Source organism: Vibrio sp. T11.5, from assembly GCF_027587155.1.
Classification (GTDB): domain Bacteria; phylum Pseudomonadota; class Gammaproteobacteria; order Enterobacterales; family Vibrionaceae; genus Vibrio; species Vibrio neptunius.
In genome coordinates this window covers 1-57,671 of sequence record NZ_JAPPTP010000026.1, presented here as the reverse complement: position 1 = coordinate 57,671, position 57,671 = coordinate 1, and the positions used below count along the sequence as shown (strand labels likewise).

Sequence of the window (57,671 nt, the reverse complement as noted above, 5' to 3'; positions counted from 1 at the left end):
GGGAGTGAGCATGAACTTTGGTATTTAGACCTAACAGATGAGCAATGCTTATCCCATATTGCTAAACGCCGAGTTGAACAACCAGAAAGAGCTATGTTTGACACAGAGGCTGTGTTTTATCATGTCACTCAGTATTTTGAAGCTCCAGCAGCGAGTGAAAATCTTAGTTTAGTGCGAGTGGGATGATACGCATACAAACCTTTAAGACAGATTTACAAACCTTGGCATTGTTTATATGCGTCGGTTGATGTGTTTAGGGTATTATGCGGAGGAAAAGGTATGGTGTTGCTCACCACTGAATTGGACAACTTGTTATAGTGTCTGTCCCAATTAGATTCTCCAATTAGATTCTCCAATTAGATTCTACTTAAGGCTAATCCCCAATAATTAGGAATGCAAATGAATATGCCGATTTTGAGGAGTGTGTTGATACTACTTGGTCTAACAACTCCACATTTGGGATACACAAATGAGTCTCAGAGCTCTGAATTAGTAAAATATGGTCAAATCTATACTCAGCTGATTCAAAATCAACTAGATAACATCAATGAAGTTAATGGCCAAAAATGTGAGTTTCAGATTTCGTTAAACTCTCATGGTAAAGTTATGTCGCTTAGCTCATCTGGCCATGAAAAGCTGTGCCAAGCAGGTGAAGCTGCGGTCAAACGAGTTGACGTATTTCCTTTACCAAAGAGTAATGTAGCCACGCAGCTACAACAAATTACATTGACCTTAAATTTCATGTAAAGGCGTAACATTAGACGATGGCGTCGATAGTTAATCTTTGGCGCCATGGCTATCCGAGATAACACTGCCTCGAAGCATAGAATTTAATATCACAACCATCTTTCACACACAGGCAACGATTGCCATTTTCTGGTTTTCCTACCGAAAGAATCTGTTACAGTGTCTGTCCTAATTAGATTTAGTGTTTACGGCACAATGCTTTAGGCAGGTGGTAATCTTGTTCACTACTTAATCGGGCGTTAGCACTCAGGATCATACAACAAGGAGGGTTTATGTTTCCATTAGAGGTATTTGTTACTTATACATTGGCTTGTTTATTGTTAGTTGTTTCGCCTGGGCCAGATAATTTACTCGCAATCGGCCGTGGTTTAAGTCAAGGTCGATTGGCGGCAATAATGTCAGGAATGTCTTCTGGGGCCGGTATCTTGTTTCATGTCGTGGCAGCTACCTTTGGGCTCACTCTTCTAATTCAAACCTCTGAAGTGGCATTTTACGTAGTAAAATTCGTTGGTGCTGCTTACTTAATTGGGTTGGGTGTGAAAGTGCTTCGTTCGAGAAACCTGTTCTCATTGGAGCCTGCGAAAAAACAGCCACTGAAAGTGATATTCTCAACTGGCTTTCTATCAGCAGCGCTTAACCCGAAGCCAGGTATGTTTGTTCTTGCTTTTGTACCTCAATTTGTAAACCCAAGCTTAGGTTCAGTGACGACTCAAATGATCGGTTATGGCGTCTGGTTTGCGTTATTAACGGCCGTTGGCTTTAGTTTAATGGGGGTTTTCTCGTCTCAATTGTCTGAGTGGTTTAGAAACAAACCTAGACTAGTGTCAGGGTTAAATATCGGTGCAGGTATCACATTCGTCTCTTCTGGTTTGGCAGTGGCGTTTATGAAGCAGCGATAATCTAGGTGCTAACAAGGAACGATGGCGTCGATAGTTAATCTTTGGCGCCATGGCTATCCGAGATAACACTGCCTCGAAGCATAGAATTTAATATCACAACCATCTTTTCTCATACAGGCAACGATTGCCACATTTTTGGTTTTCCTGCGGCAAGCATTTGTTAAGTTTTCTATCCCTATTCAAGTGTCTGTCCCAATTAGGTCCAGTTAAAAAACAGGCCAAGCTTTCCATATACAAGGTCACTACGTTTCAGTGCGACGTAAAGCCATTCATCGCTTGTTAATCTACATTGACTCTATAAAAAGTTATTTTACTATAGATAGGTATTCAATAGGTATCATTAGGCTCACTCAGTGGTTTCGCCAATGCAGTGAGTGACATGAGGTCAGTGATCTTTTCTCGAATTTAAACGGACTATTAATGCTCGCCATACCCCTACCATTTATTGCTGCGTTGTTATTGTTCATCACAGGCGTATTGCTTCGATGCCGTTATCCACACACAGGTCAAAAGCCATTTTGGTTTATCACTTTGTGTGCATTGATGATCACCATGGTAGGGTTACGATGGGTAGTCGATATTGCCTTATTCCGATTTCTTCAACCCATTCTTGGCGCCAGTATACCAGTCGCGGCTTGGCTTTGCTTTTCTGGGGCCCATCGAAACAAAACAAGCTCAAAATTACACTGGATTGGTCCTATTACTGTGCTAGTTGGCGGCTTATTGCATCAGCATATCTGGGTTGGAAGCGTTGATATACTGTTAATCTTACTCTATTTCACCTACGGTAGTTTGCTGTTGAAGTCATCATTCAGCACGCCAGAACGAGTTCGATTAAGCGATGTATCCAGAGTGGAGGTCGCAGAACGAGTGGCAGGCGGGCTTCTTCTGTTTTCTGCTCTGGTCGATGCGGCGCTTTCATACGATATATTGTGGTTTAACGCGCAGCACAGCAATCTGATATTATCGATAGGCTATCTTGTACTTATTCCTGCCATTGTCGCTGCGGTGATAGTGATCAGTGTGAGTACGCCCGTCAAAGATCACCAAGCTTCACCGCCAATATCCTCTCCTCAACAAATCGATACGACGGTTACGTCGACGGGGCATTTGGATAAAGACCAAGTACAAGCAGTATCGAACATCATGGCTAAATTCGATGCGTTGATGAGAGAGCAACAAGTCTTTACCGATCCTGACTTAACGCTCGACAGACTGTCGCGAAAGCTTGGTATTCAAGCGAGAAAAATATCCTCAGCGGTTAACCAAGTTCATAACCAAAACATTTCTAAAGTGATTAACACGTATCGAATTGAACATGCCAAGACGTTGCTGCAACAAAGTGACGATACGATAACAGATATCTTCCTCAGCTCAGGGTTTCACACTAAGTCTAACTTCAATCGTGAGTTTTTACGGATAACAGGTCAAACTCCGAGTGAGTTTCGCCGTTTACCACCAGAATGAGATTGAATGCTAGGGTTAGCCTTTATCGCTTGAGAAAGTCAACAATGTCGTCCAACATCGCTTGATGTAGCTCGTTGCGTGATGTGCCGATGCCATCCTGACAAATAATGCCATCACCCGGTACTTCCTCTTCAAGAAGAGACTGTGCGCCCGATTTACAATCTTGGATAAAGCTAAAATGCGTAGCGTTGTGGTACACCTTATACCGTCTTGAGTAAACTGGTATGTGCTCGGCAATGTGACCCGATTCTAACGCTTGTGGTAGGTCGCCAATATCGATACCAGCGGCCAGGATTAAAGTTGGTATCCGAATGTCACTTAAGCTGTCGATTGAAAAGCTACGAGCAAGGCCCAAATCTAGGCTAACCACACGCTTGATCCGTCTATCCTGCAGCGTTTTCAGGTTTGGTTCTTGAGCTTGAATGCTCGATAGCCCTAGCTCTGTAGCAAGGCCACAAGTACGTGGGTTAGGGTAGTTCAAACAATCAGACTTAAAGGTTGCTCTGTCCACCTTAGCACCGGCTAATTGCATCACCGTCCAGCCGCCTAATGAGTGTCCTATCGCGGTGATATCGTCGGCATTGACATGCGCTTTCCATCGAGTCGTCGTTAACAAGTGGTCGAGAACACGTGATACATCGCGAGGTCGTTCCCACCACTTTGCTGCTTGGAGGGGAGAGTGATCAAAAGACGTGGTTCCGGGGTGGTCGGCGGCCGCGACAATATAGCCGCGCTTAGCCAATTCGGTCGCCAACCAGTTTTGATTTCGCCAGTTTCCTCGGTAGCCGTGTGATAACAGCACCACCGGAAAAGTGTTGGATAGGATCTGGGCACCTTTAATGACATGCGTGCCGACGAAGGCTGGGTTATCGCCAATCAAAGTTGAATGTGACATCTCGTTTGTCGGATACCAAATGACAGTATCCAGAGGGCGTTGAGGATCGTCAGTTAAGGTGATTTGTGTGAACCCCACACCAGTGGCGAGGGCACAATGAGAAAGAAAAAGAATCGATACAAACAGCCAATGTGTCCATTTCATGGTTTTAGCTCCAATTGAGATGATGAGTGCCAATATGAGCCAAGGCTAGGTATCACGAGACCTCAAACACGATCTAGGACGACCTAAATCGTATTCGAGGACCTAAGTTAGCGACTTTACCTACTTTTCGTCGTTGAGCTGATTAGTCAAGAGCTCTCAGCCTGCTTCAATTGACTTTGACGCCAGTAATTGACCGATGAGATAGCCGCTAAAATGATAACGACGGCGGTCATCACATGTATGACTGACTCCGATGTCCCTTCATACGCATTACTGCCTAAATCAATCGCGGCAGAAACGATAAATAGCCGAATAGCTGTCACGAGTGATGCTGCGATTCCCGTTAGATCCGGGAAAACTTGCATCGATTTCGCAAAGAACAATCCAATCGATAACCCTGCACCTATTGAAAACAAGCACATCGTTCCTGTTAAGATAAATGGTGAGTTGAGTTGCTCGGACGGTAATAAGAAAAAGACGATCGTGGTGGTAAATATTAAGCCAAGCCCAGTGCTTTTTAATTTATCGATACCGAACCTGTCGATTAAGCGTGCGTTATTCAAACTCACCAAGACGAATGTACCCAGTGTTGCCATTTGGAAAAACGGGAAGCGTTCGGGGCTGACTTCTAATTGCTCTATATACAATAACGACATATTGGAAACATAAATCATATAGGCGGCAAGAATTAAGCTCGTCACAAGCGTGTTGTACCAAAAGGCAGAACAAGACAATACGGTTTTGTAGTCGCTTATTATTCGTTTAGGTGCGACCTTCTTTCGTTTATCTGTACTCAAAGATTCAGGTAAGAAGAAGAAGCATTTGACCGCAGAAAGCAGTACTAAAATGGCAATAAAGACAAAGTTTGCTTTATACCCCATATGAAGGCTTATCCAGCCACCAATCAGAGGTGCAAAAGCCATCAAGCTGACCACTAACGTGTTGAGATCGGCAATCAGTTTAGCGGCTGAATCTTCATCGAACAGATCAAATATCATCGCGGTGCCGACGATCACACACGCCGAACTGCCGAAGCCTTGGAGTAGTCGGAACACTAATAATTGCTCGATAGTCGAGGCAAAAATGCAGGCGATACTTGCGGTAAGAAAGACACTAAAACCAAACATTAGTATCTTTCGGCGACCAAAATGATCAGATAGTGGTCCGTAGAGCAAGGAACCAATACAGATACCAATAAAGTTATAGCTCAGAATGCGCTGCACCATCACCGCGTCGGTGTTGAAGTCATTTAATATATCGGGGAATGTGGGTAGATAGATATCCGTTTCCATGGCAGCACCAAGGAATATGAATACCATTAAAAATCGAAACCACTTTCCCTCATGAGAGATGGGAAACATAGTTAATCCAATGCGTTGTTATTATAAAAGTTATAAGCGCAGACGCTGCAGAGCAGGGTAGGCTTAGAATTAAATTTGATGTTGGGATGCGCGTAGTAGAGAGGAGTGTTACGCAGAGTTGTTATTCCCGTCACTTGGCTGTGATCAAGTATCGAGCGAATGTAACATAATGTTTTAAGAATGCAAGGCGTTGATTTGCATTTTTATACTGCTTTATATAAACAATGAAAGTCGTGTCATTTTAACTTCTTCAGAGATGTTCATGATTTGTGATTCAAGAGAAGCAACATTACCATTCAGGATTTGGCTGCTATAAGTGCACCGAATGCGAGCTAGAAAACGCCGCAAAACTTTTTATTACTGATTTCTATTATTGTTGCTATCGCGTTTTCGAGCTGGATGACAGCAAATAATAAATTTATAAAATAATGCTGATTTTACGCTTAAAACTGCTTACACTCACCCGGCAAAATAAACCTATCTAAGGAGAGAAGTCTTGGGGTTAGATACTGCTTATGTGCCTGTTAGAAAACAAGACATTGATTATTTTATTGATGATGTCGTAAGGGACCCGAATCTACTCGATGAAAGAGTCGCGCTATTAACTCAATCTAAACAAGACCGAGAGTTTCTAAGAGACAACTTATACAGCACGGTTGTAAATCAGAATGAAGAGCAACCCTTTGACGCCTATTTGGGGTTTGCAGCGTGTAGCATTTTGGCTTACCTACGCCCTTACTATTACGACAGGGGGCAATCTCTTATCGATATTGCCGCGAACAGCGCGTGTTCTAGCTCTCTTTTAGCGCTATTTGATGAGTTCTCTGTGTGTTTTCCAACGGTTAAACATTGTGGTGATTCGTATAGTCCTAACTATCGTTCAGGGGTCTATGTAAAAGAAGAGAACGTCGGCGCACTACTTGAGCAACTGTGCAGCGAAGAGTTGAGTGCGGTTGTCGAGTTTGACGAGCCAAACGGTTTGCTTTCGGCACTAAGGTATGCCAACAAGCATGGGACTGGATTGCTTGAGGCGTTTGATATTCATGTGCCCATGTCCGGAGATTTTCATACCAGCCCGTTTAACCTTCGAGCGAGTTACCTGAATAACCTAGATGATGAAGTGACGGAACAGGATTGTACCCATACGGGATTCACAATAGGGATACCCGTGCCGTCTTCTAGCGCCATCAGCTTTGATGATATAGGTAAAATAGTCTACGAATGGATGGATAATGAGCATTTGCTCCCCGCTCATTCACATGCTTCCGGCGCAAGTCGGGCTGTCTCTGGTGAAATCAAAATGACGATGATATGCCAAGACCATACTCCGATTATCTTAATAGCAACAGAGAGGAACGTCTTTCTACCTGATGCTGACCACTACTTCGAGCAATTAAGGACATCACTTTCCGAACATTTAACTGACAATGGCTTAGAAGCTAACTTTTTCATTTCCGCACATGATGAAAATGAAGTACCAGAAGAAATCGGCTGTGTAAAAAATGCGAATGTCTTATACAAAATGAAGCCCAGTTTTGTAGTAGGCAATCACCAGTGCAGCTTCGTTGTCGATGACCAAAAAGTAGAAATGAAATTCAGCTTTAAAGGCACGCTCGACATTACAGTCAATGGCAAAGCCGTCGATCACTATAAAATAAGTTTCTCCCAAGTACACAGAACGGTTTATTTTATTAATGGCAACTGGTACACCATTCGGGTTAAGAGTGTGAAACCGACAGCAGGGGAACTGGATATACAGCTGTACAAGGGTATTTTCATGCAAGCCAAGTTTAAACTCCTCCCAGGTTCTGCGCTCTATACCAAATCACAAAATGGTGTTTTATTGCTTGGTGAGATGTTGACCATTTTCTCTGGTATTTTGATGATGATGTTCCCAAGGCCAGTATTGGTTATGCCACTGCTTGTGTTGTTAATGGCAATGTATAAATACAACAAAAGGCACCATTTTATGCTTGTTTCCGTTGAAATAACGGACGATAACCCCTTATCAGAATAACGCTTGCGGCAGAGTGAATGCGAAAAGGGTAAGGCGAGTTTTGGGCTCGCCTTGTTGTTTTTGTTTTGGCATGAGTTGGCGCATCTTATGATGAGTCTTCCCGGTGCTTTCCGGTCAGTATTCAAGCAAGCCATTCGATGCGGATCAAGAATGTGGCATCGCACTGATGTTTTTGAGTGAAATCGACTTAGAATAGGCAAAAACAGAGTCGTACAGCGCAAGTTAGGTCGCGGTATGTCAAATAGGAACGAAAAAGCTGTGAAATACAGCGTTGGGAAACAAGATGAAAACCTATATCTTAACCGCCAGCTGCCCGAGTCGCGCAGGGACAGTCGATGTTGTCACACGATTTTTATTGCAATTTGAATGCTACATCAAAGAGTTAAACTCATTTGATGACACGCTCAACCAACGTTTCTTTATTCGCGCCGTATTCAGTGTCCAAAGTGGTCAAGAACTCGATAGAGCATCCTTTGATTCATCCTTTTCGGCGCGGGCATCAGAGTTTGATATGGACTGGGAACTAACCCCATCTGACTATCGACCTAAAGTAGTGATCATGGTGTCTAAGTATGATCACTGCCTCAATGATCTGCTGTATCGCTACCGTACAGGCAATCTTAAAGTGGATATCAAAGCGGTAATATCCAATCATCCAGACTTGAAGTCTTTAGTGGAATGGCATGATATCCCTTATCACCATTTTCCTATTTCGGCGGAAACCAAACCCCAGCAAGAAGCCTTGGTGCAGTCTGTGCTCGATGAAACCGAATGTGAGCTATTAGTGCTTGCACGATACATGCAGGTGTTGTCACACGATATGTGCAGCCGATGGTCGGGTAGGGCGATCAATATTCACCACTCGCTATTACCTGGTTTCAAAGGGGCAAAACCTTATCATCAAGCCTACAACAAAGGCGTTAAGCTGGTGGGTGCCACTGCCCACTACGTGAGTGATGATCTTGATGAAGGGCCGATTATTACTCAAGGCCTAGAGACGGTTGACCACACCTATTATCCAGAAGATTTAGCCAAAAAAGGCTTGGATGTAGAGTCACTCACGCTAGGTCGAGCGATTCAATACCATGTTGAGAAGCGTGTATTTATGTATAACGATAAAACGGTTGTGTTTGAACGTTCGTAGCTCAAATCCTTGGTGTTGCTATCGTAAGCTAGGTTAGGGTACTTGGCGTGAAAGGCAATACATCGCCTTAGATTAACGTGCTGATATGACATGGTGGTGAAAGCCATGATGCCACAAAGCCTTCTAATATCGCGATTAGAAGGTTTTTTATTACCGATTAGCCACAAAGCTTTCACGGTGGCTTTTACATTGTTCAATACAATAGATTTTTGTTGCTAGACAACGGTGACTCTGACGAAAGTCCTGATACGAATGGCACCAATGGTATGTTTGACTCATTTGATTATCCCAAAGCAACGGCGCTGTGCTGCGAGTACACTTTAGCAAAGTCTATGGAATAAGGATTTGAAGTAGCTTATAGGGATATTTTTAAGTTTATGATTTTAAATGAATTTTAAAATAGAGTGAGAAATTGGTATCTATTTGGTTCATACCGTGTATAGTGGCCACCAGCTCAGACAGTGAGCTATTGATAACTTATTTAGTTCAAGATCTTCTCAGTTCTCTTACGATTTGACTCGTCATCTCTATCCTGCGATACCTTTTTCTTCATTCCTTATTTAGTAGCTCTCTTTTTAACACAATCAATCTATCGAGATACACATGTCAAATAAAACAACTGGCTCAGTAAAATGGTTTAACGAAACAAAAGGCTTTGGCTTTATTACTCCTGATAACGGCACTGCTGATGTATTCGTTCATTTCCGAGCTATTGCTAGTGATGGTTTCAAAACACTAGCGGAAGGCCAAAAAGTAGCCTTTAACGTAGAGCAGGGTGGCAAAGGTCCACAAGCTGCTGACGTTACGGTACTTTAAGTATTCTGGTGAGATCTTATTGACTGACCTAGTACGGTAAGGTCTCACTTTTTATCAAGGAGTTAAATGACTAGAAAGACAAATCGTAAAACATACTGGTATTACGTTTTACGTGAAAAAAAACACCTCAAGAGCAAAAGTTAATTGTATCAAATTAGCTATTATCTTTGTCACAACAATGTTTCTTGGTCCGCGACCATACATCAGCTCAATAGCGACATTTTAAAACGCCATATACTCCCCAGATTAAACAGTCACTGTTTTGAACTGAGCTTTTCATTTAATGAGACCGACAGTACCGGCGAAATAAGCGACTCACAAGGTACGGTTTTGGGGCACTTCTCCATCTCATAATCAATGGAGACTCGACGTTGAAAAAGCATCAGGTCGTAACTTGACAGCGAGCGACATAGAAAGTCACGAGAAAAGCGAGTGTAAAGAGAACATTCATAAGATTTGAAAAAGGTCGAGAATGCTCTCTTAGAACGAGAACAAAAAAACGATGGAGCCTATCAAATGAAAATGAGAAAACCAGCCAAAAGATCAAGTAATAAAATTCGCAAAAGTAACTTTGAAGAACGATTTGCTCTGATGGTCGCTGAATATAACAAAGCGAAAGAGATCCTAGAGTCTATGACAGAAGGGACACCAGAATACGCTAAACAGCAAAAAAAGTGTCAGAGCCTTTTTGCGAGCGCTGAGCGCTTTTTAAACGCAAATTGATTTTCTGCATAATTCTAAATAACTGATCCCAATATGCTTCATTTTGTGCCGTCTATGATCCCTGAGAGGAAGTGGCAAGACGTTGTTCGTAAGTTATTGAACCTGCTTTAATAGTTGCCTCATTATTTGGAATTGATGTTTAAGTGTAATGGTTTAGCTCAAACAAGCGATCAGTTGGATGGCGGTGCGATACCGTATTTTGCATAAATAGCGTCAATTTCACCCTTTTCCCTCATCACCCTTATTTTTTATCAAACATATCAACCAAATATGCGGATTTTGGGGTATTAGAAAAAACAACAAATAACTTTTGTCCTTCCTCAAGCACAAGCAATGTATAGTTATCAATATCACTCGATAATGCTTTAACAATATTGGACTGATAATCAACCACCGCATCAACCCGATCACTGGATAGTATCAGGATAGCTTGATCAAGCCCCTTTACTTCTCTTAAGTTGTATGTCGATACCTTTGAGTACGTTATTCTCAAAGCCATACCCCCTTATCCAAGCCACACGTTTATCGGAAAGCATCGCTGCGCCCCTAGACTGCTATTCCGAATTGCTGTCATTCTTAAAAACAACGACGACGGATTCTTCGATACTCAAGTGCTCCTTAGCGTATTAAGTAGTCTTTTTTGTCTTTGGACGCATCAAAGTAGTCACCCACATAGGCATCATTTTGTTTGCTACTTACGCTGAACTGTGTGCGCTTCCAAGGAACAGTTTGTGTGTTTACCTTGATCCCCACAGGCTCATATACACGCTTAACCATGTCCCAATTATGTCTTCTCCCGCTCTAATTGTTAGAGATTTCATACACATTTGTATGAATAACCGTGCTGTTATGTAAGGTTGCTGATGTTCAGGGAACGCTATGATTACTCTCGCTTCTCTCGTAGTAGAGAGATAGCAGCTATCGGAAAAAAACTACATTTCTCAAGTACCTATAACCCTATAGAGAGCTAGGGTTGACATTGAACAATTCGTTTGGGAGGCACCATGCTTACAATGTCACGCAATATATTGGTCTTTATCGCGGCTTGTGTTTATGTCATACACGGGCATGCAAAAACACCAATGGAAGTCGCAGGAAGGGCGACAGTCACAGCCGTCTCATCAGGCCCCTGGACGTCGCCTGCGACGTGGGGCGGAGTTTTGCCCATAGATGATGACCGGGTCTTGATTCCCAATGGGATTACAGTCACTGTTGACGGTCTCGTTCCAGAAGAATTTAAGTCTATTACAATCGGCAGTGGTGGTAAGCTTAATTTTGCGATTGATTCTAATACTGAATTGAGAACCGAGTATCTGTTTGGTGCGTTGAATAGCCAGCTGGAGATTGGAACAAGTAGTAACGGAATATCGAAATCAGTAACAGCGAGTTTAGTGTTTGCAGAACGCGGAGGGACTTCGGAGTTAGAAGACCCTCAGCGATACGCTCCGGGCGCTGTTCTCATGGGTTCGACTAAAATGCATGGTGCGAGCAAAACCAGTTGGTTAACTTTAGCTAAACACTTGTCAACCGGTGCTACAGAGTTGGTACTGAGTTCAACACCAAATGGGTGGCAAGTTGGCGATCGGTTGGTTATCGCTGGGACAGATCCTATCACCAATGCTTCTCGATATAGTACGGACGAATTCGAACGTGATGAAGTTGTCACCATTACTCATATTAACGGTGATACTGTCTCGTTTACCCCTGCATTAGTCAGAGACCATAAGGCGCCATCTCAAGTACCCGATTTAAATGTACATGTAGCGAATTTAAGTCGAAACATCGTTATCTCATCTGAAAATACGAGCGTCAAAGCAATAAGTGGAGAGTTCCATAAACCGCGTGGTCACCTTATGTTTATGCATACATTGGATGTAGACATGCGTTATGTAGAGGCAAACAACCTTGGTCGCACTGATAAAAGCATTATTTTGGACGACTGGGACTTCAGCGATCTGGATGCGAACAAAAACACAGGTTCTCCTGTTAATAATGGCTTACGCAATCCAAGAGGGCGTTATTCTATTCATTTCCATCGTGGTGGACTGGACACGTCAGTATTTCCTGCTCAGCCTAAAACCCCTCTTCCTACTCCTGCACATGTTGAGGGATGCGTGGTCAATAACGACCCAGGTTGGGGGTACGTAAATCATTCTTCCCGTGTCAATTTTGTCAGGAATGTGAGTTACAGTGTAGTGGGGGGCGCATTTAATACTGAGTCAGGCAATGAAACAGGATCGTTTATCGAAAATATTGCCATTCGTACTGTTAACCCAAGCAATCCAATCATGGTTGCACCAAGGCCAAGGAATTCATACTTTGATGGAGAAACCACTCAGTCCCTCGTAGACCTTAGAGAAAGCCGCCAGGATTTTGCATGGCAGGGAGACGGTTTTTGGTTCCACAGTACTGGGGTTAAGGTAGAAGGTAATGTGGTATCTGGTGCGAGTGGCCATGCGTACGTTTATTGGACTGAAGGGTTGGTTGAGAAGGGGCTTGGTATGGCGAGAGGGAGTATTGATGCTCATGTTCCTGCCTCTGAATTTCCTGTTCTGAACCAAGAGCTTAAGACATGGAAGCGGGCATATCCTAACTTTGTTCTGGATGTTTGGTACCTAAAGCCTCGTCCTTTTAAAAACAATACGGCCTATAATTTCGCCAGAGGTGTTCAGACTTATTACACCCATACAGAGTTTCATCGTAAGGTTTCTCCAGCAGAAACAGATCCAAATTTGTGGATGAATGACTTACCTCCTATGTACAAAGATCAGCTTAACATGGTATTTGATGGTACGACTTTATGGAACATCGGCCGTGTTGGATTCGAACATAATCATAGCGCCAATATAACTATCCAAAACTCGAAAATTTATGGCTTTGGTGCACGAACAGGGTTCGAAGACTATGGCAAGAATCCATTGCCAGCCTATGTAAATGATGAACCTGAAGTTATAGGATTAGATCTCGATTATTATCATAATACCCACCGATGGACACTGAGTGATAATCAAGTTGAGGGCTTTTCTGGAAACGCAATTGGTATTTCACTGCCCAAAAATGCGCAAGTAACAATCGATGGCGGCATTTTCAATAATTCAGGGACCGACATTCAAGTGAATGCTGCAAGTGAGCATCTAGTCAACGAGAATGGTGAAGGATTTGGTGTAGGTATGTTGTCTACGGCTCCAACACAGTCAACAATACTGGTTAAAGGAAACATAGTTTTCAAAACCCCAAAAAATAACATAGTGATGGATGCTGAGATAATCTTCGATGAGGTACCACAGAAAGGTTTTCCAATGATTTCCGGCAAAAAGGTTGACCCGTTGTATTTCTTTGCACCTCAAGAAGTGTTGCTAGACTTTGAACCATTTTTCAATGCCCGAGCGTACTTTGATCAACAAGACGGTGGGTATACTCCATTAGTCTCTGGTTCGTCTGGAAATCTATGCGCAGTCAGTGAGCCTGAAGAGTGCGTTGAGCAACAGTATGCGGACAAGACCAACCGCCAATTAAAATCAGAGTTTAAGCGTTCCTTTCTTGGCGAAATCACACCTGAAAGTGCAACTTTACATAAAGTCGTTAGCGGAGGTAAAGTTTCGGGTATAACACTGTGATAAGGTCAATCAAATCATAGCAACACAAACGCTGGAGGTCTTGAGTTTGCTATGGCGTATCGGTTAGCTAAATTTAGAGACGTTGGCACGCTGAACCGTTCGACCTTTTTGTAGAGTGGGATAACTCTAGCGCTATATATGCTAGAGTTATTTCCTAGTTGATACGACTTGAGTTGTGGTGCTCATGGTTTTTTGTTCGGAGGTCACTGAGCATTCTTATGATATCCAGTATGGAAAATGGAAGTCGAAGTAACTACCGAGAAGATAGAAGTCTTTTCAGTGATAGTTTTCAAAACGACTAAGCCACACAAACAGGCATTACCTCGCTATAATTAGTTAAATGAAAAAGAGATCGTTAATTTCCATGATGATAAAGCCGTTACTTATCTCCGGTTTGGTTCTAATTTTGGCTCATGTTAAAGCCTATGCAGCATACAATATGCATTTTTTCCTTCCCGATTTTCCACCTTATACCACCATCGATGAACTGGGTGAACCTACGGGTATTGGCATAGATAAAGTGCTACCTATTTTGTCATCGATAGGGGTGGAGTACACGATGACCGTTTCATCAAATCACGGTAGAGCGCTGTCTGAGCTGAGAAAACAGCGTTCAGATGGCTTCTTTATGGCTTCACAGAATGAAGAGCGAGACGAGTACGCGGTGTTTTCGGCACCCGTGATGAGCAATCGCTGGGTGTGGATTGTGCGTAGTGAAGATGTTGAACAGTTTGCCCCTCATGATCCCGTGTTTAAGAGCCAAGCCAAGGTGACCAGTTTGCTCAATACCAATACGGCTTTTTGGCTAAAAAATCAAGGGTATCAAATCGCCTCTCCCGCCACCCATATCTACGGCTTAATCGAAAAATTGGATCTTAAAGTCGTCGATGCTGTCTTAGTGGCTGAGTCTGTGTTCATGCATAATTATACCAACTTGAGCGGTTATGGCGTGATTCTTGAAGAAGAAAAAGAGTTTGGTCTGTACATCTCTAAGCATTTCCTAGCGCAGCACCCAGAGTTTATGGAACGCTTAAATGAAGCCATTCAACGATTACGCTGATCTCTTGATGATTCTCTACAATTTTTAATTAAAAGAGTCACATACACTATCTAAACAAGGCATGATGTACTCAAGTAAACGTGAACATAACGACGTTTATGGCTTGTTATTGATGGAAAACTTCAATCGGTAATGAGACGATTATCACGTAACCAAGATATTAGGGTGTTTGGGCGTCTTGGTTTTGTTACATTTTGAAATTATTCATAATATTGATTCATAAACAAAAATACATGTTCATTTTTAGTGCTTTGTCTCGCGCTACTCTATAGCGGCTTGAACCTAGATTCTAATAAAGATGTCAATATTAACCGGAGCAGTGCAAGGTGTTTGAAAAATGAGTGCGATAGTGTTGTCGGATCGGGTTGTTGTACCTAACAAGCACTTATTTTCAATATGGTTACTTGGCTTATTCAATCTCGTATTACTTTTCGTTCTTATCGGTTGTGCCAACCTTCACTTAGATTCTTCTACTCAACAAGCAGCTAGAGACATTGAAACACACTTAGATCGCATTAAAGCTGACTTTGATTATCTATTGAAAGACAACAAGTTAGCAGAAAGTTGTCAACATTTGTTAGTCGACATGCGACAGTCCGTGTTTGAAACCCATATGGCAAAGGAAGTGGCGGTCTTTAGGCAGGGAGGTCAGTTCTTCTGTGCGACTAATAAAGGTAAGGTATCGTTCCATCTCTATCCGCATATCTATCAAGAGCTTCAATCTGTACCGCTTCATCAAACCGTCGCCTACTTTAACGCGGCGATAAATCGTCTTAACTCGATCGGCCTGTTATTTTTGGATGATCAGCAGCGCGGCGTCAGTATTTTGATCCCGCCGAGCTATCTTTACGAGTTAGTTGCGCAGAAGCTCGCAACTCAACGCATTGATTTTGAACTTTGGATCGGTGGGCAACGGGTAGACAATAGGTTGATGCTAACAGCCTTGAATTCGGATTCGGTCAGGGTGAGTGAGTTCAAGGGGGAGCATTTCCCTTTTGCAGTAAAATCCCAAGTGGGTTATGCCTACTACCTGTCTTATATCGCTGATAAATATTGGCTGTTTCTGTTGGTGTCTACTGTTGTTATCGCTTGTTATGTTGTCTCAAGTAAACGACGTATTGCAAAAAACAGTTTGGAGTTTGCCCTCGTAGATGCGCTCAATCGAGGGTATTTCGAATGTTATTATCAACCGATCGTTGATGCGCATAGCGCTAAGGCAATCGGTTGTGAGGCTTTACTTCGTTGGAATGATCCCAAGCGAGGGTTCGTATCACCGAGCATATTTATCCCGTTAGCTGAAAAGCTAAATTTGATCAATCGCTTGACCTATTATGTCTTTAATCAGGTTGTTGATTTTATCGCTAACAATGAAAGTGCTTTAATTGGCAAATACATTAGTATCAACATAAGCCGTAAAACGTTAATTGCGCCAAGATTGCTTCGTATTGTTAAGCAATTGCAAAAAGCCCACCCTCATATCCTAAACAAGCTGGTATTTGAGATCACAGAGAATGGTGAATACACCGATGAAGAGCTAGAAATTGCAAAAAATCATATTCAGGTTTTGTGTCGCATGGGGGTAAGAATGGCAATTGATGATTTCGGAACTGGGTATTCTGGTCTCAATTTTGTCAGTCAACTTCCTTTTGAAATCATGAAGATAGATCGAGTTTTCGTGAAGAATCTTGACAAGCAGCAGAGTACACGTCCTGTCCTTGATTCGATGCTCAACCTTGCAAGAAGCCGCGACATGATGGTGGTCGTAGAGGGCATCGAAACGGATACTCAGTTGCAAATCCTGTTGGATATGGGGTTTGTCTATATTCAAGGGTTTCTGTTGGCTAGGCCGATGCCTGAAAAAGAGCTGTTAGATTTTCTTAGCTAACTTAATGGGTAAATAAGTATTCATCTTTATTCTCAAAATGAGAATATGGGTATCTGTCTTCATAAGTATCTGTTAATAAATGAAAAAATAATAGGTATCATTTTTGCTCTGTCTCTTATTAGTGTGATTCCAACTCGATAAGGGACCAGATTCTATGAAACTTCAAAGCCTTATTTTCCTTGCAACGAGCGCTATCCCTTTTGTTTCAGGGGCGATAACGACCAGTGACTTCACTTTTGAGTCTGGTGCGGATGCATCTAATTATTCCGCCAAAGGAAAGCCAAATAACACTTACTCTATTGCGGGATCTCTACCAAGCGATGTACTACAGAACGTTTATTCAATGCTGCCTGAAGGAACTGTGGTAAACAGCGACTTTATTGCACCCGAACGCTATTCAAGTATAGATATCGATGATCAGTTGAATGGGGCGCCTTACGCGACCGCGACGGTGACTTTTCTCAATGAAGGAGCGGGGTATCGAAATAGTCTCGGGTACTTTGTCTTTGATACCAATAACCCCCCAACGTCTAAAGAAGATATTAATGCACATGTGATTATCTTCCCAAACACGTCGAAACCACGAGAAGGCGAGATGCAGGAGGGTGACACGATTGATTTGAGTGTTCAACTGACCGATGGTCAAACACTGGCGTTTTTCATCATTCCCAATGGCTGGGGGTGGAGCGGCTCATACAACAATATTTCGAGCCTCGGTAATTGGGGTACACCATTTTATAGCTATCCATCATTGAATCCAGAGAGTACCACAGAGCATCGTAGGCATAATGTAGCCTTTATCGATACGGCGAATGAATTTCTCGTATTAGGTTTTGAAGACATTCGCCGACCTCAAGGTGACAACGATTTCAATGATCTGATTTTTACCGTAAATATCTCTCCGTTTTCTGCTGTGGATGGGGTCAACACCGATGGTTCCACGGACTCAAAATATGAAGTATTGACGCAAAATAGTGACCCAGACATTTCAGTGACGTCGGTTTATCCAAGTTCGGACAGTTACGCGACCATCGCCTTTGAAGACCGCTGGCCATTGATGGGTGATTACGATTTTAATGATGTTGTCTTGCAATACCGGGTGACAGAGACCTTGAATGGAGTCAGGGAACTGAAAAGTATTACGATAGATTATACGCTTCAGGCCATGGGAGCGGGTTACTCAAACGGATTTGCCGTTCAATTACCCAATGTCGATCCCTCTACTGTATCTTCCGCCACTGTCACGCGTAACGGCGTAGAGGTCGGGCATACCGTCGTTGAATCCGACAACGGTGAAACGGTACTTATCGTGTCTGAGAGTGTCAGAGATGACTTAGATGAACTGGGCGTTTTTTCCGGCAGTTGCAAGTTTTATCGGACTCAAAGTACGTGTTTGGATCAACAAACAGCAGGCGTGCTTGAGTACCAACTCAATGTTCAACTGTCGACCCCAATTGCTCGAGATCTTGTTGGTTATCCCCCTTATGACTCGTTCATTTTTGCAGCCAAAAACACCTACCACGGAGACTTCTTTACTTCTTCCCCGGGGATGCAGTGGCAGACCCACTTCAAACAATTCCCAGGTACCAGTAGCATGGATAATAGTTTGTTGAACCGACACGACGATCGTTCCGCTGGCGGGGTATGTTTTGTAACTGAAAACAATATGCCTTGGGTGCTTAATATTCGGGATAACTGGCAGCACCCGATTGAGTATATGGACATTAGTAAGGCTTACACCAGCTTCCCGACTTGGGTCGGAAGTAATGGGGAAACCGATGGAGAATGGTACAAATCTCCGCAAGTGAATCGTGTTATTTCAGCGCAATAGGAGAGTACTATGCAGGGTTTAAATCGAATGACTTTGACTGTTCTGGCGTCACTTTGTTTCACTGGCTGTGGTGGAGGGGGGGGAGGTGAAGCAGGGTCCTCTGGAGGCGGTGCATCGACGACCACTCCCACTGTCACTGCCACCAGTACGCCAATAGAGAATACTGCTGATATTGTCGCTTCTAGAGACTTTTCGTTTGATGTAGGTCAAGTGATTACTCTGAGTGTCGATTATAGCGGCTCTAGCGACGGTGCGGTTCATCTCTATTCACAAGCTGCCTTTACCAGCGATAGTGGAGAGGTCATTGCCGATCCGACCTCGCGTATCACTACTATCTACCCAAGTAGAACGTCAACGGTGACGTTGGAAGTCAATAGTAACTGGCAGCAGATATACGCTCATTGGGTACCGATGGCGAGCAACGAAACAGAACTCAGCCAAGTTGTGACACTTGATCAGGCCAGCCATAGCTATCAAGTATCGTTCTAATACGAATCTTGAACGCTCTAGTTTGGTCAATCGAGCAAAAGTGAGACTTCCAGTAAGTGGGTTAACTTGTCGGAGAATTGATTAAAGTCTTTATCAATTTGCAGATATTTTTCATCAATAGAAGAAAGACTGGTGACCGCTTGTAGTGAGTGGATGACTTCCGAGCTGTGACTATGGAGGTGGTGTTTGAAACTATCGAGTCGTATTTTATGGATATTCTCGACTTGAGTGACTGCTTTGAGGATGGACGCTTGGGTTATTTTGATTGTTTCTGTGTGGTTCATGGGGTGGTGGCTTCTGTAGTGTGATCGCGGAAAGTTAACATCTTCACCATTGCAGGGCTATGAACCAGATCAAAAGAGCGTTGAATAATGCTTATGTCTTAGAGAGCAAAAAGGAGCCATTTAGGCTCCTTTTAGTTTGTTACGCGATACCAATACGTTGATTGATATATCTGGCCAGCGCTCATTCATCCATCATGGCAACGGTAAAGATGCCGGGCTTGAGTGACTTAGAGGCTGATGTTGACTTATTGTTCAGCGACTTCTGTCTGAGATTGCTGTTGTTGAACTTTGTACACTTTACCTGCATTGAATCGTTCTAGGTAATCGGCTAGGTCGCGCTTTACTTCCGGAACTAGGATGTATAGACCGACAATGTTCACCAATGCCATGGCAAAGATCATCGCATCAGAGAAGTCGATAACTGGGCCTAAGTTCATGGCTGCACCAATCACGACGAAGACACAGAATTTCACTTTAAAGATAAGCTCGGCAGTTTTGCTCTCACCAAATAGGTAAGTCCACGCTTTTAGGCCGTAGTATGACCAAGAGATCATGGTAGAGAAGGCAAACAGTACGACAGCAATGGCAAGGATGTAAGGGAACCAGCTGATTGCGCTACCAAATGCCGCAGAGGTCAGCTCAACACCCGCAAGGCCAGTATCGGTATCAAGGTAACCAGTAATGATGATAACTAGTGCTGTCATGGTACAAATGACGACGGTATCGATGAAGGGTTCTAGCAGAGAAACGAAACCTTCTGACATTGGTTCTTTAGTTTTCACTGCTGAGTGAGCAATTGCTGCCGAACCAACCCCGGCTTCGTTCGAGAACGCTGCTCGTTTGAAACCTTGAATAAGCACACCGATCACGCCACCAGCAATACCTTCACCAGTGAATGCACCGTTGAAGATAGCTGCAAATGCGTCATCAATACGGTCGAAGTTCATTAAGATGATGATCAGGGCTGCACCAACGTAAATAGTCGCCATGAAAGGCACCACTTTCTCTGTTACTTTAGCAATCGATTTGATACCACCGATAATAACAATACCAACGATGACTGCGAGAATAAGGCCAAACAACCAACCTTTATCGGCGAAGAACGAAGCATCACCACCGGTTACGCCAACGACTTGCTTAAAGGCTTGGTTTGCTTGGAACATATTACCGCCACCGAGCGCACCACCGATAGCAAACACTGAGAAAAGCACTGCTAGAGTACGACCAAACGCTGCGTTGCCGCGTTGCGCCAAACCTTTGCTTAGGTAGTACATAGGACCACCTGAAACAGAACCGTCTGGGTTGGTGTTGCGATATTTCACACCAAGTGCACACTCGACGAACTTGCTCGACATGCCCAGAAGACCGGCAAGAATCATCCAGAATGTTGCGCCAGCACCACCGATAGAGACGGCGACCGCGACACCAGCGATGTTACCAAGACCAACCGTACCCGAGAGAGCGGTAGTCAGAGCTTGGAAGTGAGATACTTCACCATCTTCTTTGGCTTTTGGGTCAGAGAATTTACCGGAAACCAACTGAACGGCGTGTTTGAAGCCGCGGAAGTTGATAAAGCCAAGATAAAAGGTAAAGAAGCTCGCAGCCACTACCAACCAAAGAACAATCCAAGGCACCTGCACGTCTGTAAAAGGGAAAGGAATGGTCGAAAAGATCATGCCTACAAATGGGTTGACGATAGGTGCAACGACTTCGTTGATTTTGTCATCCAAGTTGGATGCCGCAGCGCTACCCGCAAAAATACTTGCCAAACTGGCAAGCGCTATACGCTTTGTCATGCTTTTCCTGCCTATGCATTATGGTTTATATGAATATTATTTATATAGATGTTGTGTTTGTTACATGTGTGTAACAAATGGCTATTATTCATTTTATAAATAGCTCCGCAACATCTTTGGCGGAAAACTTGATCCAGCAAACAATTCTGACATTCGCTAACACTAGACAGTTAAATTGAACTTCTTCACTGCTTTTTATTAAAAAGGTGGAACATTTGGCGATGGATTCGTTTTTAATATAGTTGTTAATACTGTATTGAAGGCCGAAATATAAAACTGTGTGATTAAAGTTTGAACAGTAGACAAATTCGTGTTGAAGCCAATAATAAGTGAATTGTGATGATTTATGTTTTTTGGTTGCATACCAATTCATTGCGGTCAGTAGGCGACTCGTGAACCCTCATGAATCAAATCGATGATGGGTAATCAAAATGGCTTTCTCTCTCGTATACAAACTTAACACCAGAGAGGAGAACAATGTATGGAACTTCAAATTGAATCATTGGAAGGTGGTATTTACCTAGCGTATTCAGTAAACGAAGGCGATAGGATGCTTTTGCGCGATACTAATCAAAATCCGCTCAAATTTTGTAGCCTTTCCCAAGCCAAAGAACATTTTAAAGACCAGTCGTACCAAAGCGCATCATTGGTTCACCAAAGCGCTTACGATGAAATGTGTGGTGAGAATATAGGCTCCAGTCACTCTCTTAAAACCAATCTGATGTGGTTTTAAAAGCGTTATAAGCGGCGGGAAGGACAGCGAAATGTGCTTCCTGTACGCTTTACGGAACGCTGTCACTTGATTGTCATACTCGATGGGTATGTTTCTGCACGGATATTATCCATAACATTTTTAGAACGATATACGAATGTTAAAGCCAGAAGCAGAAGAAAATGACAAGAAAGTTAAATGAACTAGATGATGTGATCATCAAAAACCTGCAAAACAACGGATTTATCAAAAGCGAAGCTGAAGCGTATTTAAAGCGTAATGTGTACAAGCTGGACAAGCATGAAGTGGACACAATTAAGAACTACGCAGAGCACTTCGGCCTCAACGCAAAAGAGCGAATCATTGAAGATATCCTTGAGCTTAGAAGAGAAGCACTGATGGTAAAGCTTATCTCGCAAACAGCGCTAGGGTAACCTGTAGCGCAAGAAAGGTCGCGCCGCAGCGAGTGTCAGACTCGACCTGAGGCGCAGCGCGGTGACTAAGGCAGATCAAAGATAAGCGCAGTGGCGGGGGCGTGACTTGAATTGGTTATCGAAATCGATGTCACTCCTTCAACTTTTGCCCCATCTCCCGAGTTGATAAGGGTATTGTCTATGGTCAATTGTCCTTCTAGTTGATGAAGGTAAACGTTTCTGCCTTGGGCGACCTCAAAGTCAATCTGTTCGCCAGCAGGTAAAATCAATTGATGAAGAGAGGCATCTTGCTTTATTTGTAGGGTACCATCGTGTCCATCGGATGTTGCGATAGGCGTTAAACCTTCCGCTTGACCAAAATCTTTCTGTTGGTAGCCAGGTTCATTGCCAAACGTGTTTGGTTGAATCCAGATCTGTAGAAAGCGCAGGGTGTCTGAGTCAGACGCATTGTATTCGCTATGATAAATCCCACGACCAGCGGACATTAATTGAAACTCACCGACGGGCAAGGTCTGAATGTTGCCCTCACTGTCCTTGTGCTCAATGGTACCTTTCAATACGTAGCTAATGATCTCCATATCTCGATGACCGTGTGTGGTAAAACCGGCACTTGGCTGAACGATATCGTCATTAATCACTCGCAGAGCAGAAAAGCCCATGTGTTTGAGATCATAGTAATCACCGAAGGAAAACGTATGTTTACTGTCCAGCCAGCCAAAACTGGCACTACCACGATCATCTGAGTGTCTAACTGTAATCATAATATTATCCTCCTAGGGTTGGTCTTAAGCGATTTTGTTTGCGATAAATTGATCAATAGCGGCTTTGCCTGAACCTGATAATGCTAGCGAAACACTCGCCGCCATAAGCGCTAGGCCAAATTCATAGCCGTTGTTTGACATGAAAAGTCCGTTCTCAAAGTGAACTGAGAAAATGGCTACAAGCATGGTAAATGCAAGAGCGATGGAAGCCGGACGGGTAAGTAGGCCAAGCAAAATGAACAGACCACCAAAGAACTCAGTACTCCCCGCTAACAATGCCATTAGCAAACCAGGCCCTAGACCGATAGACGCCATCCACTGACCTGTTCCTTCCAGTCCATAACCGCCAAACCAGCCAAACAATTTTTGTGCTCCATGGGCCATAAAAATAATGCCAACGGGGAGACGTAGTGCCAACGTGCTATACCCTGCGTGTGATTCTGTCAGTGTTTTCAGTAGAGATTTCATAGTGTCTTCCTCAAATATCTCAAATTAAATTTCCGCGTTTGAATGCGTTTACCTCAGTGATTTGAACTAAGTTTAGGCGCTGATGAAGTGAGATTAAATCGTAGAAAATTAACATACTCGTTCGAAATATTTGAATAAGTGTATTTGCGACGGGAGAGTCTCAAACTAGGGAACTTGGCTAAGATTGGATTAGTGACTGCAAAGGTAGCGGCGCTCATTGCTATGGTTTGGCAAACTAACCAGACCTCAAGTCTTTATTGCACTGGTTTCCAACGAATGCGGCTGTGCAATATCGTTCAATACTGTTTCTTTCTTAGGGATTATCTTGCTCAAAAAGAGGAGACAACGAGATGGAAAATCTGATTTTGGCGATGGTGGTATTTGCTTTCGTGGGGGCCGTGACGCCTGGGCCAGTGAATTTGTTAGCGACAACGACAGCGGTAAATAATGGCCTAAGGGCAGCGTTAAAGCATGTTTTGGGCGCATCAATAGCCTATGCGGTTGTTGTGTTTGCGACAGGACAGATGATGCAAACCTTGGTAGCCATATTGCCGAAGCTTGAAGTTTGGATGCAGTTGATCGGCAGTAGTTTCTTGTTTTACCTTGCTTATCAAATCTTCGTGGCACCAGTGAAAGGGGTTGCTGTCGAGCCAGTAAAGAGTTCAGGCTGGTTAACTGGAAGTTTGACTCAAATAGTCAATCCCAAAGCTTGGTTGGTAGCGATGTCTGGTGTCAGCCTTTATGTGCTAGGGCAGGAAAATGAGCAGTATTCGTTGTGGCTCTTTACTCTCGTGTCATTGTTCGTCTGTGTGATCGGTGTTGGCGTATGGGCGATGATTGGCGGGGTTTTGGCGAATCGACTTGCAAATCCACGAGTTCATCGCCAATTTAATAGATTGATGGCCATAATGTTATGCGCATCTGTTGTGCTGATCTGGCCCTGAGTGGAGTAGTGGGTGAATGAAGAGAGATAAAAGTGCGAGTTTCAAGCAGAGTACGATGCTGCCATGGATCGAGCTGCGTGTCGCCAACCAATCGACGGCATGCTATGACGCCCACTCTCATGACGAATTTTCCTTTGGCATTATCCATCAAGGCCGAGCAGATTACCGAAATCGACGCAATACACATCAGATTGGCCAAGGGGATATCGTGACGATCAACCCTGCAGATGTCCATTCCTGTAATCCATATCATGGCACTTGGTCCTACAGTATGCTGTTTGTTGATGCGTTGGAGATGGGAGAGATCCAGCAGGAAATGACGTTAAATCAACATTATGATTATGTGGCCTTTAAGAATGATCTAGAGCGTCATCCTGAATTTAAGCAACGATACTTGGCACTTTTTTCGGCGCTTCAGAATGAAGAGGGTCTGTTGTTAGCTCAATCTTGCTTGTATGACTTTGTTGAGCTCAGTTTCCAGCATGGAGTCAAAACGATGGCCAAGACAGGCTTACCGAGTCTTGTGATGGTCCGTGATAAGTTAATGGATGAACTGGGCCACGCTCACTCTTTAGAAGCGTTGGCACAAGAAGTAGGGATGAGCCGATATCAGCTTTTACGTGCTTTTAAGGACCACTACGGGTTACCGCCCTATGCCTATCTAATCGATGAGAAGATCAAGCGTGCGAAAGTAATGCTCAGATCAGGAGCTGATATCGTTGATATTGCTCACCGCTTAGGGTTCTCGGATCAGGCGCATTTTCAGCGACATTTTAAAAAAAAACTGGCGGTAACACCTAAGTTTTATCAATCTCATTTTGTAGAGTGAATCCTGCCTGATGTTGGAAAATAATCTCACCATTCGTGCTTATACCCGTCAACGCAAGGGGCATGCGCATGAACATCATCAACTGGTACTACCTATCTTGGGCACCATTATTATTGAACTGGAAGGTTACCAAGGCAAAGTGTCAGTCGGTGAATGCGTGGTAATCAAGGCCAACACCTTTCACCATTTCCGCGCCAATGAAGCTGCGCGTTTTGTGGTTGCTGATTTGAACATATTACCAGATAGTTTGCTGGGCATGGACGCATTGGTTTTTCCGATTTCAGCGCCGCTCCGTTCCTATCTGACCTTCGTCGAATCTCAGCTTCAGCATCGAGTCACCCCTGCTATTGAAGCCCCTATGGTTGATATGTTTGTCAAGCTATTGGCGGAGCAACAAGCTGGGCAGCGACTTGATCATAGAGTCAGAGCGGTGTTACATCATATTGAGGAAGATCTGGCGAGAGAGATAACAGTTGAACATTTGGCAAAAGTCGCCTGTTTGAGTGCGACGCAGTTTAAAAAAATTTTTAAACAATCCACTGGGTTAAGTGTTCTTCAATACGTGACCAAACAAAGAATGGAAAAAGCTAAAGCACTTCTGACGCACACGGATATTCCTGTCCAGCTTATTGCAGAGAGAGTCGGGTACAAGGACCTATCCGCTTTTAGTCGTCGTTTTTCATCTTCATTTGGACTTTCTCCTCGCGCATTGCGCGGCGGATGAAATTGAGTCTGTAAAATCAAATAGAGTGTCTTTTCTGCAAAGTTATGTGTTCATTTATTCATTATTCTCTGTCTATCAAAATGATATGACAAAGAGTATAGATATGAATCAGACACTAAAAGCTCGTCAGGAAGGTTTCGGAGTTTTGGTCATCCTGTTTGCTTCTTTATTGTGGGGAACGACCGGTACCGCAGCCACGTATGCACCCGATATCAGCCCGCTGGCGATTGGTGCTTTTTCAATGGGTGTTGGCGGTATTATGATGGCTCTGTTTGCCTGCGGCACGATCAGAAAAGACCGACATATACTGGTATCAAATAAACTTGTTTTATTGCTGGGGGCACTGGCTTTAGCGGTTTATCCTCTTGCGTTCTATAGCTCGATGAGAATGGCGGGTGTCGCGATTGGAACCGTGGTATCTATCGCGAGTGCACCGTTCTTCGTTGCATTGTTGGAGTGCCTGTTTGGCAAAGAAAAGTCAATTGATACTCGCTGGGTGATAAGCTTGACAGTGGGCGCGACTGGCATCGTTTTACTGACTCTATCAGAGACATCAACGTCAATACAAACCGGTGTAGAGCAAACCAAATATATAGGGATAGTGCTTGGATTGCTCGCGGGGTTCACCTATGCCACTTACGCATGGACGGCAAAAGCGCTCATCATCGAGGGCGTGCATTCCAAATCTGCAATGGGGAGCATATTTGGGCTGGGTTCACTATTGCTGCTACCTTCATTATTTTTTACTGGTGGTAATTTGTTTGCGACATCTATCAATGCATCCGTTGCCTTGTATATGGCGTTCGTTCCAATGTTTCTCGGCTATGTCTGCTTTGGTTATGGGTTAACAACGGTATCAGCAAGCAAAGCAAGTTTACTAACGCTGTTTGAGCCTGCTGTGGCCGCTGTACTTGCTGTGGTTGTAGTGGGAGAACATATTGGCCTACTGGGGTGGATAGGAATTGGGCTGATCATGGTTTGCTTGTTACTTCAATCCTATCAGCCCAAACATAGAGAGCCCTTATTAGCGGCGCAAAGCCAGTGACACTTTGGAAGTCGGTTGGCGCCCTAAGGCGTCGCTGATTTCCCACCCTGCTTGGGCAAGGCGATGTAAATCCACGCCCGTTTCAATCCCTAAACCTTGGCAAAGGTACACAACATCTTCTGTCGCGACGTTACCCGACGCGCCTGCAGCATAAGGACAACCACCTAAGCCTGCTACGCTGCTATCGACAACATGAACACCCATCTGAAGGGCTTGATATATATTGGCGAGCGCTTGTCCCCAAGTATCATGGAAATGAACGGCGACCAGGTGTCGAGGTACTCGCTCAAAAACGGCGTTGAGCATGTTAGCAACTCGAACTGGCGTGCCCGTACCAATGGTGTCGCCAAGAGACACTTCATAGCAACCAAGTTCTAATAGTGCTTGGGCAACTTTGGCGACCTGAGAAGGCTCGGTTGGACCATCATAAGGGCAATCGACGATGCAGGATAAGTAACCTCTAACGGGGATGCCTTTGCCTTTTGCTTCAGCCACCAGAGGCCGGAATCGTTCAAGGCTTTCTTCAATAGAACAGTTAATGTTTTTCTGACAAAAGCCTTGTGAAGACGATGTGAATACCGCGACTTCGTCGGCATTGGCGTCGATAGCCTGCTCAAACCCTCTCATATTCGGTGTTAGGGCAACATACTTCACGTTCGATGCGCGAGTGATTTTTGCCATGACTTCCAATGAGTCCGCCATTTGTGGCACCCACTTAGGTGAAACAAATGATCCCGCTTCGATGTGGGTGAGACCGCAGCAAGAGAGTTGATTGATCAGCGCGACTTTTGCCTCGGTTGAAACGGCTTGCTCATTTTGCAAACCGTCGCGAGGGCCAACTTCGACTATCTTGATCGACTCTGGCAGTAGCGAGGTAGTCATCATTCACTGCCTCCTATCGCCCAATTTGGTGGCCGCTTATCAAAGAAAGCCCTTAGACCTTCTTGCCCTTGGTCGGATACCCTAACTTGTGCGATTAATTGACTGGTATATTCAATCAAAGCATTATCAAGCACCTGAGTATCACACTCTCGGATCAGTGCTTTAGTTTGAGTCAGGGCCGCGGGGCTATTGAGTAGCCACTGATTGAGGATAGCAGTGACGGTTTTTTCCAGTTGGCTGATGTCGACAGCTTCATGAATTAAACCAATCTCAACCGCTTTGTTGGCGTCGAAACGTTCAGCAGTCAGCATGTAGCGCCTTGACTGGCGAGCACCGATCGTGCGGTTTACATAAGGCCCAATGGTCGCTGGAACTAATCCTAGCTTTACCTCACTGAGGCAGAATAGGGCGCTATGGTCAGCAATAGCGACATCACAGCAGCAGATTAGCCCGAGCGCTCCGCCAAATGCGCAGCCATGAACAACAGCGATAGTTGGCTGAGGGAAGTTATCCAAGCAATGCATCAACTGAGCAAGTCTCGAAGCATCTTGCTGATTTTCCAATTCACTTTTAGCTATCATTGACTGCATCCAGCCAAGATCAGCGCCTGCCGAAAAGTGTTTTCCGTTACCACGTAACACTAAACATCTCACCTCCGAGCGCTGAGCCAGTGAGTGAATCGATTCTATCAACTGTTCGATGACCTGAGCGTTGAAGGCATTGTGTTTGTCTGGCCGATTAAGTGACAGAGTGGCAACGCCTAAGTCATCGATGTTGCGAGTGAGATAGCTGTTATCGATTAGATTTGTCATGCTATGCTCCTACATTCTAAAGATACCGAATTGGCTATCGGGCATCGGAGCATGCTCGGTTGCGGTAAGCGCTTGAGCCAAGACATGTCGGGTCTGTTTCGGATCAATGATGCCATCATCCCAAAGGCGAGCACTCGCATAGTACGGGTGGCCTTGTTCCTCATACTGATCAACGATAGTTTGCCTGAACTGGCCTTCTTCCACTTCTGACCAAGGTTCACCTTGGCGTTTCAAGACCTCACGCTTGACTTGGGTGAGTACGCCAGCGGCTTGTTCTCCGCCCATTACCGAGATTCGGGCGTTAGGCCACATCCACATCAACGTTGGCTCATAAGCCCGCCCACACATGCCGTAGTTGCCCGCTCCGTACGATCCGCCGATGATAATGGTGAACTTAGGGACGTCAGCGCACGCCACTGCCATGACGAGTTTGGCACCATGTTTGGCGATGCCACCTTCTTCAACTTTTTTGCCGACCATGAATCCGGTAATGTTCTGGAGAAACAGCAATGGAATCTTTCGCTTAGCACACAGCTCGATAAAGTGGGCCCCTTTCTGAGCTGATTCCGCAAATAAGATGCCGTTGTTGGCGACAATACCAATGAGTTTGCCTTCGATACGAGCAAAGCCACACACCAGCGTCATGCCGAATAAGGCTTTAAATTCATCGAAATCGGAATCATCTACAATACGTGCAATCACTTCTCTGACGTCGAAAGACAAGCGCAAGTCAGCATTGACGACGCCATAGATGTCCTCAGCGGGTAGACGTGGTGGTAAAACCTTGTGTGTTTGAGGGATCACAGGTTCTTGGTTGCTGCTAGCAAGTGCTTCTCTCGCCATATGGAAAGCTTGTTGTTCATTTTCCGCGTAGTAGTCTGCTACCCCAGATTTACGGCAGTGAACATCCGCGCCGCCGAGTTCTTCGTCCGTGACGATTTCACCTGTGGCGGCCTTAACTAAAGGAGGCCCTGCTAGGAAAATAGTGCCTTGTTTTTTTACGATGACCGAGACGTCGGCCATGGCAGGAATATAAGCGCCCCCCGCGGTACAAGGACCAAGAACTACCGCTATTTGGGGTATGCCCTTGGCGGACATGCGTGCTTGATTAAAGAAAATACGCCCGAAATGGTCTTTGTCTGGAAACACCTCTGCTTGGTGAGGTAAGTTCGCACCGCCCGAGTCGACTAGATAAACACAGGATAAGTGGCAGCGCTCGGCAATTTCCTGAGCTCTGAGGTGCTTTTTCACTGTCAGTGGGTAGTAAGTCCCGCCTTTAACAGACGGATCGTTGGCAAGCACCATACAGGTTACCCCTTTGATCTTGCCGATACCTGCAACGACACCGGCGCAAGGGATGGATTGTTCGTAAACATTCCAGGCCGCGAATTGGCCGATTTCTAAGAAATCTGAACCTTGGTCGAGCAGCAGATCAATGCGCTCTCGTACGGGAAGTTTGCCTTTCTTGCGCTGTCTTTCAACAGCCCTAGCGCCGCCACCTTGTTTGATGGATTCAACATCTGCGTTCAATTTTTCGACCAGTCCACTCATCGCTTGCTGATTCTTAGTGAACAGGGGAGAGTCGGTTTTGATTTTAGTTTTTATGATTGCCATAACATCCTCGTTAGCGTGATTCTTCAAACAGCTCACGCCCGATAAGCATCCTGCGAATTTCGGAAGTACCCGCACCAATTTCATAGAGTTTGGCGTCTCTTAATAAACGACCCGCAGGAAACTCATTGATATATCCATTGCCGCCTAGCAACTGGATGGCATCCAGTGCAAGCTGTGTGGCTAATTCGGCACTGTAAAGAATTACGCCTGCGGCGTCTTTTCTTGTTGTTTCACCTCGGTCACAGGCAGCGGCTACGGTATACACATAAGCGCGTGCCGCGTTGGCACGGGTATACATATCCGCCACTTTGGCTTGCACTAACTGGAATTCACCGATAGATTGGCCAAATTGTTTACGGTCATGAACGTAGGGTACGACAAGGTCAAGACACGCTTGCATAATACCGAGCGGGCCCGCTGCCAGAACAACGCGCTCATAATCTAAGCCACTCATCAAGACTTTGACACCTTGATTCACTTCACCGAGTACGTTTTCAACCGGTACTTTGCAGTTGTTGAAAACCAGTTCACAGGTGTTTGAGCCTCGCATACCGAGTTTGTCGAGCTTTTGAGCGTGGCTGAATCCAGCAAAATCACGTTCGATAATGAAGGCAGTGATACCCCGTGAAGCGGCGCTAGGGTCTGTTTTGGCATAAACCACCAGCACATCTGCATCAGGGCCATTAGTGATCCACATCTTGGTGCCGTTCAACACATAGTGATCGCCGTGTAATTCAGCTTTGAGCTGCATACTGACAACGTCTGAGCCTGCATTGGGTTCACTCATTGCCAGCGCGCCAATGTGGGAGCCGTCGATTAATTTAGGTAGGTATTTCTCTCTTTGAACCGCATTTCCGTTGCGAAAAATCTGATTGACGCATAGGTTTGAATGCGCACCGTAACTCAATGCAACCGAAGCAGAAGCACGGCTAATCTCTTCCATGGCGACTACGTGTGCCAAATAGCCCATACCTGCGCCACCATATTGTTCGTCTATGGTCACGCCAAGCAAGCCCATTTCGCCCATTAGCGTCCATAAGTGGTTTGGAAATTGATTTTCCTCATCCACTTTGGCCGCGATAGGTGCAATGTGCTCGCGGGCAAAAGCATTGACGTGTTCCCGCAACATATTGACAGACTCATCGAGCCCAAAGTTGAGGGGGGTGTACTGAGATATCATATCGCCTCCGATTCAGCGGTTATTGCTGGTTACGATCCCTGGCAGATACATGATGTCTCGCGAAGTGCTAGCTGGCTTTAGAGCGCTGTAACGCATCTTCACATCGCTGACGAGCGGTATTCAAATCGTCAAGAACAATGGTGATGTCCTCAAGTTGGCGTTTGAGTACTGCTTCTTTTTCGTCAATGATTTTGAGCATCTTGATCAACTGGGTATCTATTTGATTCGTATCGTAAAGCTCTAACAAGTCGCGTATCTCGGCCAAGGAAAAACCAAGTCGCTTGCCTCGTAAAATCAACTTGAGACGAACCCTGTCTCTGCGCTGATAAATCCGCATACTGCCTTTGCGGTCAGGCTGAATTAGGCCCATATCTTCGTAAAAGCGGATACTTCTTGTAGTGATATCAAACTCTTTAGCGAGCTCGCTGATTTTGTATGTTTCCACCAGATGAAACTCCCCAACTGCTAGGTATTAGACAATCACACTTTCCACTACGACGGTAAAAAAGATTTTACAGGTTGTGAATGTGTTTCTTTACGTTAACGTAAATGTTAGTGCTATGCTTACGTAAACGTCAAGAAAATAACCATGCAAAAAACAAATGGCTTTAAAAAGTGAAAGCGGCATCGTGAATTGAGCCGTTTTGTCGTCGCTGAATGAATAAAGCCGTCACTCAACAATCTTTTGAGGAGCAGGCAATGCAAGAGAAAGAGATTTGGATAGTTGCAGCAAAGAGAACGCCAATGGGGCGTTTTCAAGGGATGCTTTCTGAATATTCTTCCCCCAAGCTCGGGGCGGTCGCGATTAAAGCGGCAATGAAAGAACAATCGTTATCGCCAGATTCAGTTGACGAAGTGTATATGGGATGTGTGTTACCTGCAGGCTGTGGGCAAGCCCCAGCGAGACAAGCGGCTCTGGGATCAGACTTACCGACATCGGTGGGTTGTACCACGATCAACAAGGTGTGTGGCTCAGGCATGAAAGCGGTGATGTTGGCCCACGATCTGATCCAAGCTGGTAGTGCCAATTGCATTGTTGCGGGCGGCATGGAGAGCATGACTAATGCGCCGTACCTACTGAAAGAGTCACGCTCCGGCATGCGAATGGGACACAAATCGACCTACGACCATATGTTCCTCGATGGTTTACAGGATGCGTACGAAGGTGAGCTCATGGGTGTCTTCGGCCAACAAACCGCTGATAAACTTGAATTTACTCGTGAACAAATGGATGAGTGGGCCACTTTATCAGTCAACCGAGCGATTGAAGCGCAGCAGCAGGCGTTATTTGCCGACGAAATTGCGCCCGTTGCCCTAAAAAAAGCAGCTCCCCTTGATTATGACGAGCAGCCACGCTCAATTAAGCCCGAAAAAATCCCTCAATTAAAGCCAGCCTTTGCTAAAGAGGGCTCGATTACCGCAGCCAACTCCAGCGCAATATCCGATGGTGCTGCAGCTCTTGTGGTGATGGATGCGCAAACTGCCAAGCAGCAGGGTTTGGAACCACTGGCCATTATCAAAGGTCATGCAACGCATGCCCGTATTCCTGCTGAATTCACATTAGCACCTGTTTATGCGATTGAGCAGCTTCTATCGAAGCTAGATTGGGCGGTGGACGAAGTGGATTTATGGGAAATCAACGAAGCCTTCGCTGTGGTAACGCAGATCGCGGTGAAACAGCTTGGCCTGGATAGCGAGAAGGTCAATGTAAAAGGCGGGGCGTGCGCATTAGGTCATCCGATTGGCGCAAGCGGTGCAAGGATTCTTGTCACGCTGATCCATAGCCTACGTCAGTTACAGGCTCTGGGTACAGATGGAAATCAGAACAAAAAACGCGTGGTGCGAGGTGTTGCATCACTCTGTATTGGTGGCGGTGAAGCAACCGCAATGGGTATTGAGATCCCACTATAAAAGAAAAGGACATCATTATGATTCAGTCAGTTCCCTTATTTATTGGCGGTGAGTTCTGCCAGTCACAGACCAATGAATGGGTTGAGGTGACCAACCCGGCAACCAGTGAAGTGATTGCCAAGCTTCCTTGTGCGACCGAGCAGGAAATGGAACAAGCGGTGCAGAACGCCGCTGAAGTGTTTAAGTCTTGGAAGGAAGTATCAGTGTCTGAGCGAGCTCGTGTGATGCTACGTTATCAGCACTTACTTAAAGAGCACCACGATGAGCTAGCCGAATTGATTTCGAAAGAGACCGGCAAAATTACCATCGATGCAAAAGGGGATGTGTGGCGCGGCATTGAGGTCGTAGAGCAAGCCGCGAATATCGCCAGCAATATGATGGGTGAAACGGTAGAAAATGTGGCAACAGAAATCGACACTTACTCTATGATTCAGCCGTTAGGGGTGTGCTGTGGTATTACGCCATTTAACTTCCCTGCGATGATTCCACTGTGGATGTTCCCGCTTGCGATTGCCGCAGGTAACACCTTCGTGCTCAAACCTTCAGAGCAGGTCCCTTTAACAGCGATGCGTTTGGCGGAGTTGTTTGAACAGGCTGGCGCCCCAAAGGGTGTTCTTCAGGTTGTTCATGGTCGCAAGAATCAGGTCGACAAACTACTGGTTCACCCTTTGATTCGTGCCGTGTCATTCGTCGGTTCTGTGCCGGTTGCTCAGTACATTTATCAGACGGGTACCAACTTCAACAAACGTGTGCAGGCATTCGCTGGTGCAAAAAACCATATGGTTGTGATGCCAGACGCCAATAAAGCACAGGTGATCAACAACTTGGTCGGCAGCTCTGTTGGCGCAGCAGGTCAACGTTGTATGGCAATCTCTGTTGCTGTATTTGTTGGTGAGTCGAAACATTGGGTCGACGATCTCAAGACAGAAATGGCGAAGATGACTCCGGGCGCATGGGATGATGGCAATGCAGCGTATGGGCCATTGATCAGTAAAGAAGCTAAGCATCGTGTTGTGAGCCTGATTGAAGAAGGCAAGGCGCAAGGCGCAGTGTGTGAGTTAGACGGAACTCAGTGTCATGTTGCTGGAATGCCAGAGGGTAACTGGCTTGGCCCAACCTTGTTTACCGGTGTCACTACTGATATGTCAATCTATGAGCAGGAAATCTTCGGCCCTGTATTAGTTTGCTTACAAGTCGATACGTTGGAAGAGGCGATTGAACTGATTAACAACAACCCCTATGGCAACGGAACGTCGATTTTCACCGCAAATGGTGCAGCAGCACGTAAATATCAACATGAAATTCAGGTCGGTCAGGTGGGGATCAATGTGCCAATTCCTGTGCCATTGCCATTCTTTTCATTTACAGGTTGGCGTGGCAGTTTCTATGGCGATTTACATGCTTATGGTAAACAAGCGGTGCGTTTCTATACCGAAACTAAAACGATTACGTCACGCTGGTTTGATGATGATATCCCAACAGGGCCAAACCTAACCATTCAACTGCGATAACGGGAGGACAAATGGATTTTGAACTGAATGAAGACCAACGTGCGTTTGCAGAAACTGCTCAACAGTTTGCCATGGATGAGTTAGCGCCGATGGCAGCCGAATGGGATGAAAAACAGCTATTTCCAAAAGACGTACTTAAAGCAGCGGGTGAATTAGGTTTCCTCAGCTTGTATACACCAGAAGAACAGGGGGGCTTGCAACTGAGCCGCCTTGATTCCTCAATCATCTTCGAGCAACTGGCAATGGGTTGTACGTCTACCACGGCATTCATGACCATCCACAATATGGTAACTTGGATGATTGCCAGTTTTGCCACTGAAGAAGCTAAACAAGAGTTTTGCCCAAAGCTAATCACGGGTGATTGGCTTGGTTCATATTGTTTGACCGAGCCGAACGCAGGCTCCGATGCCGCTTCATTGACAACCTCAGCGAAAAAGCAGGGCGACCAGTACGTTATCAATGGTGGCAAAACCTTTATCTCCGGTGCAGGTGATACAGAAGTACTCGTGGTAATGGCACGCACAGGCGACCGCTCAGCCAAAGGTATTTCAGCTTTTGTCGTTCCGGCAGATGCAGACGGCATCAGCTATGGGCGAAAAGAGCCGAAAATGGGGTGGAACAGTCAGCCAACACGCGCCATTACGTTTGATAACGTTGTGGTTCCTGAAAAGTACTTGTTAGGGAAAGAAGGGGAAGGCTTTACTTTCGCCATGAAAGGGCTGGATGGAGGACGTATCAATATCGCGACCTGCTCCATCGGTACTGCGCAGCAGGCGCTTAATGAGGCGATGCAATACGTCAAAGAGCGCAAACAGTTTGGTAAAGAACTGGCTCAGTTTCAGGGGCTACAGTTTCGGTTAGCCGATATGGTCACTGAGCTTGTTGCGGCCAGACAAATGGTGCGCCTCGCCGCGAGCAAATTGGACAATCAGGACCCAGAAGCCACGGCATATTGTGCGATGGCGAAACGATTTGCGACCGATGTCGGTTTTAAGATTTGTGATCAGGCACTGCAGTTATATGGTGGCTACGGCTATATCAAAGAGTATCCGATGGAGCGTCATTTCCGTGATGTCCGTGTTCACCAAATCCTGGAAGGTACCAATGAAATCATGCGATTGATCATCGCACGTCGCATGCTAGCTGAAGGCGCTCAAATACTCTAATCGAAAGGATGCTCAACAATGAATCATTCAGAAGGAAGTACTATTCAACATACGATTCGCAACCATGTAGCTATCGTGACCATGAACAACCCTCCGGCGAATACATGGACAGCACAAAGTTTGGAGCAATTGAAACAACTTGTCCTAGACCTTAACGACGATAAAGACGTTTACGCCCTAGTCATTACTGGACAGGGTGAGAAGTTCTTCTCCGCCGGCGCTGATCTTAAAGTGTTTGCTGATGGCGACAAATCCGTCGCGGTGGATATGTCCCGCTTGTTTGGTGAGGCATTTGAAACCTTATCTGCATTCCGAGGTGTTTCTATTGCTGCTATTAACGGCTACGCGATGGGGGGCGGTCTTGAAGTGGCATTAGCTTGCGACATTCGAATTGCTGAAGAGCAGGCGGTGATGGCGCTGCCGGAAGCTAAAGTCGGCCTGTTGCCTTGTGCGGGTGGAACGCAAAACTTGACGGCGTTGGTCGGAGAAGGGTGGGCGAAACGCGTCATATTATGCGGTGAACAGGTTGATGCGGCGAAAGCGCTCAACATAAAGCTGGTGGAAGAAGTGGTAAGCAAAGGAAACGCTCTTGATGCAGCCATTAGCCTTGCAGAAATGGTAGCAAATCAATCGCCATCTTCGGTCAAGGCTTGTAAGTCATTGATACAAAATACGAGGACGAGTCCACTAGCTCACGGTTTGATGAAGGAACGTGAGCTGTTTATTCAGTTGTTCGACACTCAAGATCAAACCGAAGGTGTCAATGCGTTCCTAGAAAAACGTCAACCTCAATGGAAAAATGGCTAGGAGGCAATATGACAGCAACCGTTTTTTTCAAGGAGCGACTTTGCCAAGATGGGAGTACCAAGATAGGTGTAGCAACCCTCGACAATGCGCCCTCACTCAATGCTTTGACTTATGACATGTTAGCCTTGCTCAAACAGAAACTGGAAAGCTGGCAAGTAGACGACAGTGTTGTCTGCGTTTTGCTGGAAGGGCAAGGTGAGAAAGCGTTTTGTGCTGGTGGTGATGTACGCACTATGCACGACGTAATGCGAGATAAATCTAGTCAAGACATCGAAGCGTTCTGTACGACTTTTTTCAAACTTGAGTACCAATGTGACTATCTTATCCACACCTTCACTAAACCAATTATTGCTTGGGGTGAAGGTATCATCATGGGTGGAGGAATGGGGTTGTATATGGGCTGTAGTCATAAGGTGGTGACGCCAACTACGCGTTTGGCCATGCCCGAAGTGAGTATCGGCCTTTATCCGGATGTCGGCGCCACTTGGTTTCTTAACCGGCTTGAACCTGGTGTGGGGTTATTCCTTGGTTTAACGGGAGTGATGATTAACGGTAGTGATGCGCTTGATGTCAACTTAGCGGACCATATGGTGCTCTCACAAGAGAAAGAGTCGCTGATTGAGCGCTTGTTATCTCTACGCTGGCACGACAAAGAGGATGCTTATGACGCTGTGACAGACTTGCTGATTGAATTTGGTGATAACGTTAATGGTCATAGGCCAGACCCACAAATGTTGCCTTTCATGCAAGATATCCAACGTGCATGCAACGCAAGTACTGTTGTCGAGGTAAGTAACAATATTCTGGCGCTGAAAGGGCAAAGTAAGTGGCTCGATATTGCGAAAAGCAATCATGCTTCCGGTAGCCCGATCACATCCCATATTTGCTTTAGGCAACTCAATCAATACAAAGATTTGTCATTAGCGGATTGTTTTCGTCTTGAATTAAATCTCTCGGTACGTTCGGGGCTGCTAGGAGAATTTCGCGAGGGAGTCAGAGCTAGGCTGATTGATAAGGACGGCGAACCTAAATGGCAGTTCAGTCGTGTCGATAATGTTGATGAAGCGGTTATTGATACTTTATTCACATCACTTTGGGATGAAAAATTACATCCGCTGGCAAAACTGGGCCACTACTAAGCTCTCAGAGCAGGGAAAGAAGGAATTTATTCAATGAGTACCATAGCGTTTATAGGTTTAGGTAATATGGGCGGCCCAATGGCCGAAAACTTGCTGGCTGCTGGCTTGAAAGTACGGGTATTTGATTTGATGCCGCAAGCTGTCAGGAAATTGGAGTCTGCTGGCGCAGTTGCTGCGTCCACCGTGGAGGATGCCGTGAAAGGCGTAGATACGGTAGTCACCATGTTACCGGCGGGCGAGCATGTCCGAGCGGTTTATCTTGGCGACCATAGCGGTGGTGTTGGCTTGTTAAACATGGTTGAAGATGGCACTTTTCTTATTGATTCTTCGACGATTGACCCTGAGTCGGCACGCATTGTTGCCCAGTGCGCGGCAGAAAAAGGTCTCGACTTTGTTGATGCCCCTGTCTCTGGTGGTGTAGCAGGAGCACAAGCGGGTACGCTGACTTTTATTGTCGGAGGCTCGGATGCCGCTTTCGTAAAAGCAGAGTCTGTACTTAAACACATGGGTAAAAACATCTTCCATGCCGGTAAAGCGGGTGATGGTCAGATGGGAAAAATATGTAACAACCTAATGCTCGGCATTCTCATGTCAGGGACATGCGAAGCACTGAACTTAGGCATAGACAATGGGCTGGACCCTAAAGTACTTTCCAACATCATGCTGCAAAGCTCGGGCCGTAACTGGGCGCTTGAGCTATACAATCCTTGTCCGGGGGTAATGGAAACTGCACCGGCTAGCAACGAATTTAAGCCAGGGTTTATGAGTAAACTGATGTTGAAAGATCTCGGGCTTGGTTTAGATACGGCTGCAAAGAGTCAATCTTCGGTCCCAATGGGCGCTTTAGCACGAAATCTTTATGCTTTTCACAACGCAAATGGCAATGAAGAGCTAGACTTTTCAAGTTTGTTCGAGTTTTATCAATCTAAAAAGTAACGGAGTTTGCAAATGGATCTAAAACAGAGCGTGATAGCGATTACAGGTGCAGGTCAAGGCCTAGGTCAGATGATGGCGATTACATTGGCGCAGGCTGGTGCTGAGCTTGCCCTGCTTGATGTTAACGAAGAAGCCCTGATGGATACCAAAGAACAATGCAATATGCTCGGGGTCAAAGCATTAACATACAAAGCTAATGTGACAGACGAATACGAAGTGGAGCAAGTCTTTAGTGACATTGTCACGGATTTTGGTCAGTTGGATGGACTCATTAATAACGCTGGTATTCTGCGAGATGGTTTACTGGTTAAAGTCAGAGATGGAGAGCTTACTAAAATGTCGCTGGAGCAATTTAGCTCCGTGATTGATGTCAATCTTACCGGGACGTTTTTATGTGGCCGAGAGGCCGCAATTCAGATGATCAATACCAAGCGAAAAGGTGTCATTATTAATATTTCTAGTGTTGCTCGTGCGGGAAACATTGGTCAAACAAACTATGCGGCATCGAAAGCAGCAGTCGCGACGTTAGCGGCAACTTGGGGTAAGGAGCTAGCACGTTATGGTATTCGAGCAGCCGCTATTGCGCCGGGTGTGATTGAGACTTCAATGACAGGAGCAATGAAGCCAGAAGCTCGTGAGAGGCTAGAAAAAATGGTGCCTGTAGGCCGCATGGGCGATGCCAAAGAAATTGCCAATACCGCTAAATTTATCTTTGAAAATGACTACGTGAATGCGCGTGTATTTGAAGTCGATGGCGGGATATTTATGTAACGTTAAGCTTTGAAACAGAAAAAAGGCACGTGATTCACGTGCCTTTTTGTTCGAGAAATACGTTATTTGAACTCAAATTTGCCTTTCATGATTGCCCAGTGTCCGGGGAACGAACAGAAGAAAGTGTAGTCACCCCCTGGCTTCATCTTTTCTGTGCTGAACGTTACTGACGTACTTTCACCACCGCCTATGATTTTGGTAAACGCATATACTCTTGGGTCGTCTGGTTTGACGTAGTTATTTGCTACGCCAGCAGACATGCCTTCTGTGCCTACCGCTTGGACATTGGCTGTGTCAGCAATAACGACGTTGTGGCCCATAGAAGTTGCTGCTAGCTTACCTGTATGGTTTAAAGTCAGAGTGACTTCCTTACAACTCGAAGGGACGCTGATGCTACCCGTCGAAAACTTCATCATATCGTTTGCATCAACAGATACAGAACATTCTGCCCCAGCCTGAGCTCCGAAACTGATTGCGCTAAGCACCACTGCAAGCGTTCCAACACTACGTTTAATCATACTTATTCCTCACGGTTTGTAGTTGAGAGATATTCTCATATACGTTAGAAATACAAACTTTGATCACTTTCACTAAGTGCTGAATTTTTGTCGATAACCAGTTACATATTCTGATAATTGGGACCACCACCACCTTCTGGCGGTAGCCAAGTGATATTTTGTGAAGGATCTTTTATATCGCAGGTTTTGCAATGGAGACAATTGGCGGCATTTATCTGCAACTTGGCCGCATTATCAAGGGTCACAATCTCGTAAACACCCGCTGGGCAGTAACGTTGACTCGGTTCATCATAGAGAGGGAGGTGATTCTTAATCGGAATGCTGTCATTGGTAATGATGAGGTGACAAGGCTGGTTCTCTTCATGCTGTGTCCCAGAGAGGTAAACAGAAGAAGGTTTATCAAAGCTCAACTTTCCATCAGGTTTAGGGTAATCAATCGCGTTGCATTGCGATATTTCCTTCATTGAAAGATGATCAGCCTTCGGGTCTGATATCGTCCATGGTACCCCCTTGTTAAACAGAGGTTGCCAGATATTTTGTTCGAACGTTGCGAGTGCACCTCCTAGCACGGCACCGTATTTATGGATTGAAGATGCAAAATTGCGGCTTTGTTTCAGTTCCTCATAGAGCCATGATGATTCGAACAGACTCTGGTAATCTGGTTCCTGCTGGGTCCCACTTGCCTCAAGGGCTGAGAACACGGCTTCTGCGGCAAGCATGCCTGATTTCATTGCAGTGTGACTGCCTTTAATTTTTCCTGAATTTAGCGTACCTGCGTCACACCCAATCAACAGCCCGCCCGGGAACTGCTGTTTAGGTAATGAGTCAAAACCGCCTTTAGCGATAGCTCTAGCGCCATAGGAAATCCGTTCACCGTCTTCGAGATATTGTTTAATCGCAGGGTGGTGCTTAAAACGTTGAAACTCATCAAATGGGCTGAGGTAAGGGTTCGAATAGTTCAAATCAATGATCAGCCCGACGACAACTTGATGATCTTCTAGATGGTAAAGGAAACTGCCGCCACTAGAATCTGATTCGTTTAGAGGCCAGCCAGCGCCGTGGAGGACGCTGCCTGCTTGATGGATTGCGCTGTCTTCGGGCAGCTGCCAGATTTCTTTCAATCCAAGTGCATAGTGTTGTGGCTGGCGATTTTCATTTAGATTGAACTTGTCGATCAATTGTTTACCGAGATGGCCACGTGCGCCCTCAGCAAAGACGGTGTATTTGGCTTTTAGCTCAATGCCTGCCTCGAAGGTGGGCTTTTGTTCACCGGCTTTATCCAGCCCCATATCTGATGTGTTGATGCCAGTCACAGCTCCAGATTGATCATAATTGATGCTCGCTGCCGCAAAGCCAGGATAGACTTCAATCTCTAGCTCTTCTGCTTTTTGTCCGAGCCAACGACATAGATTAGACAGACTGATGACATGATTGTCTGAGCTGTTGTGCATCAGTTTGGGCGTAGTAAATGCAGGCATTTTTATGTGATTGCTTGCTGTCGTCATGTATATGAACTCGTCATTAGTGACCGGGTTGTTGACCGGTGCGCCAAGAGATTTCCAATCTGGGAAAAGTTCATCCAGTGCTCTCGTTTCGAATACGGCTCCTGAGAGTATATGTGCACCGACTTCAGCCCCTTTTTCAACAACACAGATCGATAGAGGTAATTGTTTGATTTTGCTGAGCTGGGCAAGTTTGATTGCGGTGGATAACCCCGCAGGGCCCGCTCCAACGACGACGACATCAAACTCCATACATTCTCTTTCCATGGTGTAAACCTACCTTGCCAATTAAATCTTATACATAACTATAGTGCAGTTGACGTAAACGTAAACTTTACTAAGCTGAGTATAGGCAAAAAATCCGACATGAAACAGGTTTAACGAGACATTAAGCCACTCATTAAAATGAGTGAACTGTACATAAGACGATGAATTATCTAATTGTAATCGTTGTGAAAAATGCTGTTAGCACCAAGGAGGAGATGTGAAAGTACTAGTAGCCATAAAGCGAGTGATTGATCCTTATGTGAAGGTGAGGGTGAAGAGTGATGGCAGTGGTGTGGAAACCAATAATGTCAAAATGTCGATGAATCCCTTTTGTGAAATTGCAGTGGAGGAGGCGGTGCGCTTGAAAGAGGCAGGCGTCGCTCAAGAAGTGATTGTGGCCTCTATTGGTGATGCTGCGAGTCAGGAGAACTTAAGAGGCGCACTCGCATTAGGGGCAGACAGAGCGATTCACGTTGAAACGGATGTGTCACCTGAGCCTTTGGTTGTCGCCAAGTTGCTCAAATCGTTAATGGAACAAGAAAAACCAGGTATTGTTATTGTTGGTAAACAGTCTATCGATACAGACAATAATCAGGTTGCACAAATGCTGGCCGCATTGACGGAACGACCACAAGGTACGTTTGCATCGCATGTGAAGGTGGAAGGTGATCAGGTAAGTGTGACACGAGAAGTTGACGGCGGTTTGGAAACGGTCAAGATGACCATGCCTGCGATTATCAGTACCGATTTACGTCTTAATGAACCACGTTATGCTTCACTACCTAACATCATGAGAGCAAAGAAAAAGCCATTAGACGTTATCTCAGTAGCGGATTTGGGTATCGAGCTGAAACACAGCCATGAAATTATCGAAGTGATGGCACCTGCTGAGCGTTCAACAGGAGAAATGGTTTCCAGCGTGAGCGAACTGGTCGACAAGCTTAAGAATGAAGCCAAGGTATTGTGAGAGGAATGAATATGAATGCAAAAACGTTAGTCATCGTCGAGCACGATAACCAATCCTTAATAGCAGATACTTTGAAAACTTTGTCAGCGGCCGCTTCATTGAGCACTGAAGTGAGCGCACTTGTGGTTGGGGGAGATTGCCAGTCAGTGGTTGAGCAGGTCGCTAAAGTTGGGCTGGTAAAAGAGGTGCTGGTGGCGGATTCTGAAATCTATCAAAACCAGCTGGCTGAAAACTGCGCGTCACTGGTGCAACAGATTGCGGCCGATTTCACGCATGTTCTGGCTCCAGCGACCACGTTTGGCAAAAACCTGATGCCTAGAGTCGCTGCTTTACTCGACGTTGGTCAGTTATCGGATGTGGTCACGATAGAATCAGAGGACACCGTCATAAGACCTATTTACGCCGGTAATGCTCTGGCTAGAGTAAGATCATCAGATCGAATCAAAGTTATCACTATTCGTAGCTCTGCGTTTGACTTAGCAGACAAAGATGACAGCTCATCAGCCATAATCAAACCGATTGATATCAATATAGGCAATCCACTTTCTGAACTGGTCGAACGCCAACAAACACAAAGCAGTCGCCCTGATTTGCCAGCGGCAAGAGTGGTTGTGTCAGGTGGGCGTGGATTAGGTAGTAAAGAAAACTTTGTCATGGTCGAGCAACTTGCTGACAAGTTGGGTGGTGCCATTGGTGCGTCTCGTGCTGCTGTGGATGCGGGGTTTGTATCGAATGATCTTCAGGTTGGACAGACAGGTAAAATCGTCGCACCGGAACTTTACATTGCTGTTGGGATTTCGGGAGCAATTCAACATTTGGCTGGGATGAAAGACTCTAAGGTAATTGTGGCTATCAATAGTGACCCAGAAGCGCCAATATTTCAGATAGCCGACTACGGTTTGGTTGGAGACTTGTTTGAAATTCTACCAGAGCTAACCAGTACTATCTAAAACCCAAACAGAACGCCTGCTCATTGAGTGGGCGTTTTTATAAGTAAATAACCGATATCTCTCCTAAACTGTAGCTATTAGCTGCATAGTGGGAGAAGCTCTATGGGCATACACTTAGATATCACTACCTTGTCCATTATCTGTGTTTTGTTGTCTTTGTGCTATTGCATAGGGTTGTTATTGATTCAACAACTTCAGCCTACCGTTAGAGGGATCAGCACGATTGCCTCTGCACTTCTGCTTCTCTCCATCAGTTTTCTTCTCTTGAGTTTTGGCAACCAAATTACTCACTGGGTTTCCAAGATTCTCGCCAACTCCTTGATGGCTTTTAGTTACATCATTTTATTATTGGGCGTATGCCAGTTTAGGCGGTTCCCTAGGGTCATCGCCAATATCGGCTTCTATAGTTTTCCGATATTGGTCATCGGACTGACATATTTTACGTTGTTTATGCCGTCGACCAATGCACGTGTCATTTTGATGACCATTTATGTTTCTAGTTTGTGTTTTATTGCGATACTTGCCAATCAAAAAGGTCATAGCACAGATATTACGCCCTCCAAATTTTTGCTCTCGTTCGGGCTGGCGACTCAGGGTGGCTACAATTTATTTCGCTTTACTTGGACGCTGTTTGAACAACAGATTGACGATTTCATGATTTCGGGCATTGCACATCAGTTGGCGTTTGTTAGCACATTGCTGATGATTGTTTTTGTCGGATTTTCAGTGACGTGGATGCTTACTGGGCGACTCGTCGCGACAATTTATGACACATCGATCAAAGATGAGTTGACTCAGCTTTATAATCGTCGAGCGTTGGAAGAATTACTGCCAAAAGAGTTAGCCAGATCAAGTCGGCACAGGCAGCCGTTGTCTGTTTTGCTGCTTGATATTGATCATTTTAAAAAAGTGAACGATACCTACGGTCACCAAGCAGGAGATCGTGTGTTACGCACAACGGGTAAGTTATTAATCCTGCAAACTCGAAAAGATGACTTAAGTTTTCGCTATGGCGGCGAGGAGTTCTTAGTACTCTTGCCTAATACTGATGTGGATAATGCGGTCATTGTGGCAGAGAAACTCCGAGAAGCGATAAAAAGAGCGAGGATGTTACCGACGAATGTTGAGTCTTGTACGGCGAGCTTTGGTGTCACTCAGTTCAATGGGGATGACGATTGGGAAAGCGTTATAGAGCGCGCAGATCAGGCACTCTATAACGCCAAGGAAAATGGCCGTAATCAAGTTACAGCGAGAACTTAGTCCAATTTCTTCTCCAAGTGTTCAACCAGTAGCTTGGTAAAACGAGCGGCTTCGCCGCCAGTACAAGCTCTATGATCAAAGGTGACAGAGAGAGGCATAGCTTTTACAGCCATGGCTTCATTATTTCGCATTACCACTTTTTCAATGATGCGACCTGCACCTACAATCGCGACCTGAGGTGGGGAGACGACCGGCGTCGCGTAGATACCTGCAATCGCACCAAAGTTAGAGAGAGTAATGGTACCGTGCTGCAACTGTTCACGTCCGATTTTACGGTCACGGATGCCAGTCACTGTCTCATTGAGCCAAGAGCGTATGTCTTCCGTTTTTACTTCGTTAGCGTTCCGTAAAACAGGCACATATAACCCATGACTGCTGTCGACAGCAATGCCTATGTTCACCGTACTATGCACACAGCGAGTCATAGTTTCAGCATCAAACCAAGCATTGAGGGCTGGCTCTTGTTCACATGCATATACAACGGCCTGAATGAGACGCCCAGAAATGTCTTCGCCTTTATTCCAGTTTTCCAACAGGGCTTCTTCTGTAATGGTCACAGACGCGACGTTGTGGTGCGATTCAGCCATGGTTCCAGCCATGGTTCGACGCGCACCTTTGAGCACTTCAGTTCCTGGTTGTTGCTTACCTGCCTCTTCATAAATATCGGCGTCGGTGATCAGGCCACCATGACCACTACCTTCTACTTGAAGAAGGTCCACTCCCAACTTCTTCGCGAGCAAACGTGCAGAAGGCATAGCCGTGACGGGTGAACCTTCGCTAGTATTGTGTGAAGCGCCGATCCAAAAATCGTCAACATCGACTTGGTGAGTTTGACTTGATACGTTGCCGACTACCGTGGCAGCATCTTTTTGTTTTGATTCTGATTTTTGTGCAGCACCTTCTTGTTCGATTTCAAGTAAAAGGCTGCCAATATTGATCACATCACCTTCTTCGCCATGGCGACTGACTATCTTACCACTGTATGGTGCGGGCACTTCGACGACGGCTTTTGCGGTCTCAATGGTCAAAATGATCTGGTCAACTTCGACCATGTCACCGACATTGACGTGCCATTGCACTATTTCCGACTCTGCAAGTCCTTCACCAAGATCTGGCAGTAAAAATGATCTCATTTCCATCCCTCCACGAGTTCTTTTGCTGCAATAACAATGTCTTCTTCCTGAATCATAAAATAGTCTTCATTTCGATAGTAAGGCATAACCGTATCCATGCCGGTAACACGTTTCGGTGGCGCTTTGAGAGTACACATCGCATGTTCAGCTGCTCGAGCGATGATCTCTGCACCAACCCCGCAGGTTTTACTCGCTTCATGAACTACAAGTAAGCGACCTGTTTTGTCTAAGGATTTCAAAATAGTATCCATGTCGATAGGCTTGATGCTGGCTAAATCAATCACTTCAGCTTCAATACCCTGTTCAGAGAGAGCTTGTGCTGCTTGCAGTGACTCAACTACGCAAGCCCCCCACGTCACTAAAGTGACATCGCGTCCTTTGCGTAACGTAAAGCAGCTGTCCAGAGGAAGAGCCTCACCATTATCAACGACATTAGATTTCACTGTGCGATAAATACGCTTTGGTTCAAAAAACATTACTGGATCGTTGCTGCGGATTGCGGCCAACAGCAGTCCGTAGGCACGTTGTGGAGATGAAGGAATCACTACTCGAAAGCCAGGAATGTGGGCAAATAGAGCCTCGATACTCTCCGAGTGGTGTTCCGGCGCATGGATACCGCCACCAAATGGGGCTCGGAAAACGGCTGGACAGGTTAAACGACCACGTGTCCGGTTGCGCATGCGTGCAGCGTGACACATTAGATGTTCCATAGCTGGGAAAACAAATCCTTGGAATTGAAACTCAGCCACAGGACGTAGCCCCTGAGTAGCCATACCAACACTGACTCCGCCGATAAGCGCTTCTGCAAGAGGTGTGTCGATAACTCGCTTGAAACCGAATTTTTCTTTTAGGCCAACTGTAGCGCGAAAGACACCACCATTGTCACCGACATCTTCCCCCAGTAAAACGACCTTGGAATCCTTGCTCATTTCATGGTGCAAGGCGAGGTTTACTGCTTCAACTAGTGTAATCTCAGACATTTTTGCCTCCCTGCATTCGCATCGCTTTGTTGATCAGTTCGTCTCTTTGCTTGTTTAGCTCTGTGACTGGGGATTCATATAAGTAATCAAAAGCAGACTCAGGTGCTTGAGGCGGTAAGTTAAGATAACGTTCGACCGCTTTTTCGACTTCAGCTTTGGCTTGCAGAAGTAGGGCTTGCTCTTCTTCTTCAGACCAGTGTCCTTGATCAACAAGGTAGTTTTTTAGCCTAAGAATGGGTTCATATTGCCACGCCTGATTGAGCTCATCTTTACTACGATAGCGGCTAGCGTCATCGGCCGTGGTATGGTCACTGAGTCGGTAGCTTACCGCTTCAATGAGTGTTGCACCTTTGCCTTTTCTCGCTCGGTCTAGTGCTGTTGACACCGCATCGTACATGGCGATGACATCATTGCCATCGACAGTGATGCCAGGGATTCCGGCTCCACTGGCTTTCTCGGAGAGAAAATCAGCCGCACATTGCAGTGATCGTGGCACTGAGATGGCCCACTGGTTGTTGTTGACGACAAAAACGAGTGGGATGTTCCAGGTGCCCGCGCAATTGACAGACTCAAGGAAATCTCCCTTGGAAGTTGCACCATCGCCACAAGTGACGAGCGCAGCATTGCGGTCGCCTTCAATTTTCAATGCTGCAGCGACGCCGACGGCGTGGGTGCATTGCGTAGCTATAGGAACGCAGAAAGGTAAGTCTCGGCATGTTAGATTATTTTCATCTGGACAGAAATCGCTACCACGCTCATCACCTCCCCAATATTGAAGATTTTTTTCCATACCGATACCGCGAACCCACATGGCAGGCATATCACGGTAGTAAGGGATAAAGACATCTTGTACACGAAGGGCGTGGCCTATGGCAATTCCAAACGCCTCTGCTCCTAAGTGTGAAGGGTAGGTTCCTAGCTTTCCTGTTCTTTGTAAGGCGACAGCTTTGTTGTCGTAGGTGCGTGCGACAACCATGTCGCAGTAGAACTTTTTCAGTGTTGCAGCATCGGCCCACTCAGGAAGTGGTTTAACGACTTGACCATGATGATCGAGAAATCGATTCATGGGTAAGGCCTGAACGTTCATCTCAAGCTCCTTGTTGCTCTGCATTCTATGGCAGCAATTAATTAACATCCTCCGGGCAAAACCCCATTTATGACATTCTGAGTTTTCTCTTAATATGAAATACTATTCTATAGAAATTGTCATAAATGATTTATCACACTGTTAAAGCTAAATAAACCAGTGATGAATGTCGGTTTTACCAGTTAATCTAAGTGTAACCAATTTGTTAAATTTCGCCTGATCTGAGCCATTTTTCAGGAGTAAACTATTTCTTACAAAGGTTAAAAAACAGATGAAAGTACTGGTTTTTTCAATTGCAAATGACCAAACATGACAATATTCACTATCGATTTAAGGAATTTTACTAGAATATTATCTGGAATTTTTTGCAAAAATTATCGTAATAACTTCTTTTTGATGCCAAAAGCAGAGTCAAAGTTGGCCGAGAGTGCGCAGTTTTGTTGTCCAAATTTATCTCTGTTCGAAGTGGATACCTGACAACTGATTGAATCAATTATTAATTACTGTCTGTTCTAATCAGACTATGTGAAATGACAGGCCATACTAGATTTTTCTAACGCTAAATAGGGGGGATATTTGGATTATTCTTATTTGTTTTCATTTGGTTAGTGAGACGGTCTTTTCAGATATCCGCCATGATCGCAATTATTTCGTGATATAAATCGAAAGTTTATCTATTTGTGTTTACAATTATATCACTAAGTGCATATAAATCGTACGTCGGTTGGCAAGATTCTTCTGGATAAACAGAAGCGGAGAAGGATTCTCTGCGAAGAGGTTTGGTTATGAAGATTGCCACTAAAATAGTTTTGGCTTCAACCCTATTGTGCAGTATCGCTATTATCTCGACAGGAACGTTTGTAGGGTGGAGGGCATCTGATTTGTCGGAGCAAGCGCTCTATCAGCGCGCTACAAGTCAATTGACTTCCATTCGAGAAAACAAGAGAAGCGAGATAGAGAATTACTTTCAGCTTATTAGGGGACAGTTATTGACCACCGCTCATTCTATTGGTGTGAGAGATGCGATGATCGCGTTCAAAGATACGTTTGAGCGTTATCCCGTTGATTCGGTCAGCGCTAGTGATCTGTCGACACTTTCGAATTATTACACCTCCAGTTTTGGAATGAATTATCGAACGGTTAACGGTGGTGACTCAGCGAATGCGTTACAAAAGCTCAATATGCTGTCTCCCAGAGCCAAGGCGCTACAGGCGCGTTATATTGGGGTTAACCCAAACCCACTTGGCGAGAAACACAAAATGATGGTTGATTCGCTAGGGACTGAATACGACCAAGTGCACAGCAAATATCATCCAAGCATCAAAGGATTTCTGGAAGAGTTTGGCTATTATGATATTTTTCTCGTCGACACAAATGGAAACGTCGTTTATTCGGTCTTCAAAGAACTGGATTATGCGACAAACTTGAACTCTGGTCCTTATGCAGGTAGTGGTATCGCTAACGCGTTTAAAAATGCGCTAGGTAAAAGTGCAACTCAGTACCATCTTGAAGATTTCGCCCCTTATTTCCCTTCCTATGAGGCTGCTGCTTCATTTATCTCCACACCGATAAAGTTTGATAACCAAACCATTGGTGTTCTCATATTTCAGATGCCTGTAGATAAGATAAATAGCATTATGACTTTTGGTGAAAACTGGCGTTATGCGGGATTGGGCAACTCTGGCGAAACCTATCTCGTTGGTCCAGATAGCTTGCTACGCAGTGAATCTCGTTTTCTGCTTGAAGAACCCGAACTTTATTTTGAAGAGCTTAAAGCATTAGGTGTATCGCAAGGTGTTATGGAACAGATACAAGGCAAATCTTCAGCGATTGGTCGACAGAGCGTTAATACGGCAAGTGTAAAAGCGGCGCTTCGCGGGCAAAGTGGTTCTGAGGTGATTGAGGATTACCGCGGTATAGAAGTGTTGTCGGCCTATTCACCTTTAGATGCTGCGGGCTTGCAATGGGCAATTGTGACAGAGATAGATAAAGCAGAAGCTTTCGCTGACCTTGACGCACTGGTCCAGACGAAGATTGTTACTGTGTTAACCAGTATTATTGTCGGCGTAATTGCTGCTGTTTGTGTTTCGTACTTTCTTGGCAACAGTATTGCAAAACCAATCCGTGTGGCAAGTGAGAAAATTCAACGAATAAGTAGAGAAAATGATCTGACCGAAAGGTTGACGGTCGAGGGCAAAGATGAAATGACAGATTTGTCTGTTTCGCTCAATTCTCTGTTTTCTCACTTGCAGGATATTATACGAAAATTCGCTGAAGCAACCGAGAATCTGAACCACAATACGCACAGTATGACCGGCAATATGAACAGTGCTCGCGATGCTGTCCAAGACCAGAACCGAAGAACTGAGTCTGTCGCTACCGCTGTTAATCAAATGAGTGCCTCTATCTCTGAAGTGGCTCAGTTTGCCAGCCGAGCTGCTGAGTTCGTGAAGAATGCCAACGATAAAGGCAGTGAGGGCGTCGGAGTAGGCCGTGATCTCGGCAACGAGATTTCTCGTCTCAATGAAGAGATGAAAACCGCTGTTGAGGCGATTGGGCGTTTGCACAACGAAAGTAACTCGATTGCTGAGGTTCTCGATGTGATTCAAGGAATTGCCGAGCAAACAAACCTATTGGCGCTCAATGCCGCTATTGAGGCGGCTCGTGCGGGTGAACAGGGACGTGGGTTTGCGGTTGTGGCAGATGAAGTTCGTTCTCTTGCTGGTCGAACTCAGTCATCAACGGAAGAAATTCGTGAAAAAATCGAAGCGTTACAGCGTGAAACCAATGAAGTTTCAAACAGTATTGAAAATGCCAATGGAACGGTGTTGCAAGGGGTGGATACGTGTGAGCAAAATGCAGGTATGCTTGAGCAGATAGTCACTATGCTTAATGACCTGAATGAGATGAACATACAAATCGCTGCTGCAACCGAGGAGCAAAAAGCGGTAACCGATGAAATCAGTGGCAGTATTACCTCAATTGCGGACGCATCTTCTGCTGTGTCTAGTCAGGTCAGTGATGTGGACCATGTGTTGCAAGGTTTATCTTCTCAAGCTGAGCAGCTCAATGAAGCAGTGTCACAATTCAAGTACTAACCATAGGCAATTGGCCGACCCACAGGACGTCGGCCTTTTATTTCTTAACTCAACGATGGCTACCGTTGCAGCCCCAGTAGATTAACTGTTTCCTACCACTTTGATAGTCGTTGAATTGTCTGACTCAATGAAATACTGCTGTGTGTTGACCATGAACGATTCCTAGCATGATGTTGCCTGAGTTTAATAATGAGCGCCATCATAGAGATTTTACTCAACAGCATCTTTTGTATTGAAGTTCAATATCATAGACTTACTCTGTTTGAACGGGAGTAAAAAATGAAACTAGGTGAATTTATAGAGCAGTTGAACCACAATCCAACTGAGGTAGAGTTTGAGCAAACCATGGCTGTAATAGACGCGAATTATGAGTTTATCCCAACGGCATTCATCAATGGAGAAACAAACAATGCAGCTAACCAGAATAATGGTTCGTGCAAGATATTCGCGTTTGCTCAGTTGAATCTACTGTCTGAACAGGACACATTAGCGTGCTTTGGTCGTTTTTATCGTGAAGACGTGCTTCAGAACCCAGATGGAGAAGATCACGCCAATATCCGCAACTTTATTAAGTTTGGCTGGCAAGGTATTGAATTCGAATCAGAGGCACTTGTTGCTAAGTGATTAACTGAGGGGCGTTAGCGCTCCTTTTTTATGTGGGTAAACGACAATGGACAATAAACAGCTTTCTGATTATCTAGACACCTTTATGATCGTAGAGTCTAGTTATCCTTTTGGCCCTGAAGCGCGCGTCTATAAAGTGCGAGACAAAATGTTTGCTATTCTGTCGATGAGGGAAGGGCGTGAATACGTCACAGTGAAAGTAAAGCCCGCAGATGGCGAAGTGCTGACATCCCAATTCGCAGACATCACCCCTGGGTACCACACTAATAAAAAGCATTGGGTGACCGTGTATTATCCTGGTGACGTTGAAGATGGTTTAATTCAGGATCTTTGCGAACGTTCTTATGCGCTGATTGTCAGTAAATTGCCAAAGGCACAAAGAGTAATATTGGGCTTCGACTAGAGTTGAGTGACACCAAACGTTGCAGTTAGAACAAATAATCAACCATTTGATGTAAATGTCAGCAAACAATCCGCAATTGGGTATTTTTATTTGACTCTCATCGCTCAATCCGTAAAGTGTGCATCGAACGCAGCGGTGGGTAACTAAAGCGTTAAAAGAAAAGGCGCGTTGGCAGAGTGGCTATGCAGCGGATTGCAAATCCGTGGACCTCGGTTCGACTCCGGGACGCGCCTCCATTCTTTTTTCTTCTATTCTTGTAACATTTCTAATCATTCTCTCATTCTCTTGTTTGATCAATGCCTTAATTTTTTAAGGTAAAAATACATACTGCATATAGGTTTAATCACGAGTTCATAACTGGCGATTGCTTTGTTTTATTATTCGCCGCTTTTACTCGAAGCCTACCTCGCAAAAACTTCGTTATCTACTGGACACAAAATAGGCAGTGTTTACTGACCTTTTGTCATATCGATGTGAGTCGCTTTGGTAAATTTGCCGTGTGGTGTTCCATTATCAGCATGGTTTAGCAAGTACTGAACACTTGATGTTATTTTTAGTGCATTTTAAAAAACAAATATGACGGGCATCTTTTGTGCAAAATGATCGCCAATTGTACCACGGAGTTTGGATTTTAACCGGTTGAATAAAAAAGACAAAATTTCTATTGACCTTAAATCTCAATCCGTTAAAGTACGCCTCGTTCTCACGGCGAAGTCCGATGAGAGATGGTGTTACCATCGCATGATTGCGTTGCCCTGGTGGTGGAATTGGTAGACACAAGGGATTTAAAATCCCTCGGCGTTCGCGCTGTGCCGGTTCAAGTCCGGCCCGGGGCACCATCTAAAAAATGAGGCGCGTTGGCAGAGTGGCTATGCAGCGGATTGCAAATCCGTGGACCTCGGTTCGACTCCGGGACGCGCCTCCATTCTCTACGAGAATACAGTAACCAGCTCCGGCTGGTTTTTTTGTATCTGCGTATCGAAAAATCATTTCAGATAGTGATTTTTTATTGATTACCTCTATTCTCCTCAGTTTGAACAACCTCTTCCGTTTGGTATGCCGCTGCCAGAAAACTCAATTCTTAAACGTTTGACAGAATGAAGGTACTGATTGTTGTCTGCGTTATTGTGATCAAAGTTATTGAGAGCTACGTTCCAGCTCGTAAAGGGAGTTGGCTCAAAGTAGGCATAAGCGAATTTATTCGACAAAGCCCCGTCTGTGATGATACTGACCTGGTTGCTTAACGCATCATCGAGACGGTAGTAGAAAGCTCTTGTTAATGGATTAGCACTAAACTTGAATTCCTCTTGTCCAAATCTATCGTAATAGTTGCCACCATTTGAAATCGTCAGATTGAACTGCTTCCCATAAGGAAGATTCTCACCCTCAAAGAAGACGCGGATCTTGTCGAGCCTGACTCGGTCAAACGCACAAAACTGTGATTGCTCAAGTGGGATGTTGAAGTTAAACTCTCCCGTCTTAGCTAGAGCTTCAATTTGTTTCGTATCGTCAATGACAAAGTTATCGATGTTGAAGTCCTGTGGCGCAGGTTGGAAACGATTTAGTGCATTGACATACTCGTTTTCAATCGCCGCTAAATCAAATTGATAATCTAGATAGGACTTGCTCAGGCTGGGTTTGATATCGCTTTTTTTCAGTGCCCAATGTTCGTAGGCTGCAACGTAATTTGAAAGCGCTACATACATAGGACGTTTAAAGTGCAATGAAACGCGAGATAATTCCTGTTCTACTTTTTTCAGTGCGTCACTATCTTGGTTTGCATTTGCAATCAGATGATTCAGGCGCTCTTTCTGGTTAATGGTCACTTTGCGTGTTAACAGGAGATCGACCAGTTTCGCTTGCTCTTGTACTAGGTTTAGCTGAGAAGCATTGATTGCTTTTCCTAGTAGGACTTGCTTTTCTAACTCAAGTAGATATACGCGTGCCCCTCTAATGCCAAGAGAATCCGCGTATCGTAGATTGCTCCTAACCTCAGCGATCATAAGATCCCAAGCTAAGTTACTTTCACTCAAAGATGGCACCGCGAAATCGAAAGAATCCATCTTCTCCGAGATACGCTGTATCCTAATTGTCGACTTTACTTCGTTGGTCAAGGAAGCAATCCCGGCGACGGTTTTGGTTATATTGTCGATAATCCCTGTTACATTTTTAACGTTAGTTACTAGATTTTTCGCTTTATCAAGGGCTTCGGGAGTTTTAGCCAGCTGCTCCGTCATATCATTAATCCCTGATAAGTTTCCCGTGAATACACCGCTCACTGCACTACCAATTTCTGCGATTGCTTTGAATATCGCTAACGCCGCGTTAAGCTGCTGTTGAGTTTTCCATACCTCAACACCATACAGGTAGTTACTACGAGCACTTAGTGCTGTAAGCTCCTGAGTTTTATACTGACTTTCCACCTCAGAGACACTATCAATCAGCTTGGAGATATTCTGCTCTGACTGCTCGACGACAGCATTCTGAGATTGCAGGACGTCTTCAATATTGCCCAGAGCAAGCTGAGCGTTTTCAATTTTATCTTCGACCTGAGTGTTTCGGCTTGTCACAATATCTCGCTTTTGTTCAAAAGCAATCATGGCATTGAGATACGCTCTGTATTTATCCTGATACAGCGAGCGGTCAAGATAAGGTACGAAGTTATCCGACCGACTACTCAAATCGGTAAACTGTTTGAACGCAACAGTTTGCAAGTAGAGATCCGTCAGCAATGGGTCATCGGACACTGTCGCGCCTGCATGGCGCATGCTGCGTTCAACCCAGTTCAGTAAGGCTAAACTGGTCTGCGGCTGTTCGTCATATAGGCTGAGAGCCATGTCGAATGAACGGTTTACAATGTCAGAAAATTGCGATTTTGCTAGCTGAAAGTTGGCGGTAAGATCATCGGTTAGCTGTTGTTTGATATAATGCTCGCCAGAGAGAATGATGGAAGTGCCCGTATTCTCGCTGGTTCCAATTGTGTCGGCAGTAACGCCTCCTTCTGGGGTGAAAGCGAGTACATTAAACGGCGTTTCCACTTCCTCTGCGATTACTGTAATGGAAGCCGCCGCGCCTTGTTGGCCAAGGACGAAAGTAGGGGTGCCATTACCAACAATCTTACGTGCAAAGATAACAATGCTCTGGTTGTTCATCACCAGGTTGAAGTTGTCGGTCACGTCGATTGTGTCAGCAAAAATAAAGAGTTGGGTTGGTTTAGTTTGATAGAGGTTTTGCTGTGTTATCCATTGCTTAAGATTGATATACAGATCAGATGTTGAACGAGTGACTGAGTCTGTTTTTGAGTACGGGCTATCAATCCACGCTGGGTATTGTGTGTTTGCAGGTAGGTTATTAATGTCGAGCCAATCTGAGGCCATAACCCCATTTGATATTGCTGTGGTCACAGCAAGTGCAAGGATTTTTTTCATTTTTATTTCCTTATGAGGTGCTACCCAATAAAGATTTTTGGGTAGGGTTTCCCGCACCCAGCGCATAAGCGAGGGTGGGGAAGCGGTTTAGGGACTGAATCCCGTTATGGGTTTACGCCGGAATAGGGCTATTCGGCTTTTTGAATGTACGCGTTGTTAGCGAATGTTTTCGCTTTTTCGCTGATAGTGTTCCAGTTTTGTTCTGCAACTGCAGTGTTTGCCATTGCTCCAGCTGCGGCCAGAACCGCATTAGATTGCAGAATTTCAGCATTTGACTCCGCGGCTTCAAGCGCGACGATTAACGAATCGAAGTCGGTATTCATCTTCTGCCAGTGAAGCTTTAGCTTGTTCACATAAGGGATCGCATTTTCAATTTTGCTTGAAATGATCTTGATGCTTTCTGTTGAACGAGTGTAAGAGTTATAGACCTTTTGAGTAGTAGACAGTTGGGCCTCAAGTACCTTCGCTTCATCCTGAAGTTGGTTGCGGAGTTTTCTTGCCTTCTCTGCTTTGTCACCATAAACACCCATGATAGGAATGGCGACAGCAGGGAACCAAACGTAAGTCACGGCTGTTGCGGCAACAGTCACATAGTGAGAGTAATCTTTATTGAGTTGGTCGATACGATTGTTTAGGTCATTCACTCGTTGTTGTAGTTCGCTGCCATCATCTTCCAAATAACCACTGTGAGTGCTTTTTAATACATCTAATTGCAACTTCTGCTCTTCAATCTTGGTAGCGAACGTCAGCAAGTCTTCACTGGCTTTTTGCACCTTCTGTTGATTATTCACTGAGAAGTTTTTTAAAGCGTTTAAATACGCAATAGAAAGCTGGCGTGCTTGCTCAACTGCCTGAACATCTGCGGGTAGAGGAGAAAAAGACTTGTTGAGGATGACAGTGAGTTGATCGCTCAGAGGGTTTAACATGTACTTCTGAATATCGTTATAATTGGATAGAGACAAGGCTAACTCGACAATGTCGGGGTAGAGGTCCTGTTTCCAGTAAAACGCTTCTGCGTGAACTTTGCTGTATTGTTCAATCAGGGCTTTGAAGTTTGAAAACGGTACATCATCAGCGATATCAAATGCTGATTTCATGCTCGCCTCTGTAATTGGCAATGACAAAGCACCTTCAACATAGGTTTGAATCTGGAACCACTCTTTTTGGTTTAAAACGAACTCATCAGTATCTAAATCGATAAAGGCACCATTCTCACCCAGAATGGTGTCATAACTGATCTGGCCGATTTGCTGTTCAGCAGAATTTGGAGACAGTGCCTGATAGGATGTAGAAGCGTGAACACCGGCCGTGATCAAGCTCAAGCAAAGTGTTGATAACAGAAGTGGCTGTTTTATTTTTTTCATTCTAATACCTTATTTTTATTTGTACTCAACCCTGACATTAAAAGCCTTTATAAGTAACTGAAGGGTAGAGTTTTATATTTCTAGCAAGCTGTGTTGTTTGAAAATATCAACCTTTAGTCGTTTGTTTAATAATCTCCTTTTATTTTTTGGATAAATCTATAGCAATGTAATTCATTAGAATGCGCTATAGATCACATTAAATGTAATTTTCTGAGCAATGTTTGTTCTCGTTGATTTTAGTAATATATAAATTAGTAAACGTTAAATAA

51 protein-coding genes and 3 tRNA genes (1 of these 54 running past the window's edge) are annotated in these 57,671 nt (G+C 45.0%); 35 read left to right on the top strand and 19 right to left on the bottom strand.

Features of this window, described 5'->3' with window-relative positions; genetic code table 11:
* From OH455_RS19655 to OH455_RS19640, 4 genes are all read left to right on the top strand, one after another.
* A protein-coding gene (locus tag OH455_RS19655) for an AAA family ATPase (RefSeq protein WP_269982538.1) crosses the window boundary here: on the top strand, window positions 1-186 show its end. The gene continues 303 nt to the left of window position 1, outside the view; the window shows 186 of its 489 coding nt (coding positions 304-489); its start codon lies beyond the left edge, outside the window; it ends in the stop codon at window positions 184-186.
* Between the two features lie 213 nt (window positions 187-399).
* The gene (tolA, locus tag OH455_RS19650) at window positions 400-747 is read left to right on the top strand and encodes a cell envelope integrity protein TolA (protein WP_269982537.1); all 348 of its coding nucleotides are present in this window, start codon (window positions 400-402) and stop codon (window positions 745-747) included.
* A 272-nt stretch (window positions 748-1,019) separates the two neighbouring features.
* On the top strand, window positions 1,020-1,646 hold the full coding sequence (locus OH455_RS19645) for a LysE family translocator (protein WP_269982536.1): 627 nt from the start codon (window positions 1,020-1,022) through the stop codon (window positions 1,644-1,646).
* A 420-nt stretch (window positions 1,647-2,066) separates the two neighbouring features.
* Complete coding sequence (locus tag OH455_RS19640; protein WP_269982535.1) at window positions 2,067-3,113, top strand: AraC family transcriptional regulator; 1,047 nt, start codon at window positions 2,067-2,069, stop codon at window positions 3,111-3,113.
* A gap of 22 nt (window positions 3,114-3,135) precedes the next feature.
* Here OH455_RS19640 and OH455_RS19635 read toward each other — a convergent pair whose 3' ends face one another.
* Window positions 3,136-4,152, bottom strand: a complete 1,017-nt coding sequence (locus OH455_RS19635; protein WP_269982534.1) for an alpha/beta hydrolase family protein — start codon at window positions 4,150-4,152, stop codon at window positions 3,136-3,138.
* Between the two features lie 146 nt (window positions 4,153-4,298).
* On the bottom strand, window positions 4,299-5,513 hold the full coding sequence (locus tag OH455_RS19630) for a multidrug effflux MFS transporter (RefSeq protein WP_269982533.1): 1,215 nt from the start codon (window positions 5,511-5,513) through the stop codon (window positions 4,299-4,301).
* A 496-nt stretch (window positions 5,514-6,009) separates the two neighbouring features.
* Here OH455_RS19630 and OH455_RS19625 point away from each other — a divergent pair, with 496 nt between their 5' ends.
* From OH455_RS19625 to OH455_RS19610, 4 genes are all read left to right on the top strand, one after another.
* Window positions 6,010-7,530 (top strand): hypothetical protein, encoded by a 1,521-nt coding sequence (locus OH455_RS19625; RefSeq protein WP_269982532.1) that lies wholly within the window; start codon window positions 6,010-6,012, stop codon window positions 7,528-7,530.
* A 283-nt stretch (window positions 7,531-7,813) separates the two neighbouring features.
* On the top strand, window positions 7,814-8,674 hold the full coding sequence (gene purU, locus OH455_RS19620) for a formyltetrahydrofolate deformylase (protein WP_269982531.1): 861 nt from the start codon (window positions 7,814-7,816) through the stop codon (window positions 8,672-8,674).
* 603 nt (window positions 8,675-9,277) lie between these two features.
* Window positions 9,278-9,490 carry a transcription antiterminator/RNA stability regulator CspE gene (cspE, locus tag OH455_RS19615; protein WP_045976010.1) on the top strand — a complete coding sequence of 71 codons (213 nt, stop codon included), beginning with the start codon at window positions 9,278-9,280 and terminating at the stop codon, window positions 9,488-9,490.
* Window positions 9,491-10,012: 522 nt separating this feature from the next.
* Window positions 10,013-10,213, top strand: coding sequence for a hypothetical protein (locus OH455_RS19610; RefSeq protein WP_206371057.1), 201 nt, complete (start codon window positions 10,013-10,015; stop codon window positions 10,211-10,213).
* 241 nt (window positions 10,214-10,454) lie between these two features.
* Here the strand turns inward: OH455_RS19610 and OH455_RS19605 are convergent, their stop codons facing one another.
* On the bottom strand, window positions 10,455-10,712 hold the full coding sequence (locus tag OH455_RS19605) for a hypothetical protein (protein WP_269982530.1): 258 nt from the start codon (window positions 10,710-10,712) through the stop codon (window positions 10,455-10,457).
* Between the two features lie 505 nt (window positions 10,713-11,217).
* On the opposite strand from OH455_RS19605, the gene OH455_RS19600 reads away from it, so the two are divergent.
* The 5 genes from OH455_RS19600 to OH455_RS19580 all read left to right on the top strand — a co-directional run bounded on the left by OH455_RS19600 (window position 11,218) and on the right by OH455_RS19580 (window position 19,095).
* Window positions 11,218-13,830: a G8 domain-containing protein gene (locus OH455_RS19600; RefSeq protein WP_269982529.1), complete on the top strand. Its 2,613-nt coding sequence runs from the start codon at window positions 11,218-11,220 to the stop codon at window positions 13,828-13,830.
* A gap of 364 nt (window positions 13,831-14,194) precedes the next feature.
* The gene (locus OH455_RS19595) at window positions 14,195-14,890 is read left to right on the top strand and encodes a substrate-binding periplasmic protein (protein WP_269982528.1); all 696 of its coding nucleotides are present in this window, start codon (window positions 14,195-14,197) and stop codon (window positions 14,888-14,890) included.
* Window positions 14,891-15,227: 337 nt separating this feature from the next.
* Window positions 15,228-16,775 (top strand): EAL domain-containing protein, encoded by a 1,548-nt coding sequence (locus tag OH455_RS19590; protein ID WP_269982527.1) that lies wholly within the window; start codon window positions 15,228-15,230, stop codon window positions 16,773-16,775.
* A gap of 154 nt (window positions 16,776-16,929) precedes the next feature.
* A complete protein-coding gene (locus OH455_RS19585) occupies window positions 16,930-18,606 on the top strand; it encodes an LruC domain-containing protein (RefSeq protein ID WP_269982526.1) in 1,677 nt (558 codons plus the stop codon).
* 9 nt (window positions 18,607-18,615) lie between these two features.
* Window positions 18,616-19,095, top strand: a complete 480-nt coding sequence (locus tag OH455_RS19580; protein WP_219348900.1) for a hypothetical protein — start codon at window positions 18,616-18,618, stop codon at window positions 19,093-19,095.
* A gap of 26 nt (window positions 19,096-19,121) precedes the next feature.
* On the opposite strand, the gene OH455_RS19575 is transcribed toward OH455_RS19580, so the two are convergent.
* Both OH455_RS19575 and OH455_RS19570 read right to left on the bottom strand, forming a co-directional pair.
* Complete coding sequence (locus OH455_RS19575; RefSeq protein WP_269982525.1) at window positions 19,122-19,379, bottom strand: hypothetical protein; 258 nt, start codon at window positions 19,377-19,379, stop codon at window positions 19,122-19,124.
* A gap of 245 nt (window positions 19,380-19,624) precedes the next feature.
* A complete protein-coding gene (locus OH455_RS19570; RefSeq protein WP_045975103.1) occupies window positions 19,625-21,175 on the bottom strand; it encodes an alanine/glycine:cation symporter family protein in 1,551 nt (516 codons plus the stop codon).
* Between the two features lie 481 nt (window positions 21,176-21,656).
* On the opposite strand from OH455_RS19570, the gene OH455_RS19565 reads away from it, so the two are divergent.
* Together OH455_RS19565 and OH455_RS19560 are read left to right on the top strand one after the other, a co-directional pair.
* Window positions 21,657-21,908: a DUF6482 family protein gene (locus OH455_RS19565; RefSeq protein ID WP_206371002.1), complete on the top strand. Its 252-nt coding sequence runs from the start codon at window positions 21,657-21,659 to the stop codon at window positions 21,906-21,908.
* A gap of 161 nt (window positions 21,909-22,069) precedes the next feature.
* Window positions 22,070-22,321, top strand: a complete 252-nt coding sequence (locus OH455_RS19560) for a hypothetical protein (protein WP_045975100.1) — start codon at window positions 22,070-22,072, stop codon at window positions 22,319-22,321.
* Window positions 22,322-22,386: 65 nt separating this feature from the next.
* Here OH455_RS19560 and OH455_RS19555 read toward each other — a convergent pair whose 3' ends face one another.
* Both OH455_RS19555 and OH455_RS19550 read right to left on the bottom strand, forming a co-directional pair.
* Window positions 22,387-23,082, bottom strand: a complete 696-nt coding sequence (locus OH455_RS19555; RefSeq protein WP_269982524.1) for a pirin family protein — start codon at window positions 23,080-23,082, stop codon at window positions 22,387-22,389.
* 24 nt (window positions 23,083-23,106) lie between these two features.
* Entirely contained in the window at window positions 23,107-23,550 is a 444-nt protein-coding gene (locus tag OH455_RS19550; protein WP_269982523.1) for a DoxX family protein, read from the bottom strand.
* A gap of 350 nt (window positions 23,551-23,900) precedes the next feature.
* On the opposite strand from OH455_RS19550, the gene OH455_RS19545 reads away from it, so the two are divergent.
* From OH455_RS19545 to OH455_RS19530, 4 genes are all read left to right on the top strand, one after another.
* Window positions 23,901-24,494, top strand: a complete 594-nt coding sequence (locus OH455_RS19545; protein ID WP_269982522.1) for a LysE family translocator — start codon at window positions 23,901-23,903, stop codon at window positions 24,492-24,494.
* 16 nt (window positions 24,495-24,510) lie between these two features.
* Complete coding sequence (locus OH455_RS19540; RefSeq protein ID WP_269982521.1) at window positions 24,511-25,323, top strand: helix-turn-helix transcriptional regulator; 813 nt, start codon at window positions 24,511-24,513, stop codon at window positions 25,321-25,323.
* Window positions 25,324-25,333: 10 nt separating this feature from the next.
* Complete coding sequence (locus OH455_RS19535) at window positions 25,334-26,047, top strand: helix-turn-helix domain-containing protein (RefSeq protein ID WP_206375618.1); 714 nt, start codon at window positions 25,334-25,336, stop codon at window positions 26,045-26,047.
* Window positions 26,048-26,150: 103 nt separating this feature from the next.
* Window positions 26,151-27,092, top strand: coding sequence for a DMT family transporter (locus OH455_RS19530; protein WP_269982520.1), 942 nt, complete (start codon window positions 26,151-26,153; stop codon window positions 27,090-27,092).
* Here OH455_RS19530 and OH455_RS19525 read toward each other — a convergent pair.
* The 5 genes from OH455_RS19525 to OH455_RS19505 form a co-directional block, all read right to left on the bottom strand.
* Window positions 27,072-27,977: a hydroxymethylglutaryl-CoA lyase gene (locus OH455_RS19525; RefSeq protein WP_269982519.1), complete on the bottom strand. Its 906-nt coding sequence runs from the start codon at window positions 27,975-27,977 to the stop codon at window positions 27,072-27,074. The two genes, OH455_RS19530 and OH455_RS19525, sit on opposite strands and share 21 nt — an antisense overlap.
* A complete protein-coding gene (locus OH455_RS19520; RefSeq protein ID WP_269982518.1) occupies window positions 27,974-28,786 on the bottom strand; it encodes an enoyl-CoA hydratase/isomerase family protein in 813 nt (270 codons plus the stop codon). The genes OH455_RS19525 and OH455_RS19520 overlap by 4 nt, the downstream gene beginning before the upstream one ends.
* 9 nt (window positions 28,787-28,795) lie before the next feature.
* Window positions 28,796-30,400: a carboxyl transferase domain-containing protein gene (locus OH455_RS19515; RefSeq protein ID WP_269982517.1), complete on the bottom strand. Its 1,605-nt coding sequence runs from the start codon at window positions 30,398-30,400 to the stop codon at window positions 28,796-28,798.
* A 10-nt stretch (window positions 30,401-30,410) separates the two neighbouring features.
* The gene (locus OH455_RS19510; protein ID WP_269982516.1) at window positions 30,411-31,580 is read right to left on the bottom strand and encodes an isovaleryl-CoA dehydrogenase; all 1,170 of its coding nucleotides are present in this window, start codon (window positions 31,578-31,580) and stop codon (window positions 30,411-30,413) included.
* A gap of 67 nt (window positions 31,581-31,647) precedes the next feature.
* Window positions 31,648-32,025, bottom strand: coding sequence for a MerR family transcriptional regulator (locus OH455_RS19505; RefSeq protein ID WP_269982515.1), 378 nt, complete (start codon window positions 32,023-32,025; stop codon window positions 31,648-31,650).
* Window positions 32,026-32,279: 254 nt separating this feature from the next.
* Between OH455_RS19505 and OH455_RS19500 the strand changes: the two genes are divergently transcribed.
* From OH455_RS19500 to OH455_RS19470, 7 genes are read left to right on the top strand one after another with little or no spacing between them, the layout of a single operon-like run.
* Window positions 32,280-33,491 (top strand): acetyl-CoA C-acyltransferase, encoded by a 1,212-nt coding sequence (locus OH455_RS19500; RefSeq protein ID WP_269982514.1) that lies wholly within the window; start codon window positions 32,280-32,282, stop codon window positions 33,489-33,491.
* A gap of 17 nt (window positions 33,492-33,508) precedes the next feature.
* A complete protein-coding gene (locus tag OH455_RS19495) occupies window positions 33,509-35,002 on the top strand; it encodes a CoA-acylating methylmalonate-semialdehyde dehydrogenase (protein ID WP_045975087.1) in 1,494 nt (497 codons plus the stop codon).
* Window positions 35,003-35,013: 11 nt separating this feature from the next.
* A complete protein-coding gene (locus OH455_RS19490; protein ID WP_045975086.1) occupies window positions 35,014-36,168 on the top strand; it encodes an acyl-CoA dehydrogenase family protein in 1,155 nt (384 codons plus the stop codon).
* An 18-nt stretch (window positions 36,169-36,186) separates the two neighbouring features.
* Window positions 36,187-36,975, top strand: coding sequence for an enoyl-CoA hydratase (locus OH455_RS19485; RefSeq protein WP_269982513.1), 789 nt, complete (start codon window positions 36,187-36,189; stop codon window positions 36,973-36,975).
* Between the two features lie 8 nt (window positions 36,976-36,983).
* Window positions 36,984-38,114, top strand: a complete 1,131-nt coding sequence (locus OH455_RS19480) for an enoyl-CoA hydratase/isomerase family protein (protein WP_269982512.1) — start codon at window positions 36,984-36,986, stop codon at window positions 38,112-38,114.
* Window positions 38,115-38,147: 33 nt separating this feature from the next.
* Window positions 38,148-39,050 (top strand): 3-hydroxyisobutyrate dehydrogenase, encoded by a 903-nt coding sequence (gene mmsB / locus OH455_RS19475; RefSeq protein ID WP_269982511.1) that lies wholly within the window; start codon window positions 38,148-38,150, stop codon window positions 39,048-39,050.
* 12 nt (window positions 39,051-39,062) lie between these two features.
* Window positions 39,063-39,821 carry an SDR family oxidoreductase gene (locus tag OH455_RS19470; protein WP_269982510.1) on the top strand — a complete coding sequence of 253 codons (759 nt, stop codon included), beginning with the start codon at window positions 39,063-39,065 and terminating at the stop codon, window positions 39,819-39,821.
* A gap of 62 nt (window positions 39,822-39,883) precedes the next feature.
* On the opposite strand, the gene azu is transcribed toward OH455_RS19470, so the two are convergent.
* Complete coding sequence (azu, locus tag OH455_RS19465) at window positions 39,884-40,339, bottom strand: azurin (RefSeq protein ID WP_269982509.1); 456 nt, start codon at window positions 40,337-40,339, stop codon at window positions 39,884-39,886.
* A 101-nt stretch (window positions 40,340-40,440) separates the two neighbouring features.
* Complete coding sequence (locus tag OH455_RS19460) at window positions 40,441-42,108, bottom strand: electron transfer flavoprotein-ubiquinone oxidoreductase (protein ID WP_269982508.1); 1,668 nt, start codon at window positions 42,106-42,108, stop codon at window positions 40,441-40,443.
* A 217-nt stretch (window positions 42,109-42,325) separates the two neighbouring features.
* Here OH455_RS19460 and OH455_RS19455 point away from each other — a divergent pair, with 217 nt between their 5' ends.
* The 3 genes from OH455_RS19455 (at window position 42,326) to OH455_RS19445 (ending at window position 45,285) form a co-directional block, all read left to right on the top strand.
* Window positions 42,326-43,075 carry an electron transfer flavoprotein subunit beta/FixA family protein gene (locus OH455_RS19455; RefSeq protein ID WP_269982507.1) on the top strand — a complete coding sequence of 250 codons (750 nt, stop codon included), beginning with the start codon at window positions 42,326-42,328 and terminating at the stop codon, window positions 43,073-43,075.
* Window positions 43,076-43,086: 11 nt separating this feature from the next.
* Window positions 43,087-44,025 (top strand): electron transfer flavoprotein subunit alpha/FixB family protein, encoded by a 939-nt coding sequence (locus OH455_RS19450; protein WP_269982506.1) that lies wholly within the window; start codon window positions 43,087-43,089, stop codon window positions 44,023-44,025.
* A gap of 102 nt (window positions 44,026-44,127) precedes the next feature.
* Window positions 44,128-45,285 carry a GGDEF domain-containing protein gene (locus OH455_RS19445; protein ID WP_269982505.1) on the top strand — a complete coding sequence of 386 codons (1,158 nt, stop codon included), beginning with the start codon at window positions 44,128-44,130 and terminating at the stop codon, window positions 45,283-45,285.
* Here the strand turns inward: OH455_RS19445 and OH455_RS19440 are convergent.
* From OH455_RS19440 to pdhA, 3 genes are read right to left on the bottom strand one after another with little or no spacing between them, the layout of a single operon-like run.
* A complete protein-coding gene (locus OH455_RS19440; RefSeq protein ID WP_269982504.1) occupies window positions 45,282-46,418 on the bottom strand; it encodes a dihydrolipoamide acetyltransferase family protein in 1,137 nt (378 codons plus the stop codon). The two genes, OH455_RS19445 and OH455_RS19440, sit on opposite strands and share 4 nt — an antisense overlap.
* Entirely contained in the window at window positions 46,415-47,398 is a 984-nt protein-coding gene (locus tag OH455_RS19435) for an alpha-ketoacid dehydrogenase subunit beta (protein WP_269982503.1), read from the bottom strand. Before OH455_RS19435 ends, OH455_RS19440 begins: the two co-directional genes overlap by 4 nt.
* Window positions 47,391-48,485, bottom strand: coding sequence for a pyruvate dehydrogenase (acetyl-transferring) E1 component subunit alpha (gene pdhA, locus OH455_RS19430; RefSeq protein WP_269982502.1), 1,095 nt, complete (start codon window positions 48,483-48,485; stop codon window positions 47,391-47,393). The genes OH455_RS19435 and pdhA overlap by 8 nt, the downstream gene beginning before the upstream one ends.
* Window positions 48,486-49,270: 785 nt before the next feature.
* Between pdhA and OH455_RS19425 the strand changes: the two genes are divergently transcribed.
* From OH455_RS19425 to OH455_RS19400, 6 genes are all read left to right on the top strand, one after another.
* Complete coding sequence (locus OH455_RS19425) at window positions 49,271-51,583, top strand: methyl-accepting chemotaxis protein (RefSeq protein WP_269982501.1); 2,313 nt, start codon at window positions 49,271-49,273, stop codon at window positions 51,581-51,583.
* Between the two features lie 279 nt (window positions 51,584-51,862).
* Window positions 51,863-52,207: a HopJ type III effector protein gene (locus OH455_RS19420; protein WP_045975072.1), complete on the top strand. Its 345-nt coding sequence runs from the start codon at window positions 51,863-51,865 to the stop codon at window positions 52,205-52,207.
* A gap of 46 nt (window positions 52,208-52,253) precedes the next feature.
* Window positions 52,254-52,610 (top strand): MmcQ/YjbR family DNA-binding protein, encoded by a 357-nt coding sequence (locus tag OH455_RS19415; protein WP_269982500.1) that lies wholly within the window; start codon window positions 52,254-52,256, stop codon window positions 52,608-52,610.
* Between the two features lie 162 nt (window positions 52,611-52,772).
* A tRNA-Cys gene (locus tag OH455_RS19410) sits at window positions 52,773-52,846 on the top strand.
* A gap of 516 nt (window positions 52,847-53,362) precedes the next feature.
* Window positions 53,363-53,449: transfer RNA gene (locus tag OH455_RS19405), tRNA-Leu, on the top strand.
* A 12-nt stretch (window positions 53,450-53,461) separates the two neighbouring features.
* Window positions 53,462-53,535 (top strand) — tRNA-Cys (locus OH455_RS19400).
* A gap of 103 nt (window positions 53,536-53,638) precedes the next feature.
* Here OH455_RS19400 and OH455_RS19395 read toward each other — a convergent pair.
* Both OH455_RS19395 and OH455_RS19390 read right to left on the bottom strand, forming a co-directional pair.
* A complete protein-coding gene (locus OH455_RS19395) occupies window positions 53,639-56,038 on the bottom strand; it encodes a hypothetical protein (RefSeq protein ID WP_269982499.1) in 2,400 nt (799 codons plus the stop codon).
* A gap of 128 nt (window positions 56,039-56,166) precedes the next feature.
* Window positions 56,167-57,402 carry an alpha-xenorhabdolysin family binary toxin subunit A gene (locus tag OH455_RS19390; protein ID WP_269982498.1) on the bottom strand — a complete coding sequence of 412 codons (1,236 nt, stop codon included), beginning with the start codon at window positions 57,400-57,402 and terminating at the stop codon, window positions 56,167-56,169.
* Window positions 57,403-57,671 lie beyond the last annotated feature (269 nt).

Bases quoted from the DNA above. Each gene is read 5' to 3' on its own strand.
- tolA (WP_269982537.1), top strand. From the start codon at position 400: ATGAATATGCCGATTTTGAGGAGTGTGTTGATACTACTTGGTCTAACA.
- OH455_RS19645 (WP_269982536.1), top strand. From the start codon at position 1,020: ATGTTTCCATTAGAGGTATTTGTTACTTATACATTGGCTTGTTTATTG.
- OH455_RS19640 (WP_269982535.1), top strand. From the start codon at position 2,067: ATGCTCGCCATACCCCTACCATTTATTGCTGCGTTGTTATTGTTCATC.
- OH455_RS19635 (WP_269982534.1), bottom strand. From the start codon at position 4,152: ATGAAATGGACACATTGGCTGTTTGTATCGATTCTTTTTCTTTCTCAT.
- OH455_RS19630 (WP_269982533.1), bottom strand. From the start codon at position 5,513: ATGTTTCCCATCTCTCATGAGGGAAAGTGGTTTCGATTTTTAATGGTA.
- purU (WP_269982531.1), top strand. From the start codon at position 7,814: ATGAAAACCTATATCTTAACCGCCAGCTGCCCGAGTCGCGCAGGGACA.
- cspE (WP_045976010.1), top strand. From the start codon at position 9,278: ATGTCAAATAAAACAACTGGCTCAGTAAAATGGTTTAACGAAACAAAA.
- OH455_RS19610 (WP_206371057.1), top strand. From the start codon at position 10,013: ATGAGAAAACCAGCCAAAAGATCAAGTAATAAAATTCGCAAAAGTAAC.
- OH455_RS19605 (WP_269982530.1), bottom strand. From the start codon at position 10,712: ATGGCTTTGAGAATAACGTACTCAAAGGTATCGACATACAACTTAAGA.
- OH455_RS19600 (WP_269982529.1), top strand. From the start codon at position 11,218: ATGCTTACAATGTCACGCAATATATTGGTCTTTATCGCGGCTTGTGTT.
- OH455_RS19595 (WP_269982528.1), top strand. From the start codon at position 14,195: ATGATGATAAAGCCGTTACTTATCTCCGGTTTGGTTCTAATTTTGGCT.
- OH455_RS19590 (WP_269982527.1), top strand. From the start codon at position 15,228: ATGAGTGCGATAGTGTTGTCGGATCGGGTTGTTGTACCTAACAAGCAC.
- OH455_RS19585 (WP_269982526.1), top strand. From the start codon at position 16,930: ATGAAACTTCAAAGCCTTATTTTCCTTGCAACGAGCGCTATCCCTTTT.
- OH455_RS19580 (WP_219348900.1), top strand. From the start codon at position 18,616: ATGCAGGGTTTAAATCGAATGACTTTGACTGTTCTGGCGTCACTTTGT.
- OH455_RS19575 (WP_269982525.1), bottom strand. From the start codon at position 19,379: ATGAACCACACAGAAACAATCAAAATAACCCAAGCGTCCATCCTCAAA.
- OH455_RS19570 (WP_045975103.1), bottom strand. From the start codon at position 21,175: ATGACAAAGCGTATAGCGCTTGCCAGTTTGGCAAGTATTTTTGCGGGT.
- OH455_RS19565 (WP_206371002.1), top strand. From the start codon at position 21,657: ATGGAACTTCAAATTGAATCATTGGAAGGTGGTATTTACCTAGCGTAT.
- OH455_RS19560 (WP_045975100.1), top strand. From the start codon at position 22,070: ATGACAAGAAAGTTAAATGAACTAGATGATGTGATCATCAAAAACCTG.
- OH455_RS19555 (WP_269982524.1), bottom strand. From the start codon at position 23,082: ATGATTACAGTTAGACACTCAGATGATCGTGGTAGTGCCAGTTTTGGC.
- OH455_RS19550 (WP_269982523.1), bottom strand. From the start codon at position 23,550: ATGAAATCTCTACTGAAAACACTGACAGAATCACACGCAGGGTATAGC.
- OH455_RS19545 (WP_269982522.1), top strand. From the start codon at position 23,901: ATGGAAAATCTGATTTTGGCGATGGTGGTATTTGCTTTCGTGGGGGCC.
- OH455_RS19540 (WP_269982521.1), top strand. From the start codon at position 24,511: ATGAAGAGAGATAAAAGTGCGAGTTTCAAGCAGAGTACGATGCTGCCA.
- OH455_RS19535 (WP_206375618.1), top strand. From the start codon at position 25,334: ATGTTGGAAAATAATCTCACCATTCGTGCTTATACCCGTCAACGCAAG.
- OH455_RS19530 (WP_269982520.1), top strand. From the start codon at position 26,151: ATGAATCAGACACTAAAAGCTCGTCAGGAAGGTTTCGGAGTTTTGGTC.
- OH455_RS19525 (WP_269982519.1), bottom strand. From the start codon at position 27,977: ATGATGACTACCTCGCTACTGCCAGAGTCGATCAAGATAGTCGAAGTT.
- OH455_RS19520 (WP_269982518.1), bottom strand. From the start codon at position 28,786: ATGACAAATCTAATCGATAACAGCTATCTCACTCGCAACATCGATGAC.
- OH455_RS19515 (WP_269982517.1), bottom strand. From the start codon at position 30,400: ATGGCAATCATAAAAACTAAAATCAAAACCGACTCTCCCCTGTTCACT.
- OH455_RS19510 (WP_269982516.1), bottom strand. From the start codon at position 31,580: ATGATATCTCAGTACACCCCCCTCAACTTTGGGCTCGATGAGTCTGTC.
- OH455_RS19500 (WP_269982514.1), top strand. From the start codon at position 32,280: ATGCAAGAGAAAGAGATTTGGATAGTTGCAGCAAAGAGAACGCCAATG.
- OH455_RS19495 (WP_045975087.1), top strand. From the start codon at position 33,509: ATGATTCAGTCAGTTCCCTTATTTATTGGCGGTGAGTTCTGCCAGTCA.
- OH455_RS19490 (WP_045975086.1), top strand. From the start codon at position 35,014: ATGGATTTTGAACTGAATGAAGACCAACGTGCGTTTGCAGAAACTGCT.
- OH455_RS19485 (WP_269982513.1), top strand. From the start codon at position 36,187: ATGAATCATTCAGAAGGAAGTACTATTCAACATACGATTCGCAACCAT.
- OH455_RS19480 (WP_269982512.1), top strand. From the start codon at position 36,984: ATGACAGCAACCGTTTTTTTCAAGGAGCGACTTTGCCAAGATGGGAGT.
- mmsB (WP_269982511.1), top strand. From the start codon at position 38,148: ATGAGTACCATAGCGTTTATAGGTTTAGGTAATATGGGCGGCCCAATG.
- OH455_RS19470 (WP_269982510.1), top strand. From the start codon at position 39,063: ATGGATCTAAAACAGAGCGTGATAGCGATTACAGGTGCAGGTCAAGGC.
- azu (WP_269982509.1), bottom strand. From the start codon at position 40,339: ATGATTAAACGTAGTGTTGGAACGCTTGCAGTGGTGCTTAGCGCAATC.
- OH455_RS19460 (WP_269982508.1), bottom strand. From the start codon at position 42,108: ATGGAAAGAGAATGTATGGAGTTTGATGTCGTCGTCGTTGGAGCGGGC.
- OH455_RS19450 (WP_269982506.1), top strand. From the start codon at position 43,087: ATGAATGCAAAAACGTTAGTCATCGTCGAGCACGATAACCAATCCTTA.
- OH455_RS19445 (WP_269982505.1), top strand. From the start codon at position 44,128: ATGGGCATACACTTAGATATCACTACCTTGTCCATTATCTGTGTTTTG.
- OH455_RS19440 (WP_269982504.1), bottom strand. From the start codon at position 46,418: ATGAGATCATTTTTACTGCCAGATCTTGGTGAAGGACTTGCAGAGTCG.
- OH455_RS19435 (WP_269982503.1), bottom strand. From the start codon at position 47,398: ATGTCTGAGATTACACTAGTTGAAGCAGTAAACCTCGCCTTGCACCAT.
- pdhA (WP_269982502.1), bottom strand. From the start codon at position 48,485: ATGAACGTTCAGGCCTTACCCATGAATCGATTTCTCGATCATCATGGT.
- OH455_RS19425 (WP_269982501.1), top strand. From the start codon at position 49,271: ATGAAGATTGCCACTAAAATAGTTTTGGCTTCAACCCTATTGTGCAGT.
- OH455_RS19420 (WP_045975072.1), top strand. From the start codon at position 51,863: ATGAAACTAGGTGAATTTATAGAGCAGTTGAACCACAATCCAACTGAG.
- OH455_RS19415 (WP_269982500.1), top strand. From the start codon at position 52,254: ATGGACAATAAACAGCTTTCTGATTATCTAGACACCTTTATGATCGTA.
- OH455_RS19395 (WP_269982499.1), bottom strand. From the start codon at position 56,038: ATGAAAAAAATCCTTGCACTTGCTGTGACCACAGCAATATCAAATGGG.
- OH455_RS19390 (WP_269982498.1), bottom strand. From the start codon at position 57,402: ATGAAAAAAATAAAACAGCCACTTCTGTTATCAACACTTTGCTTGAGC.